We start from the raw sequence: 57671 nt of genomic DNA, 5'->3' as shown, positions 1-57671 counted from the left end.
AACGCTTTGCTGTTTCAGCCAGCGTGTTAACTCTTGTTGACGGGTTTTTTCCATTGCGTACTTTGCAGGTGACGTTATTAGAAGTTGGGCAGCGCAATGTTACAACGGGGAGACAATAAAGGCGACTTATCGCCGCCTTTATTTACGTTTGTTACTGACTTGTAAAGATTATTTACCTTGTTCAGCCAGTCCATCAAGGTAGCGTTCAGCGTCCAGCGCGGCCATACAACCGGTACCCGCAGAAGTAATCGCCTGACGATAAATATGGTCCATCACGTCGCCAGCCGCGAACACGCCCGGGATGCTGGTCTGGGTCGCATTACCGTGAATGCCGGACTGCACTTTGATGTAGCCGTTTTCCAGCTCCAGCTGACCGTCGAAGATCGCGGTGTTCGGGCTGTGGCCGATCGCCACAAACAGACCCGCCACTTCAAGCGTTTCGACGTTATCGGTGTTCTGGGTATCACGGATACGCAGGCCGGCAACGCCCATCTGGTCGCCCGTCACTTCTTCCAGGGTACGGTTGGTGTGCAGCACGATGTTGCCGCTTGCCACTTTATCCATCAGACGCTTGATCAGGATCTTCTCCGCGCGGAAGGTTTCGCGACGGTGGATCAGGTGCACCTCAGAGGCAATGTTCGCCAGGTACAGCGCTTCTTCCACCGCGGTGTTGCCGCCGCCGATAACCGCGACTTTCTGGTTGCGATAAAAGAAACCATCACAGGTTGCGCAGGCAGAGACGCCGCGGCCTTTGAACGCTTCTTCGGATGGCAGACCAAGGTAACGGGCAGAAGCGCCGGTGGCAACGATCAGCGCGTCACAGGTGTATTCGCCGCTGTCGCCCGTCAGGCGGAAAGGACGGTTCTGCAGATCGACCTTATTGATGTGGTCGAACAGAATTTCGGTTTCGAATTTGGCGGCATGCTCGTGCATACGTTCCATCAGCAGCGGCCCGGTCAGGTCGTTCGGGTCCCCTGGCCAGTTTTCTACTTCGGTGGTGGTGGTCAGCTGACCGCCTTTTTCCATGCCGGTGATGAGTACCGGGTGCAGGTTAGCGCGTGCAGCATAGACCGCTGCGGTATATCCCGCAGGTCCAGAACCAAGGATTAGCAGCTTACTGTGTTTGGCCGTGCCCATGAGATCCCCATTATTGTTGGCAGACATTTGGCTGGATTGTAGGGAATTTGTTGTCGTAAAAAAAGAGCGCAGCAATTTTGATATCAATCTGTGTAATAGTCACGGACGATGAATGGCACACTATAACATCACGCTTTCGCCTGAAAACCGGTCGTTTGTAAGGCAATAAAATGAGGATTAATACCCTGCCGTAATGAATATCCGGCATGTTGTACTAAAAAACGATGTTTTGCTTTGACAATCCCCTGCGCTTTTGCGAAAACATTCAAGGAAGAAAAAAAAACCGCGTTAACCGTATGCCGCATAGGCATGCACGTAAATGCCATTTTTACCGGGTCAGTGAAATCTACGCATGGCGTGGACAGACGCCATACGTGATGTCGGTGACTGCCTTCGGGCAACGGTCTTCTTACCAACAGAACCCGAATCCGCATCGCGTCTAATACATAATCAGGCGATGTGATGACTAACGGGTACAGGCTCTGAACAGTGATGTGCACAGGGTCCAGGCAGGAGTAGGGAAGGAATACAGAGAGACAATAATAATGGTAGATAGCAAGAAGCGCCCTGGCAAAGATCTCGACCGTATCGATCGTAACATTCTTAATGAATTGCAAAAGGATGGGCGTATTTCCAACGTCGAGCTTTCAAAACGTGTGGGACTTTCCCCGACGCCGTGCCTTGAGCGTGTGCGCCGACTGGAAAGACAGGGTTTCATTCAGGGCTATACAGCTCTGCTGAACCCGCATTATCTGGATGCCTCACTTCTGGTATTTGTTGAGATTACTCTGAATCGTGGTGCGCCGGATGTGTTTGAGCAATTTAACGCCGCTGTACAAAAACTTGAAGAAATTCAAGAGTGTCACCTGGTGTCCGGTGATTTCGACTACCTGTTGAAAACCCGTGTGCCTGATATGTCCGCCTACCGTAAGCTGCTGGGTGAAACCCTGCTGCGTCTGCCAGGCGTGAACGACACCCGTACTTATGTGGTGATGGAAGAGGTCAAACAGAGCAATCGTCTGGTTATTAAGACGCGCTAACACGGAACAGGTGCAAAATCAGCGTAGTTTGATTACACTCCTGTTAATCCATACAGCAACAGTGCCGGGGAGTCCCGGCGCTGTTGTCCGTTTTAGCAAAAAGGCAGGATATGCCTGATACCTGGAGAGCCTTTTTTGAGCCAGGAATACACTGAAGACAAAGAAGTCACACTATCGAAGCTAAGCAGCGGACGTCGTCTCCTCGAGGCTTTGCTGATTGTTATTGCCCTTTTCGCCGTCTGGCTGATGGCAGCCTTACTCAGTTTCAACCCCTCAGATCCCAGCTGGTCACAAACTGCATGGCATGAGCCTATCCATAATTTAGGCGGTGTCCCCGGTGCCTGGCTTGCGGACACGCTGTTCTTCATTTTCGGTGTGATGGCCTACACCCTTCCCGTCATTATTATTGGCGGATGCTGGTTTGCGTGGCGTCATCGTCAGAACGATGATTACATCGACTATTTTGCCGTGTCGCTGCGCCTGATTGGCGCGCTGGCGCTGATCCTCACCTCGTGCGGGCTGGCGGCGATAAATGCGGATGATATCTGGTATTTCGCATCTGGCGGGGTGATCGGCAGCTTACTCAGTTCTGCGCTGCAGCCGATGCTGCACAGCAGCGGCGGCACGCTGGCGCTGCTCTGCATCTGGGCGGCCGGGCTGACGCTGTTTACCGGCTGGTCCTGGGTGAGCATTGCCGAGAAAATTGGCAGTTTTATCCTCACCATTTTGACCTTCGCCAGCAACCGTACCCGCCGTGACGATACGTGGGTTGATGAAGACGAGTACGAAGATGAAGAGGAAGACGACGCGCCTGTGCAGCGTCGTGAGTCTCGTCGTGCGCGTATTCTGCGCGGCGCGCTGGCACGTCGCCAGCGTGTTGCTGAGAAATTTGCCAACCCGCTGGGTCGTAAAACCGATGCGGCGCTCTTCTCCGGTAAACGCATGGATGAAGACGAGCAGGTGGCGTATCGCGCTGCAGGTGTCGCCGTCGATCCTGACGATGTGCTCTTCTCCGGCAGCCGTGCCACGCCGGGTGACTTCGACGAATACGATCCGCTGTTAAACGGCCATTCGGTTACCGAGCCGGTTGCAGCCGCCGCAGCCGCGACGACTGCTGCGCAGGCGTATGCCGCGCCTGTCGACGCCGTGACGCCATCCGCGCCGGTTTCGCCGCCGGAATCCGTTATTCAGCAGCCTCAGGTTGACTGGCAGACTGCGCCAGGCGTTCACACGCCGGAGCCGGTTATCGCGCCTGAACCTGAAAGCTACATCCCTGTGCAGCAGGAACAATGGCAGCAGCCATATCAGCCGCCGCAGCCTGCGTATGAACCGCAAGATTATCCGCACTATGAACAGCCTGTGGCCCAACCTTATCAGGAGTATGTGCCTGAACCGGTTGAACCTGTGCAGCCTTATGTAGAGCCGCAGCCTGAACCTGAAATCGTGGAGGAGGTAAAACCCCCTCGTCCACCAATGTACTATTTTGAAGAAGTCGAAGAGCGTCGTGCGCGTGAACGTGAACAGCTGGCGGCCTGGTACCAGCCTGTGCCTGAACCCGTGCAGGAGCCAGTGACGAAAGCGCCTTCTGTTTCTGTTCCACCGGTCGACCCGACGCCTGCTGTTGCACCCGTAGCAGAAAGCGTGAAGCAGGCTACCGCGGCTGCTGCCGTGGCTGCACCTGTTTTTAGCCTGGCAACAGGAGGCGCGCCACGTCCTCAGGTGAAAGAGGGGATTGGTCCGCAACTGCCTCGCCCTAACCGCGTTCGCGTTCCAACCCGCCGTGAGCTTGCCTCTTATGGTATCAAGCTGCCTTCCCAGCGTATGGCGGAAGAGAAAGCGCGCGAGCCTGAGTACGAAGATGATGCCGATGAAATGCAGCAGGACGAGCTGGCCCGTCAGTTCGCCGCGCAGCAGAATCAACGCTACGGTGAAGAATATCAGCACGATGAACCGGTGCTGGAAGACGAAGAGGACGCGGCTGAAGCCGAATTAGCGCGCCAGTTTGCCGCCACCCAGCAGCAGCGCTATTCCGGTGAACAACCGGCTGGTGCAAATCCGTTCTCGCTGTCTGATTTTGAATTCTCACCGATGAAAGATCTGGTGGATGATGGCCCGAGCGAGCCTTTATTTACCCCAAGCGTGATGCCGGAAGCAGAGCCTGTGCGCCAGCAGCCAGCACCACAGCCCTACTCGCAGCCGCAACAACCTGTTCAGCAGCCGTATGCGCAGCCGCATCAATCTGTTCAGCAGACACCACAGCCGCCGCAGTTCCAGCAGCCTGCGCCTCAGCCGCAGGAAAGTCTGATTCACCCGCTGCTGATGCGTAACGGTGACAGCCGTCCGCTGCAGCGTCCAAGCACGCCGCTGCCGTCTCTGGATCTGTTAACGCCGCCGCCGTCAGAAGTGGAACCGGTCGATACCTTCGCGCTGGAGCAGATGGCGCGTCTGGTGGAAGCCCGTCTGGCTGACTTCCGCATCAAGGCGGACGTGGTGAACTACTCGCCAGGTCCTGTGATCACACGTTTTGAACTGAACCTGGCGCCTGGCGTTAAAGCGGCGCGTATTTCCAACCTGTCCCGCGATCTGGCGCGTTCTCTGTCGACCGTTGCGGTACGTGTGGTGGAAGTAATACCGGGCAAACCGTACGTTGGCCTTGAGCTGCCGAACAAGAAACGTCAGACCGTCTACCTGCGCGAAGTGCTGGATAACACTAAATTCCGCGATAACCCCTCTCCGCTGACCGTGGTGCTGGGGAAAGATATCGCTGGCGATCCGGTCGTTGCGGATCTTGCCAAAATGCCTCACCTGCTGGTCGCGGGTACTACCGGTTCCGGTAAGTCTGTCGGTGTGAACGCCATGATCCTCAGCATGCTCTATAAAGCGCAGCCGGAAGATGTGCGTTTCATCATGATCGACCCGAAAATGCTCGAACTTTCGGTCTACGAAGGCATCCCGCATCTGCTGACCGAAGTGGTCACCGATATGAAGGACGCCGCCAACGCTCTGCGCTGGAGCGTCAATGAGATGGAACGCCGCTACAAGCTGATGTCTGCGTTAGGCGTGCGTAACCTGGCCGGTTATAACGAGAAAATCGCCCAGGCGATGCGCATGGGGCGTCCGATCCCGGATCCGTACTGGAAGCCGGGTGACAGCATGGATGCCCAGCATCCGGTGCTGGAAAAACTGCCTTATATCGTCGTGCTGGTCGATGAATTCGCTGACCTGATGATGACCGTTGGTAAGAAAGTAGAAGAGCTGATTGCCCGTCTGGCGCAGAAAGCGCGTGCGGCCGGTATTCACCTTGTGCTGGCGACCCAGCGTCCTTCCGTGGACGTTATCACTGGTCTTATCAAAGCGAACATCCCGACGCGTATCGCCTTTACCGTATCAAGTAAAATTGACTCCCGTACCATTCTTGATCAGGGCGGCGCAGAGTCGCTGCTGGGTATGGGTGATATGCTCTATTCAGGCCCGAACTCCACCTCTCCGGTGCGTGTCCACGGTGCGTTCGTCCGCGATGAGGAAGTACACGCCGTCGTGCAGGACTGGAAAGCGCGCGGTCGTCCGCAATATGTTGACGGCATCACCAGCGATACGGAAAGCGAAGGCGGCGGCGGTGGCTTCGACGGCGGCGAAGAGCTGGATCCGTTATTCGATCAGGCGGTTAACTTCGTTACCGAAAAACGCAAAGCGTCCATCTCAGGCGTGCAGCGTCAGTTCCGAATTGGCTATAACCGCGCAGCGCGCATCATCGAGCAGATGGAAGCGCAGGGCATTGTGAGCGAGCAGGGCCATAACGGTAACCGCGAGGTGCTGGCGCCGCCGCCGTTTGATTAACCTTCAGCGATTGCAAAGAAGGGTAAATCAGCCAAAATTAAGCATTTTCTTCTGTCGCCTGCCTTCGGGCAGGTCCAGAATAGAAGACGGAAACCCCATATCGGGAAGACGTATTTTAAGGAATAACAATGAAAAAAATCGCCATCGCTTGTGCATTACTCACCAGTTTTGTCGCCAGCAGCGTCTGGGCTGATGCGGCCAGCGACCTTAAAAGCCGACTGGATAAAGTAAGCAGCTTCCACGCCAGCTTCACGCAAAAAGTGACGGACGGCAGCGGCAACGCGGTACAGGAAGGCCAGGGAGATTTGTGGGTAAAACGCCCAAATCTGTTCAACTGGCATATGACCCAGCCGGATGAGAGTATCCTGGTGTCTGACGGCAAAACCTTATGGTTCTTCAACCCGTTCGTTGAGCAGGCAACGGCCACCTGGCTGAAAGATGCCACCAGCAATACGCCGTTTATGCTGATTGCCCGTAACCAGTCCAGCGACTGGCAGCAGTACAATATTAAACAGACGGGTGACGAGTTTGTCCTGACGCCGAAAGGCAGCAACGGCAACCTGAAGCAGTTCACCATTAACGTAAGCACCAACGGTACCATTAATCAGTTCGGCGCGGTTGAGCAGGACGATCAGCGCAGCAGCTACCAGCTCAAGTCTCAGCAGAACGGCGCCGTTGATGCATCGAAATTCACCTTTACCCCGCCGAAGGGCGTAACGGTGGACGACCAACGCAATAAGTAAGAGGCGTGAGTGGGCAATCTGTCGCTCGATTTTTCAGATAACGCGTTTCAACCTCTGGCCGCCCGTATGCGGCCAGAAAATTTAGCGCAGTACATCGGCCAGCAACATCTGCTGGCTGCCGGTAAGCCATTGCGGCGCGCCATTGAGGCCGGGCATCTTCACTCCATGATCCTCTGGGGCCCCCCTGGCACCGGAAAGACCACGCTTGCAGAAGTTATCGCCCGCTATGCCAATGCGGACGTTGAACGTATCTCGGCGGTCACCTCCGGCGTGAAAGAGATCCGTGAGGCGATCGAGCGTGCGCGGCAGAACCGCAATGCCGGACGGCGCACCATCCTCTTCGTGGACGAAGTCCACCGCTTCAACAAAAGCCAGCAGGATGCCTTCCTGCCGCACATTGAAGACGGCACGATCTTCTTCATCGGTGCGACCACCGAAAACCCGTCGTTTGAACTCAACTCAGCATTGCTTTCCCGCGCCCGCGTCTACCTGCTTAAATCCCTGACCACTGAGGATATCGAAAAGGTTCTCACTCAGGCGATGGAGGACAAAGCGCGCGGCTACGGCGGGCAGGATATCGTTCTGCCTGACGACACGCGTCGTGCGATTGCCGAACTGGTTAACGGCGATGCGCGTCGGGCGCTGAACACGCTGGAAATGATGGCCGATATGGCCGAAGTCGACGATGCCGGGAAGCGTGTGCTGAAGCCGGAACTGCTCACCGAAATTGCCGGGGAGCGTAGCGCGCGGTTCGATAATAAAGGCGACCGTTTTTACGACCTGATCTCGGCGCTGCATAAGTCCGTGCGCGGCAGCGCGCCGGATGCGGCGCTTTACTGGTACGCGCGCATTATCACTGCGGGCGGCGATCCTTTATATGTCGCGCGTCGCTGTCTGGCGATTGCGTCAGAAGATGTCGGTAATGCCGATCCTCGCGCTATGCAGGTTGCGCTCTCGGCCTGGGACTGCTTCACCCGCGTTGGACCTGCGGAAGGCGAGCGCGCCATTGCGCAGGCGATTGTCTATCTGGCCTGTGCGCCGAAAAGCAATGCGGTTTATACCGCGTTCAAAGCGGCGATGTCCGACGCGCGCGAACGTCCGGACTACGACGTGCCGGTTCACCTGCGAAACGCGCCGACCAAACTGATGAAAGAGATGGGCTATGGGCAGGAGTATCGTTACGCTCACGACGAACCCAATGCCTACGCCGCCGGGGAGGAATATTTCCCGCAGGAGATGGCACAAACGCGCTATTATCACCCCACAAACAGAGGTCTTGAAGGCAAGATTGGTGAAAAGCTCACCTGGCTCGCCGGACAGGATCAAAATAGCCCTATAAAACGCTACCGTTAGTTCAATCGTTGCGGTAATGTTGGCAATGTATCCTTGTGGCCGCAGGCTGTGGCCACATTTTCCTATTTTAATTCGATAAGCACAGGATAAGCATGCTCGATCCCAATCTGCTGCGTAATGAGCCAGACGCAGTCGCTGAAAAACTGGCACGCCGGGGCTTTAAGCTGGATGTAGATAAGCTGCGCGCTCTTGAAGAGCGTCGTAAAGTTCTGCAGGTACAAACTGAGAATCTGCAGGCAGAGCGTAACTCTCGATCGAAATCCATCGGCCAGGCGAAAGCGCGCGGGGAAGATATTGAGCCATTACGCCTGGAAGTGAACAAGCTGGGTGAAGAACTGGATCAGGCGAAAGCGGAGCTTGATGTTCTTCAGGCCGAGATTCGTGATATTGCCCTGGCTATCCCGAATATTCCTGACGACAGCGTGCCTGTTGGCAAAGATGAAAACGACAACGTTGAAGTGAAACGCTGGGGTACGCCTCGTGAGTTTGACTTCGAAGTGCGCGATCACGTGACGCTGGGCGAAATGCACGCGGGCCTGGACTTTGCGGCTGCGGTTAAGCTGACCGGCTCCCGTTTTGTGGTGATGAAAGGCCAGATTGCCCATCTGCACCGTGCGCTGGCGCAGTTCATGCTGGATCTGCACACCGAGCAGCATGGCTACAGCGAAACCTACGTGCCGTATCTGGTCAACCACGATACGCTGTACGGTACGGGCCAGCTGCCGAAATTTGCCGGCGACCTGTTCCATACCCGTCCGCTGGACGAGGAAGCAGACAGCAGCAACTACGCGCTGATCCCAACCGCGGAAGTGCCGCTGACTAACCTCGTGCGTGATGAGATCATCGATGAAGACGACCTGCCAATTAAGCTGACGGCACACTCTCCGTGCTTCCGTTCTGAAGCCGGTTCTTACGGTCGCGACACGCGCGGTCTGATCCGTATGCACCAGTTCGACAAGGTTGAGATGGTGCAGATCGTTCGTCCTGAAGAGTCCATGGACGCGCTGGAAGAGATGACCGGCCACGCGGAGAAAGTGCTGGAGCTGCTGGGTCTGCCGTACCGTCGTATGGCCCTGTGCACCGGTGATATGGGCTTTGGCGCCTGCAAAACCTTCGACCTGGAAGTGTGGGTGCCTGCGCAGAACACTTACCGCGAGATCTCCTCTTGCTCTAACGTCTGGGATTTCCAGGCGCGCCGCATGCAGGCTCGCTGCCGCAGCAAGTCCGACAAGAAAACCCGTCTGGTGCATACCCTGAACGGGTCTGGTCTGGCTGTGGGTCGTACGCTGGTTGCCGTGCTGGAAAACTACCAGCAGGCAGACGGACGTATTGAGATCCCTGAAGTGCTGCGTCCCTACATGAAGGGCCAGCAGTTCATCGGCTAATTCTTTGCCTCACAACAAAAAAGCGCCTCAGGGCGCTTTTTTTATGCCTTTGATTTGATACGACGCAATAACCCTTCCCTCTAAAGTAGTAATACTCCTCCGAATGAAAGTCAGAATAAAAATCTGATAACGAAAAAAATCGTTATATATAAAACTACATAGCGGTTTGCGCCGCCTCTCTTTTCTTTGTGAGCAACCAAAGTGAGTCTCTATGAAAATCAACGCGCCTGAAGCATTAATGGCTGCCGAGGTCACTCGCCGTGGGTTGATGAAAACCACGGCAATAGGCGGCCTGGCCGTAGCCAGCAGCGCTTTCACGCTCCCTTTTACCCGACTGGCCTCAGCGGCGGATGCATTATCCCCAGCCTCAGCTCCGGAAAAAGTGGTGTGGAGTGCCTGTACCGTTAACTGCGGTAGCCGTTGTCCGCTGCGTATGCATGTGGTGGATGGCGAAATTAAATATGTTGAAACCGACAATACCGGGGACGATAACTACGAAGGGTTACATCAGGTCCGTGCCTGCCTGCGTGGTCGCTCCATGCGTCGTCGCGTGTATAATCCGGACCGCCTGAAATATCCGATGAAGCGCGTCGGTAAGCGTGGGGAAGGGAAGTTCGAGCGAATTAGCTGGGATGAAGCCTACGACATCATTGCCACCAACATGCAGCGTTTGATTAAAGAGTACGGCAACGAATCCATCTACCTGAACTACGGTACCGGGACGCTTGGCGGCACGCTGACCCGCTCCTGGCCACCGGGTAAAACGCTGGTGGCACGCCTGATGAACTGCTGCGGCGGTTATCTCAATCACTATGGCGACTATTCCTCTGCGCAGATCGCAGCAGGACTGAACTACACCTACGGCGGCTGGGCTGACGGCAACAGCCCGTCCGATATTGAAAACAGTAAGCTGGTCGTGCTGTTCGGTAACAACCCGGGTGAAACCCGCATGAGCGGCGGTGGGGTAACTTATTACCTCGAACAGGCCCGCGCCAAATCTAACGCCCGCATGATCATCATCGATCCGCGCTATACCGACACCGGTGCCGGACGTGAAGACGAGTGGATCCCCATCCGTCCAGGTACCGATGCAGCGCTGGTCTCCGCGCTTGCGTGGGTAATGATCACAGAAAACCTCGTCGATCAGCCTTTCCTGGATAAATACTGCGTCGGCTATGACGAGAAAACCCTGCCGGCCAGCGCGCCTGCTAATGGTCACTACAAGGCGTATATTCTCGGGCAGGGCAATGACGGCGTGGCGAAAACGCCGCAGTGGGCATCCACCATCACCGGTATTCCGGCCGAGCGTATCGTTCAGCTGGCGCGTGAGATTGGCTCGGCCAAACCGGCCTACATCAGCCAGGGTTGGGGTCCGCAGCGTCATGCGAACGGCGAAATCGCGACCCGCGCCATCTCCATGCTCTCCATTCTGACCGGCAACGTCGGCATCCACGGCGGTAACACCGGCGCGCGTGAAGGCTCGTATGAAGTGCCGTTCGAACGTATGCCGACGCTGGATAACCCGGTTCAGACCAGCATCTCCATGTTTATGTGGACCGATGCGATTGAACGCGGCCCGGAAATGACCGCCCTGCGCGACGGCGTGCGCGGCAAGGACAAGCTGGACGTGCCGATCAAGATGATCTGGAACTATGCCGGTAACTGCCTCATCAACCAGCATTCAGAAATCAACCGCACCCACGAGATCCTGCAGGATGACAAGAAGTGCGAGATGATTGTGGTGATCGACTGCCACATGACCTCCTCGGCAAAATATGCCGATATCCTGCTGCCGGACTGCACCGCCTCTGAGCAGATGGATTTCGCGCTGGACGCCTCCTGCGGCAACATGTCCTACGTGATTTTTACCGACCAGGCGATTAAACCGCGCTTCGAGTGCAAAACCATCTATGAGATGACCTCCGAGCTGGCGAAACGTCTTGGCGTTGAGCAGCAGTTTACCGAGGGGCGCACTCAGGAAGGGTGGATGCGCCATCTGCATGAACTCTCCCGTAAGGCCATTCCTGACCTGCCGGATTTTGATACCTTCCGCAAGCAGGGGATGTACAAACAGCGCGATCCGGAAGGGCACCACGTGGCGTACAAAGCGTTCCGTGAAGATCCGCAGGCAAACCCGCTGACCACGCCGTCGGGCAAAATCGAAATCTACTCCGAAGAGCTGGCAAAAATCGCGTCGACGTGGGAGCTGCCGGAAGGGGACGTTATCGATCCGCTGCCGATCTACACGCCAGGTTTTGAGAACTACAACGATCCGCTGACGGCGAAATTCCCGCTGCAGCTGACCGGTTTCCACTACAAAGCGCGCGTGCACTCCACCTACGGTAACGTCGACGTACTGAAAGCCGCCTGCCGTCAGGAGATGTGGATCAACCCGATGGATGCCAAAGCGCGCGGCATCAGCAATGGCGATCGCGTGCGTATCTTCAACGGTCGCGGCGAGGTGCACATCGAAGCCAAAGTGACGCCGCGCATGATGCCAGGCGTAGTGGCGCTGGGGGAAGGGGCCTGGTACAGCCCTGATGCCAACCGCATTGACCAGGCGGGCAGTATTAACGTACTGACCACGCAGCGTCCGTCGCCACTGGCGAAGGGCAACCCATCCCACACAAACCTTGTCCAGGTTGAAAAGGTTTAAGGAGTAGCCGATGACAACCCAGTATGGATTTTTTATCGATTCCAGCCGTTGCACCGGGTGCAAAACCTGCGAGCTGGCCTGTAAAGATTACAAAGACCTGACTCCTGACGTCAGCTTCCGCCGCATCTACGAATACGCGGGGGGCGACTGGCAGGAAGATAACGGCGTCTGGCATCAGAACGTCTTTGCCTATTACCTGTCGATTGCCTGCAACCACTGTGAAGATCCGGCCTGCACCAAGGTCTGCCCGAGCGGGGCGATGCACAAGCGTGAAGACGGCTTTGTGGTAGTGGACGAAGATGTTTGCATAGGCTGTCGCTACTGCCATATGGCCTGTCCGTACGGCGCACCGCAGTACAATCCCGCTAAAGGCCACATGACCAAATGCGACGGTTGCCACACCCGCGTAGCGGATGGCAAAAAGCCGATCTGCGTCGAGTCCTGCCCGCTGCGCGCGCTGGACTTCGGCCCTGTTGAAGAGTTGCGTCAAAAACACGGTCAGCTTGCCGCCGTGGCACCGCTGCCGTCTGCGCACTTCACGAAGCCGAGCATTGTGATTAAACCTAACGCCAACAGCCGTCCTACTGGTGACACCACCGGCTACCTGGCAAACCCGAAGGAGGTGTGAGATGGGAAGTGGATGGCATGAATGGCCGCTGATGATCTTCACGGTCTTTGGTCAGTGCGTGGCGGGCGGCTTCATTGTGCTCGCGCTGGCGTTGTTGAAAGGGAACCTCAATGCCGAACAGCAGCAGCGTTTAGTGTTGAGCATGTTTGGCCTGTGGGTGCTTATGGGGATTGGCTTTATCGCCTCTACGCTACACCTGGGTTCGCCGATGCGCGCGTTTAACTCTCTGAACCGCGTGGGGGCCTCATCCCTCAGTAACGAGATTGCCAGCGGGGCAATTTTCTTTGCCGTCGGTGGTCTGGGCTGGCTGCTGGCCGCTTTGAAGAAATTGCCAGCGGGTCTGCGCAGCCTGTGGTTAATCGTGACCATGGTGCTGGGCGTGGTGTTCGTGTGGATGATGGTGCGCGTCTATAACACCATCGATACCGTGCCCACCTGGTACAGCGTCTGGACGCCAATGAGCTTCTTCCTGACTATGTTTATCGGCGGGCCGCTGCTGGGCTACCTGCTGCTGCGCGTGGCGTGCGTAGACGGGTGGGCAATGCGTTTACTGCCCGCTGTTTCGCTTCTGGCGCTGGTAGTGAGTGCGATGGTCGCCCTGATGCAGGGTTCTGAACTGGCAACCATTCACAGCTCTATCCAGCAGGCTTCTGCCCTGGTGCCGGACTACGGTGCGCTGATGGCCTGGCGTATCGTTCTGCTGGTCGCTGCGCTGGTATTCTGGATTGCTCCTCAGCTCAAAGGTTATCAGCCCGCGCTGCCGCTGCTGTCACTGGCCTTTGTGCTGGTCCTGGCGGGTGAACTGATTGGCCGCGGCGTGTTCTACGGGTTGCATATGACCGTTGGTATGGCTGTCGCCAGCTAACGTTGCATTTGGTTATATCAAGCCGGGCCATAGTGCCCGGCTTTTTTCTTTTTCGATCATGAAATTTTTCAACTGTCGTTTTGTTTTAATTTCGCCCATTAATAAATAAAAACAGACACATAATTAATATCTATAGCAGGCGTGGCATTAGCAGGATAAGTTTTTTAAATCGACAGGGAACATATTGTGCGAGGCGGCTAAATCAGTGGATTGACTTTGTTTTTGCCAGTGGCATGATGCGCACGAAATCTGAACTTCCTCACGGTTTTTAATCCATGACCACCTATACCCGCCCAGTGCTCCTGTTGCTCTGTGGCCTGCTTCTGTTGACCCTGGCGATCGCAGTGTTAAATACGCTCGTCCCGCTATGGCTCGCCCATGAAAACTTACCGACCTGGCAGGTGGGTATGGTCAGCTCGTCCTTTTTTACCGGGAACCTGCTGGGTACGCTAATGACCGGGAGCCTGATTAAGCGCTTTGGCTTTAATCGCAGCTATTATCTGGCTTCGCTGATTTTCGCCGCCGGGTGTGCCGGGCTGGGCCTGATGGTCGGCTTCTGGAGCTGGATGGCATGGCGCTTTATCGCAGGCGTAGGCTGCGCGATGATTTGGGTGGTGGTAGAAAGTGCGCTGATGTGCAGCGGCACTTCGCGCAACCGTGGACGCCTGCTGGCAGCCTATATGATGGTTTATTACGTCGGCACCGTGCTGGGTCAACTGATGGTCAGCAAGCTGCCAACCGATCTGATGAGCGTTCTGCCGTGGGTAACGGGCATGGTGCTGGCCGCAATCCTGCCGCTGCTCTTCACGCGCATTGTGAACCAGAACAGCGAGCATCAGGAAGCGACCCACGTCTGGCCGATGCTCAGACTCCGTCAGGCGCGCCTGGGCGTTAACGGCTGCATTATCTCGGGCATTGTACTGGGCTCGCTCTACGGCCTGATGCCGCTCTATCTGAATCATCAGGGCGTCAGCGATTCCGGAATTGGCTTCTGGATGGCGGTGATGGTGAGTGCGGGGATCGTCGGGCAGTGGCCGATTGGCCGCCTGGCGGATCGCTTCGGTCGTCTGCTGGTGCTTCGCGTTCAGGTCTTCGTGGTGATTATGGGATGCCTTGCCATGCTCAGCAACGCCGCGATGGCACCTGCACTGTCTATTCTCGGGGCCGCCGGCTTTACGCTCTATCCGGTCGCGATGGCCTGGGCCTGTGAGAAAGTTGAACATCACCAGCTGGTGGCAATGAACCAGGCGCTGTTACTGAGCTATACCATCGGCAGTTTATTAGGGCCGACGTTTACCGCGATGCTGATGCAGAATTATTCCGATAATTTATTGTTTATCATGATCGCCAGCGTGTCGTTTATTTATCTCTTGATGCTGCTGCGCAAAGCGGGCGAGCATCCAACGCCTGTGGCACATGCCTGATTAAATAAAAGCCTGTCGATGACAGGCTTTTTTGTCCCTGTCACAACTAAGAGTTTTACTTATTGTTTGTTTATTGCGCCAGGCGATAATTCATGTGAGTCCTACCACTATAAGGCAGCAATCATGTCTATTCGTCGTTTTTCCACTACCGCACTTGCCGTAGTGTTGTCTTTAACGTTTGCAACGGCTCCGGTCATGGCTAACCCTGGAAACGGGAACGGCGGTGGTCACGGAAACGGTGGCGGGCAAGGTAATGGTAGTAATCATGGTAACGGGAATTCTGGTAACCATGGCAATAAGCAAAATAACGGTCAGGATAACCCTGGAAAATCGGATAAAAGCTTTAAAAGCAGTAAAGATGTCGGTAACGATGTCGACGCTCGCGTGAGCTTCGATCATGCCCGCCACCTGGCGCTTAATTATGGCTTAACGGGCTATGACTCTCTGCCTCCGGGTATCGCGAAAAACCTGGCGCGCGGTAAGCCGTTGCCTCCGGGCATTGCGAAGAAAACCGTGCCGGCCTCAATGCTTGGCCAGCTTCCTTCCTACCCTGGCTATGAATGGCGCGTGGTCGGAGACGACCTGGTCTTAATTGCGCTGAGTACAGCCATTGTGACGTCCGTTATTAACGGCGTCTTTAAATAGAATATAAAAAGGCCCGGTTCTCACCGGGCCTTTTCTTTAATACATCACCTTGTGGCCGTACTGTTCTAGAATACCTTTGACGCGTTCCATCGTCTCTTTTTTCGGCGGCTTCACGCCATCGAGTTTGTACTCTTCGCCCATTGCCACCCATTTATGTTTACCCAGCTCGTGATAGGGCAGAAGCTCGATTTTCTCGACGTTGCCCATGTCGCGGGTAAATTCCCCCAGGCGGTGCGCAGAGTCGTCATCATCTGACCAGCCGGGAACCACCACGTAGCGGATCCAGGTTTTAATGCCTTTATCGGCAATGTATTTGGCAAATTCCAGCGTGCGGTGGTTTGAAACACCAACGAGGTTCTGGTGGATCTCATCGTTCATCTGTTTGAGATCGAGCATCACCAGATCGGTCACTTCAAGCAGCTCGTCGATAACCGGATCGTAACGGCGTACGAAGCCGTTGGTGTCGAGGCAGGTATGAATGCCTTCTTTGTGGCAGGCACGGAACCAGTCGCGGACAAATTCAGCCTGCAGAATGGCTTCACCGCCGGATGCGGTGACGCCGCCGCCGGACGCGTTCATAAAGTGGCGGTAGGTCACCACCTCTTTCATCAAGTCTTCAACGGTCACTTCTTTACCGCCGTGGGTATCCCAGGTGTCACGGTTATGGCAGTACAGGCAGCGCATCAGGCAGCCCTGGAAAAAGGTAATAAAGCGGATACCCGGGCCATCGACGGTGCCACAGGATTCAAAGGAGTGAATGCGACCAATAATTGACATTGCGGTGATATCTCCAGCATCGGCCCGTCCGGGGCCTGAGTATGCACAGCTCAAAGCCGGCTGTGTTGAAGTCTGTTTTGGCTGATATCCATAGAGTATAGATAGCGGACAAAAGAGACTGAGGTGGAGAGGGTGCTAAAAAGGCCCCACTGACGTGGAGCCTTTATTGTACGCTTTTTAACGCGTGATTTCAGTCAATTCCAGTTACATGGACTGAGTGAAAGTACGGGTGATAACGTCCTGCTGCTGTTCTTTAGTCAGGGAGTTAAAACGTACTGCGTAGCCAGATACGCGGATGGTCAGCTGAGGATATTTCTCAGGGTGTTCCATCGCGTCGAGCAGCATTTCACGGTTCATTACATTCACGTTCAGGTGCTGACCACCTTCGATGGACGCTTCGTGGTGGAAGTAACCATCCATCAGACCCGCGAGGTTAGTTTTACGCACTTCGTCGTCTTTACCCAGCGCGTTTGGCACGATAGAGAAGGTATAAGAGATACCATCTTTCGCGTAAGCAAACGGCAGTTTAGCAACGGAAGTCAGAGAGGCAACCGCACCTTTCTGGTCACGACCGTGCATTGGGTTAGCACCTGGGCCGAATGGCGCGCCAGCACGACGACCGTCTGGGGTGTTACCGGTTTTCTTACCATACACAACGTTAGAGGTGATGGTCAGAACAGACTGAGTCGGGATAGCGTTACGGTAAGTAGTCAGTTTCTGAATTTTCTTCATGAAACGTTCTACCAGGTCAACCGCCATGTCATCAACGCGAGAGTCGTTGTTACCAAACTGCGGATATTCACCTTCGATTTCGAAGTCTACAGCCAGGCCGTCTTCGTCACGAATTGGTTTAACTTTCGCATATTTGATTGCAGACAGGGAGTCAGCAGCAACGGACAGACCAGCGATACCACACGCCATGGTGCGGATAACGTCACGGTCGTGCAGCGCCATCAGAGAGGCTTCGTAGCTGTACTTGTCGTGCATGTAGTGAATAACGTTCAGCGCGGTCACGTACTGTTTAGCCAGCCAGTCCATGAAGTGATCCATGCGGTCCATCACTTCGTCGAAGTTCAGAACGTCGCCTTTAATCGGCTCAGACTTAGGACCAACCTGCATTTTCAGTTTTTCATCAACGCCGCCGTTGATTGCGTACAGCATGGTTTTCGCCAGGTTTGCACGCGCACCGAAGAACTGCATTTGTTTACCAACAACCATTGGGCTTACGCAGCAAGCGATAGCGTAATCGTCGTTGTTGAAGTCCGGACGCATCAGGTCATCGTTCTCGTACTGCAGAGAAGAGGTGTCGATGGACACTTTAGCCGCGAATTTCTTGAAGTTCAGAGGCAGTTTTTCAGACCACAGAACGGTGATGTTCGGCTCCGGAGAAGGACCCATGGTGTACAGGGTGTTCAGGAAGCGGAAGCTGTTTTTGGTTACCAGAGTACGGCCGTCAACGCCCATACCACCGATTGATTCTGTTGCCCAGATTGGGTCACCAGAGAACAGCTCATCGTATTCAGGGGTACGCAGGAAGCGAACCATACGCAGTTTCATGACCAGGTGGTCAATCATTTCCTGAGCGTCTTGCTCGGTGATTTTGCCTGCTTTGATGTCGCGTTCGATGTATGCATCCAGGAAGGTGGATACGCGACCGAAGGACATTGCTGCACCGTTCTGAGACTTAACAGCGGCCAGGTAGCCGAAGTAGGTCCACTGGATAGCTTCCTGAGCGTTGGTAGCAGGACCAGAGATATCGCAGCCATATTTCGCTGCCATCTCTTTGATCTGACCCAGCGCGCGGTGCTGTTCAGCGATTTCTTCACGCAGACGGATAGTCGCTTCCAGGTTTACGCCGTTTTCCAGATCGGACTGCAGGGAAACAAACTGCGCGTACTTGTCTTTCATCAGGAAGTCGATACCGTACAGCGCAACGCGACGGTAGTCGCCGATGATACGGCCACGGCCATACGCATCTGGCAGACCAGTCAGAACGCCAGATTTACGGCAGTTCAGAATGTCTTTGGTGTAAACATCGAACACGCCCTGGTTGTGGGTTTTGCGGTATTCGGTGAAGATTTTTTTCAGCATTGGGTCCAGCTCGCGGTTATACGCTTTGCAGGAACCTTCAACCATTTTGATACCACCGAACGGGATAATTGCGCGTTTCAGTGGTGCTTCAGTCTGCAGACCAACGATTTTCTCAAGGGCTTTGTTGATGTAGCCAGCATCGTGAGAAGTGATGGTGGAAGCAACGGAGGTGTCAAAATCAACTGGCGCGTGAGTGCGGTTTTCCAGTTTAACGCCTTCCATTACGCTGTCCCACAGCTTGGTGGTCGCGTCAGTTGCGCCAGCCAGGAAGGATTCGTCACCTTCATACGGGGTATAGTTTTTCTGAATGAAGTCACGTACGTTTACTTCATTCTGCCAGTCACCTTTCGCAAAACCTTCCCAGGCTGTGGCTAACTTTTCATTAAGCTCGGACATGTAACACCTACCTTCTTAAGTGGATTTTTTATTTACTGCCTGAGAAAACCATCAATGATGATCGTCGCCACGCAGGTAAATGACCCAGTATGTCAACCCAACTAACAGACCCCCACCGATAATGTTCCCGATAGTGACAGGGATCAGGTTATCAGTAATGAAATTCATAATAGTCAGGTGAGAGAAACTTTCCGGGGATGAACCAACTGCGGTCCAGAACTCCGGGCTTGCAAAGTCGCGGATGACAATGCCCATTGGGATCATGAACATATTCGCGATACTGTGCTCAAAGCCGCTGGCAACAAACATCGCAACCGGCAGAACCATAATTAAGGCTTTGTCCATCAGGCTACGACCCGAGTAGCTCATCCATACAGCCAGGCAGACCATCAGGTTAGCGAGGATGCCGAGAGCAACGGCTTCGATAAATGTGTGGTGCATTTTGTGGTCGGCGGTTTGCAGGACGTTAAGGCCCCAGCCACCGTTGGCGGTCATGTACTCGCCAGAAAGCCACATCAACAAAACAAAGAGCAGACAGCCAACCAGGTTACCCACGTAGACGTTGAGCCAGTTACGTGCCAGCTGGCCCCAGGTAATTCTTCCGCTGGCCTTTGCCACGACAATCAGCACCGTTGAGGTGAAGAGGTCGGCGCCGCAGATGACGCAAAGAATCAGACCCAGCGAGAAGCAAATGCCGCCAATCAGTTTGGCCATGCCGAAAGGCATTCCGGCAGTACCGGTAGTGGCGGTGATGTAGAAGACGAAAGCGATAGAGATGAACACACCAGCCGTGATCGCCAGATAGAACGTCTTCATCGGGTGTTTCGTTGCTTTATAGACACCCGCTTCTTCGGCAACTTTGGCCATCGCAGCAGGGAGTAAAAGATCAAAAGGGTTGTCAGCTTTCACACTAACTCTCTCTTTATTAAGTCGGCGACGAGATACTAACAAAGCATTATAGAAGAGAAATTGATATAGATCATATCTCGCCTGGCTTATAGGCCCGCAGTGTGTATGGTTTTACAGCAAATGCGGAGTAAGTATTTGATTATCCGTATAAAAATAAATTTTAAAAGTTATGAAAAGAGTTGAATTTTTTCGTTCAGCCACCTCTGACACAGTTAATTAATATGGAGTATTTACCATAAAAAGTAACAGTAAAGCCCAGGTAAATATTATTATATTTACCCATGTTTAACTTTATTATTACAATCAACAGTCATTGCCGAAGAAAATAAAAAACGGGGCAATGAAATTGCCCCGTAATATAGCCCAGACGATTGAATACGCCTACTGCTGGTAATGTTATCTGCGCTTATTTTGACCAGTAAGCGGCTTTAGCTTTCTGCAGCTTTTCGTAGGCCTTCAGCAGCGACTGATGCGCCGGGAAGGCTTTCAGATCGCTATCAACAGCCTGCAGGCCATAGAACGGCTCTTCGCCGCTCAGGGCTGCGCTGGCTGCTTCTACGGCCTCAGCTCCGTACATCCGCACGAAAGCATTCAGGTATTGCAGCGGCTCGCGATCGTCTTCCTGTGCCAGCAGCAGCAGGGTTTGCAGGCAGCGGTAATAATTGGTGCGCTCGGCAGAGAAGACCGACTGGTTGAATTCCATGGTCCACTCGGTCCAGGCCAGAGCCTGATCCAAATCGCCACCCGCCAGGGCCAGCATCGCTTTCAGCTCACCGATACGCAGGGTATACCAGCCGTTGTCTTTACCGGTCGCCAGGCCCAGCAGTTCGCGTACTCGGGTAAAGTCGTCGTGGCCTTCTTCGTCCAGCTGGGCGATCAGGTTCAGATAATCTTCTTTCTCCCACTCGCTGCCCGGCAGAGCCAGCAGCGTTTCGCGCAGGTGCGCGCCCATGCTGTTATTCGCCAGCCACAGATCTTCAGCCGGGTAGATGTCGGACATGCCCGGAACGATAATGCGGCACGCGTAGACGCCAAGATGTTCGTAGTCGGCAATGTAGACTTCCTGATCTTCGGCGTTGAAGATAGCCATCAGCGTGGCGAACTCTTCTTCCGTGGTACCGGCAAAGCTCCAGTCCACGAACGGATAGTCGGCGTCCTGCTTGAACATATCCCAGGAAATTAAACCGCTGGAGTCGATGAAGTGGGTTTCAAGGTTGGTATGCTCGGCCACTTCTTCATCGTCAAACGTTGGCGGAGTGAAGACGTCGAGATCTTTCAGGCTACGGCCCTGCAGCAGCTCGGTAACGGTACGCTCCAGCGCAACGCCGAAGTCAGGGTGTGCGCCGAAGGAGGCGAAGCAGGTGCCGTTAGCCGGGTTAAACAGCACGACGCAGATAACCGGGTACTTACCGCCCAGCGAGCCGTCGTAGGCAAAGATTGGGAAACCTTCTGCTTCCAGCTTAGCGATGGACTCCACAACGCCCGGGTAGCGCGCCAGTACGTCTGCCGGAATTTCAGGCAGGCTGATGGATTCAGCGATGATGCGGTTTTTAATGTGGCGTTCGAAAACTTCAGACAGACCCTGCACGCGCGCTTCATTGCGGGTGTTACCGGCGGACATACCGTTGGACACATACAGGTTGCCGACGATGTTCATCGGAATATACACGGTCTGCTCGTCAGACTGACGGGTGAACGGCAGGGCGCAGATCCCACGGTCTTCATTGCCAGACTGCAGATCGATCAGCATGCTGGCCGTCAGTTCGTTTTCCGGATCGTAGAAAGCACGCAGGCGCGCGTCGAGAATACCTTCCGGCAGCTCGTCATCTTCGGTCAGCGGGAACCATTTTTCATTCGGATAGTGAACGAACGGGCCGTTAGCGATGGTTTCGCCCAGCCAGAAGTCAGCGAAGAAATAGTTGGTGGACAGACGCTCAAAATACTCACCCAGCGCAGAGGCCAGTGCCGCTTTTTTCGTCGCGCCTTTACCGTTGGTAAAGCACAGGGCACAGTCTTTATCGCGAATATGCACGGACCAGACATGAGGCACCGGATTGAGCCAGGAGGCTTCTTCGATGTTAAAACCCAGGTCGGTCAGTTTCTGCTGGAAGCGAGCGATGGAATCTTCCAGAGCGGCGTCTTTGCCGGGGATAAACGTTTGAGTCATGGCGTTCACTTTTATCGTACGTAAAGCGCGCAATGATACGGGTTTTGCGTGACGGGTGCTATCTTCGGCGAAAATAAAAGGCTGGGCTATGCTTAGTGGCAGTAACTGACTGTTAAGGCATAGAAAAATGAAAGCATTTGATCTCCAGCGGATGGCGTTTGATAAAGTTCCTCCTGAATTTCTGGGCGAAGTGGCGCTGCGCAGCCTGTATACCTTCGTACTCGTCTTCCTGTTTCTTAAAATCACCGGCCGCCGCGGCGTGCGGCAGATGTCGCTCTTTGAGGTGTTGATCATCCTGACGCTGGGTTCGGCGGCGGGGGACGTTGCCTTTTATGATGACGTGCCGATGGTGCCGGTGTTTATCGTTTTTGTCTCACTGGCGCTACTTTATCGCCTTGTCATGTGGCTGATGTCGAAAAGCGAAAAGCTGGAAGATCTGCTTGAAGGCAAGCCGGTCGTTATCGTCGAGGACGGACAGTTGGCCTGGGAAAATGTACAAAGCGCCAATATGACCGAGTTTGAGTTCTTTATGGAGCTACGCCTGAACAGCGTTGAACAGCTCGGGCAGGTGCGTCTGGCGATCATGGAAACCAACGGGCAGATCAGCGTTTATTACTATTCAGACGACGAGGTAAAACCGGGACTGTGTATCCTGCCGGATATGCTGATCGAGCGTTTCAGAACGGTACCTGAATCAGGCGAGTATGCTTGCGTAAGATGTAGCCATGTCGTCGCGATGCAGCCGGGGGATCGCCAATTATGCCCCCGCTGTGCAAATCCGGAATGGACGAAGGTTAGCCGGGCCAAACGTATCACCTGACAGCCATTTTGTCGGTTTTGACTTAGCGAGGCGGCAGATTGTTTTGTGTGACGCGGTGCACATTTCACGGGTCATAAGTTTTAGACATTGCGGCGCGTGTCACTGAATGATAAAACCGATATCCACAGTTATAACTTATGGCTTTTAGCATGGTGAGGGGAAATGGCTCAAGTCTTTAATTTCAGTTCAGGTCCGGCAATGTTACCGGCAGACGTGCTTAAACAGGCTCAACAGGAACTTTGTGACTGGAACGGTCTCGGTACGTCGGTGATGGAAATCAGCCACCGTGGTAAAGAGTTTATTCAGGTGGCGGAAGAGGCAGAAAAGGATTTTCGCGATCTGCTGAATATTCCCTCGAACTACAAAGTATTGTTCTGTCACGGCGGTGGACGCGGCCAGTTTGCAGGCGTTCCGCTGAATATTCTCGGTGACAAAACGACGGCTGACTACGTTGATGCGGGTTACTGGGCGTCAAGCGCCGTTAAGGAAGCGCATAAATACTGCACGCCGAATGTTATCGACGCCAAAGTGACCGTTGACGGTCTGCGCGCCGTGAAGCCAATGAGCGAGTGGCAGCTTTCCGATAACGCAGCGTATCTGCACTACTGCCCGAATGAAACCATTGACGGGATTGCCATCGACGAGACGCCAAACTTCGGTAGCGATGTCGTGGTTGCCGCCGACTTCTCCTCCACCATTCTGTCTGCGCCAATTGATGTCAGCCGCTACGGCGTTATCTATGCGGGCGCGCAGAAAAATATCGGCCCGGCCGGTTTGACTATCGTCGTCGTGCGTGAAGACCTGCTGGGTAAAGCGCATAAATCCTGCCCGTCGATTCTTGATTACACCGTGCTGAACGATAACGATTCGATGTTCAACACTCCCCCAACGTTTGCCTGGTATCTCTCCGGCCTGGTCTTCAAATGGCTGAAGCAAAACGGCGGCGTGGCGCAGATGGACAAGGTGAATCAGCAGAAAGCTGAACTGCTGTATGGCGTGATCGACAAGAGCGATTTCTACCGCAACGATGTGGCGAAAGCGAACCGTTCCCGCATGAACGTGCCGTTCCAGCTGGCGGACAGCAGCCTGGATAAAGTGTTCCTGGAGGAGTCCTTCGCGGCAGGCCTGCATGCGCTCAAAGGTCACCGTGTCGTTGGCGGCATGCGTGCCTCCATCTATAACGCGATGCCGCTGGAAGGCGTTAAAGCCCTGACGGATTTCATGATCGACTTCGAACGTCGTCACGGTTAATTTGCTGTTTTTCACCCCCGCAGCGTCCCTGCGGGGTTTTTATTATGTTGAGTTGAGAGTTTAGTTTTCATGGAATCCCTGACGTTACAACCTATCGCGCGGGTAGATGGCACCATCAATCTGCCTGGTTCAAAAAGTGTCTCGAACCGCGCTCTGCTGCTGGCAGCTCTGGCAAACGGCACCACCGTCCTTACAAACCTGCTGGACAGCGATGACGTGCGCCATATGCTCAATGCGCTGAAAGCGTTGGGCGTTCAGTACACTCTCTCCGACGATCGTACCCGCTGCGAAGTGACCGGCAACGGCGGCGCGCTGAGCTCGGGCGAAGAGCTTGAGCTGTTTCTGGGCAACGCGGGTACCGCGATGCGCCCGCTGGCGGCGGCCCTGTGTCTGGGCAGCAACAACATCGTGCTGACCGGCGAGCCGCGCATGAAAGAGCGTCCGATTGGTCACCTGGTGGATGCTCTGCGCCAGGGCGGCGCGCAGGTTGAGTATCTTGAGCAGGAAAACTATCCGCCACTGCGTCTGCGCGGCGGTTTTACCGGCGGTAACGTCGAGGTGGACGGCAGCGTTTCCAGCCAGTTCCTGACGGCACTGCTGATGACCGCGCCGCTGGCGCCGCAGGATACGGTTATTAGCATCAAGGGCGACCTGGTTTCTAAACCGTACATTGATATCACGCTACACCTGATGAAAACCTTCGGTGTTGAGGTGGAAAACCAGTCTTATCAGCGTTTTGTGGTGCGCGGGGCGCAGCAGTACCAGTCTCCGGGCAACTACCTTGTTGAGGGTGATGCGTCATCCGCATCCTACTTCCTGGCCGCGGGTGCGATTAAAGGCGGCACGGTAAAAGTGACCGGTATTGGCCGTAACAGCGTGCAGGGTGACATCCGTTTTGCGGATGTGCTGGAAAAGATGGGCGCCATTGTCACCTGGGGCGATGACTTCATCTCCTGTACCCACGGCGAGCTGAACGCCATCGACATGGACATGAACCATATCCCGGATGCGGCGATGACCATTGCCACGGCGGCGCTGTTCGCCAAAGGCACTACCACGCTGCGTAACATCTACAACTGGCGCGTAAAAGAGACGGACCGCCTGTTCGCGATGGCGACCGAGCTGCGAAAAGTCGGTGCCGAGGTGGAAGAGGGCGAAGACTACATTCGCGTGACTCCTCCGGCAAAACTGCAGTTTGCGGAAATCGGCACCTACAACGATCACCGTATGGCGATGTGCTTCTCGCTGGTGGCGCTTTCAGACACGCCTGTAACGATTCTTGACCCGAAATGTACCGCGAAAACCTTCCCGGACTACTTTGAACAGCTGGCACGCATTAGCACGCTGGCCTGATAACGTATTGCCGCATCACCCGATGCGGCATTTCCTTACGCTTCATTACGAACACCTCCGCTCATTTCTTCTACACTCTGCTTCAATCATTCCGTAATTTGCACGCAAAGGTAACAGTTGCGCACGTTGGCGCGTATAATGCGCGGCGTTCATGTAAACGGTATGCCTTATTTAAGGAGAAAAAGATGACGGCAGTTGCCCCGGTAATCACCATTGATGGGCCGAGTGGCGCAGGGAAAGGTACTCTGTGCAAAGCGATGGCGGAAGCATTGCAATGGCATCTTTTAGATTCGGGAGCAATCTATCGCGTGCTGGCGCTGGCCGCGCTGCATCACCATGTGGATGTCGCGTCTGAAGAAGCGCTGGTTCCGCTGGCTGCGCATCTGGATGTGCGTTTCGTATCGACTGATGGCAACCTGGAAGTCATCCTTGAAGGGGAAGACGTGAGCGGCGAAATCCGTACGCAGGAAGTGGCTAATGCGGCCTCTCAGGTTGCGGCGTTCCCGCGCGTTCGCGAGGCGCTTTTACGTCGTCAGCGCGCGTTCCGTGAAGCCCCGGGGCTGATCGCTGACGGACGCGATATGGGAACGGTGGTATTCCCTGATGCGCCAGTAAAAATTTTCCTCGACGCCTCTTCGGAAGAACGTGCTCAACGCCGCATGCTTCAGTTGCAGGAAAAGGGGTTTAGTGTTAACTTTGATCGCCTTTTATCCGAGATAAAAGAGCGCGATGACCGCGATCGTAACCGCGCCGTCGCCCCACTTGTTCCTGCAGAAGATGCATTAGTTCTGGATTCAACCAGTTTAACTATTGAGCAAGTGATTGAAAAAGCGCTACAATATGCGCGCCAAAAACTGGCACTCGCGTAATCGCGACCGATTTAGCAGTACCCCCGCTGCAATGGATTGACGGCGGGTATGTGAAACAACCCCATCCGGCACGGAGCCAGGTGGACGTTAATATTAACCTGAAGATTAAACATGACTGAATCTTTTGCTCAACTGTTTGAAGAATCCTTAAAAGAAATCGAAACCCGCCCGGGTTCCATCGTTCGCGGTGTTGTTGTTGCTATCGACAAAGACGTAGTACTGGTTGACGCCGGTCTGAAATCTGAGTCCGCCATTCCGGCAGAGCAGTTCAAAAACGCCCAGGGCGAGCTGGAAATCCAGGTTGGTGACGAAGTTGACGTTGCTCTGGACGCAGTAGAAGACGGCTTCGGTGAAACCCTGCTTTCTCGTGAGAAAGCTAAACGTCACGAAGCATGGATCACGCTGGAAAAAGCTTACGAAGAAGCTGAAACTGTGGTCGGTGTTATCAACGGCAAAGTTAAAGGTGGCTTCACTGTTGAGCTGAATGGTATTCGTGCGTTCCTGCCAGGTTCTCTGGTAGACGTTCGTCCAGTTCGTGACACTCTGCACCTGGAAGGCAAAGAGCTTGAGTTCAAAGTAATCAAGCTGGACCAGAAGCGTAACAACGTTGTTGTTTCCCGTCGTGCCGTTATCGAATCCGAAAACAGCGCAGAACGCGATCAGCTGCTGGAAAACCTGCAGGAAGGCATGGAAGTCAAAGGTATCGTTAAGAACCTCACTGACTACGGCGCATTCGTTGACCTGGGCGGCGTTGATGGCCTGCTGCACATCACCGACATGGCGTGGAAACGCGTTAAGCACCCAAGCGAAATCGTGAACGTGGGCGACGAAATCACTGTTAAAGTGCTGAAGTTCGACCGTGAGCGTACTCGTGTATCCCTCGGCCTGAAACAGCTGGGCGAAGATCCATGGGTAGCTATCGCTAAGCGTTACCCAGAAGGTACTAAACTGACTGGTCGCGTAACCAACCTGACTGACTACGGCTGCTTCGTTGAAATCGAAGAAGGCGTTGAAGGTCTGGTGCACGTTTCCGAAATGGACTGGACCAACAAAAACATCCACCCATCCAAAGTTGTTAACGTTGGTGATGTAGTGGAAGTGATGGTTCTGGATATCGACGAAGAACGTCGTCGTATCTCCCTGGGCCTGAAACAGTGCAAAAACAACCCATGGCAGCAGTTCGCGGAAACCCACAACAAGGGCGACCGTGTTGAAGGTAAAATCAAGTCTATCACTGACTTCGGTATCTTCATCGGCCTGGACGGCGGCATCGATGGCCTGGTTCACCTGTCTGACATCTCCTGGAACGTTGCAGGCGAAGAAGCAGTTCGTGAATACAAAAAAGGCGACGAAATCGCTGCAGTTGTTCTGCAGGTTGACGCAGAGCGTGAGCGTATCTCCCTGGGCGTTAAACAGCTCGCAGAAGATCCGTTCAACAACTGGGTTGCACTGAACAAGAAAGGCGCAATCGTAAACGGTAAAGTGACTGCAGTTGACGCTAAAGGCGCAACCGTAGAACTGGCTGACGGCGTTGAAGGTTACCTGCGCGCTTCTGAAGCTTCCCGTGACCGCGTTGAAGATGCCACTCTGGTTCTGAACGTAGGCGACGACGTTGAAGCTAAGTTCACCGGTGTTGACCGTAAGAACCGTGCAATCAGCCTGTCTGTTCGTGCTAAAGACGAAGCTGATGAGAAAGATGCAATCGCCACTGTTAACAAACAGGAAGATGCAAACTTCTCTAACAACGCAATGGCTGAAGCTTTCAAAGCAGCTAAAGGCGAGTAATATCAGGTTCTCAGCATCATTTGCGCTGTAACGCATTTACAGCCTGAAGGATGAGGAGCAAACTTGACAGATTGCAGGATTCGTCCTGTAATCAATAACAAAGGGCGGCTACGGCCGCCCTTGTTTAATGAGCTGTTCAGCTAATTGGTTTGAAAGGAACCGGAGGAATCATGACCAAGTCAGAATTGATTGAAAGACTTGCCAGTCAGCAACCGCATATCCCTGCCAAGGCAGTGGAAGATGCCGTAAAAGAGATGCTGGAGCATATGGCCTCCACTCTTGCCCAGGGCGAGCGCATTGAAATCCGCGGTTTCGGTAGTTTTTCTCTGCACTATCGTGCTCCACGTACCGGGCGTAACCCGAAAACTGGCGATAAAGTCGAGCTGGAAGGTAAGTACGTTCCACACTTTAAGCCGGGTAAAGAACTGCGCGATCGCGCCAATATTTACGGCAACTGAGTTTAGCCAGCCGGTTAAACTGGGTTCGAAAGAAAGCACCTGCGGGTGCTTTTTTTGTGTCTGTCGCTTTCATTCTGAAGATGCCCCGCATTTTCCATTTCGTTTTCTGCAAACCGATAAAAACAGCACAGCGCGCGCTGTAAAACGCACTCTTCCCATCTGACATTCCTTCTGCCTGATTACATACTGCCCCTCTGAAACAGGGAGGTAGCAATGGGAATTCCCGCGCTTAGCATCTGCGCCATTCTGGCGATAGCCCCGTTACTCTGGTTACCTGTACTGCCATCACGTCATACCGTGTGGATAATGATTGTTGGCGGGATCGTGCTGGCCGCACGGCGAAACGTACGACTGAAGTATGCGGGTATCACGCTGTTATTTTGCGTGTGGGGTATTCTGGCTGCGAAGGAGAGCGTCTGGCCGATGCAGCATTTAACCACGGGGGCCGTGCAGGCTGAGGTAGCAATTACCGCCACAGATGGCGCAACGCAGCATCAGGGAAACATTCTCCGCGTCGATGGCCAGCGCTGGTGGGCCTCTACCGGCGTAACGCTGTATGGCAATTATCTGCCACAGAATGCGTGTGCCGGTCAGCGCTGGAGCATGACGCTCAGGCTCAGGCCTGCTCATGGCGAACTGAACGACGGCGGTTATGATTCTCAGCGCAGCGCTTTTGCCCGCCATCAAACGCTGAGCGGGCGCTTCACCCGTGCGGAACTCGTCGATGGGCGCTGCAGCCTGCGAGCGCAATATCTCATGTCACTGCAAAACCGACTTTCGGCTTACCGCTGGGGGGCTGTTATCCTCGGACTGGGAATGGGTGAACGTCTGGATGTGCCCCGGGAAATACAAGACCTGATGCGTGAAACCGGGACGCTGCATCTGATGGCGATTTCGGGTCTGCATATCGCGCTAGCGGCATCCCTCGCCTGGTTACTCGCACGTGGGCTACAGTTTTTATTACCCAGCCACCGTATCCACTGGCAAATGCCTCTCCTGGCCGGGTTATGCTTTGCCGCTTTCTACGCCTGGCTTACCGGTCTGCAACCTCCTGCGCTACGCACGGTCATCGCGCTTGCTGTGCTTGCAATGTTGCGGATCGCTGCCAGGCAATGGTCTCCATGGCAGGTATGGGGGGGCTGTATCGCGGCGATCCTGATAAGCGATCCCTTAGCCATACTCTCCCAGAGTCTGCTCTTGTCTGCATTTGCCGTCGCCGCACTGATTTTCTGGTTTCAGTGGCTGCCTCTTCCTCGCTGGCGCCGGGCACGACGTATACGGCCGCTGCTGAACCTGATCTATCTGCAGGTGGGCATGCTGATGCTGCTGATGCCACTACAGGTTCTGATTTTCCATGGCTTCAGCATCACCTCCTTGGTCGCAAATCTCTTTGCCGTTCCCCTGGTGACGTTTGTCTCCGTGCCGCTGATCCTGCTCGGCATGCTGCTTCATCTCCTGCCGCTGGCGGCACCTGAAAGCGTCGTCTGGTTCGCAGTCGATAAGTCACTTGCGGGATTGTTCTGGTTCCTCATGCGCTTGCCTTATGGCTGGCAAAATGTCGACCAACGCTGGCAGTACATGACATTACTGCCCTGGCTTATCATCATTGGCTGGCGCTTTCGTGCCTGGAAAACCCTTCCTGCCGTTTGTCTTGCAGGGAGTGTTTTACTCACATTTCCTCTCTGGAGAACGGAAAAAAACGAGAGCTGGACGCTCCATATGCTGGATGTAGGGCAGGGGCTGGCGATGGTTGTTGAACGACAGGGAAAAGCCATTCTCTATGATACCGGGCTTGCCTGGCCGGGCGGGGATAGTGCGCAGCGGTTAATTATCCCGTGGCTTCGCTGGCATCACCTGCGGCCTGAAGGCGTTATTCTCAGTCATGAACACCTCGACCATGCGGGAGGACTCGCATCGTTGCAAAAAGCGTGGCCGGACGTGTGGGTAAGAAGCCCATTGCGCCTGGCGGGGCATCACCCCTGTTTTCGCGGGCAGAGATGGAAATGGCAGGGACTCTCCTTCACCGTACACTGGCCCCCTGAAAATTACCCGGCTCAGGGAAACAACCATTCCTGCGTGGTAAAGGTGGACGACGGTGAGCAGAGTGTTCTGCTAACTGGGGACATTGAAGCGCAGGCGGAACAGGCTATGCTTAGCCATTACTGGCGTTATCTGACGTCCACGCTCATACAGGTGCCCCATCATGGCAGCAATACTTCGTCGTCATTGCCGCTGGTACAGCGGGTGGAAGGTCAGATCGCCCTGGATTCCGCGGCCCGCTATAACGCATGGCGATTCCCGTCGGCAAAAGTTGTCCAACGCTATCGAAAAGAGGGGTACATCTGGCACGATACCCCTCATTCTGGACAAATATCGGTGACATTCTCGCAACATTACTGGCAAATCCGGCGCTTGCGAGAGCAATTTTTAGCCGTTTGGTATCATCAGTGGTTTGGCGAGCCCGTCGATAACGGGTAGAATATGCGGCTATTTCAACGAATGCTGGTTTTTTGAATGCATAACGACAAAGATCTCTCCACGTGGCAAACCTTCCGCCGACTCTGGCCGATGATTGCGCCCTTTAAAACAGGCCTGATCGTGGCGGGAGTAGCGTTAATCCTCAACGCAGCCAGCGATACTTTTATGCTATCGCTTCTCAAACCGTTACTGGACGACGGTTTTGGTAAAACGGATCGCTCAGTGTTGCTATGGATGCCTCTGGTGGTTATCGGACTGATGATCTTACGCGGCATTACCAGCTATATCTCCAGCTACTGTATTTCCTGGGTATCAGGGAAAGTGGTTATGACCATGCGCCGTCGCCTGTTCAGCCACATGATGGGCATGCCGGTCTCGTTCTTTGACAAGCAGTCTACCGGGACGCTGCTGTCCCGTATTACCTACGATTCCGAGCAGGTTGCCTCTTCGTCCTCAAGCGCACTGATCACCGTTGTGCGTGAGGGCGCGTCAATCATCGGCCTGTTCGCGATGATGTTCTATTACAGCTGGCAGCTGTCGATCATCCTTATCGTTCTGGCTCCGATTGTTTCTATTGCTATCCGCGTCGTCTCAAAGCGCTTCCGCAATATCAGTAAGAATATGCAGAACACGATGGGGCAAGTGACGACCAGCGCGGAACAGATGCTGAAAGGGCATAAAGAAGTTCTGATTTTCGGCGGTCAGGAAGTCGAAACCAAACGCTTTGATAAAGTCAGCAATAAAATGCGTCTTCAGGGGATGAAAATGGTCTCGGCCTCTTCCATCTCTGATCCGATTATTCAGCTGATTGCCTCCCTGGCGCTGGCATTCGTCCTGTATGCGGCAAGCTTCCCTAGCGTGATGGAGACGCTGACGGCGGGTACTATCACCGTGGTCTTCTCCTCGATGATCGCCCTGATGCGTCCGCTGAAATCCCTGACGAACGTGAACGCCCAGTTCCAGCGCGGGATGGCCGCCTGCCAGACCCTGTTCAGCATTCTGGATTCCGAGCAGGAAAAGGATGAAGGTAAGCGCGTGATCGAGCGTGCAAACGGAGACGTTGAATTCCGTAACGTGACCTTTACCTATCCAGGCCGCGAAGTGCCTGCCCTGCGTAATATCAATCTGTCTATTCCGGCGGGTAAAACCGTTGCGCTGGTGGGCCGTTCCGGTTCGGGTAAATCGACTATTGCCAGCCTGATGACCCGTTTCTACGACATTAATGAAGGTGAAATCCTGTTAGATGGTCACGACCTGCGGGAATATACCCTGCAGTCGCTGCGTAACCAGGTGGCGCTGGTTTCCCAGAACGTGCACCTGTTTAACGATACCGTCGCCAATAACATCGCTTATGCGCGCACGGATGAATACAGCCGCGAGCAGATTGAGAACGCCGCGCGTATGGCCTATGCAATGGACTTTATCAACAAGATGGATAACGGCCTGGATACGATAATCGGTGAGAACGGCGTGCTTCTCTCCGGTGGCCAGCGCCAGCGTATTGCGATTGCGCGCGCGCTGCTGCGCGATAGCCCAATTCTGATCCTGGACGAAGCGACCTCGGCGCTGGATACGGAATCTGAACGCGCTATCCAGTCCGCGCTGGATGAACTGCAAAAGAACCGTACCTCGCTGGTGATTGCGCACCGTCTGTCGACTATCGAGCAGGCTGATGAAATCGTCGTGGTTGAGGATGGCGTCATTGTTGAACGCGGAAGCCATGCCGATCTACTGGAACACCGTGGCGTTTATGCCCAGTTGCATAAGATGCAGTTCGGTCAACAATGATTGCACGCATCTGGTCCGGTGAATCCCCGCTGTGGCTGCTGCTTTTGCCGCTCTCCTGGCTGTATGGTCTGGTGAGCGGCATTATCCGTCTGCTTTACCGTTTAGGATTTAAGCGGGCCTGGCGTGCGCCGGTTCCGGTTGTAGTGGTCGGTAATCTCACGGCGGGCGGCAACGGTAAAACCCCGGTGGTGATCTGGCTGGTGGAGCAATTGCAAAAACGCGGTATTCGTCCGGGGGTTGTCTCTCGCGGTTATGGCGGTAAAGCGGCGCAGTATCCTCTTCTGCTCACGGCGGAAACTACAACCGCCGAAGCGGGCGATGAACCGGTCCTGATATATCAGCGTACCGGCGCGCCGGTTGCGGTCTCCCCGGTGCGCAGCGACGCCGTGCAGGCTCTGGTTGACGAACACGCGGTGCAAATCATCATTACGGATGATGGTCTGCAACATTACGCCCTGGCGCGTGATAAAGAGATTGTGGTCATCGACGGGGTTCGCCGCTTCGGTAACGGCTGGTGGCTACCGGCCGGACCCATGCGCGAACGCGCTTCGCGCCTTAAGTCCGTTGATGCGGTGATTGTTAACGGCGGTGAGGCAAAAGCGGGTGAAATCCCCATGCACCTGCAGCCGGGTCCTGCGATTAACCTGGTGACGGGGGAACGCCGGTCGGTTGCTGAGCTGCCTTCACCGGTGGCGATGGCGGGTATTGGTCATCCGCCACGCTTCTTCGCGACGCTGGAACAGTGTGGTGCCCGGCTGGAAAAACGCGTTCCGCTGGCCGACCATCAGGCACTGGTTGAAGGGCAGGTAGACGCCCTGACCGTACCCGGGCAGTCGCTGATCATGACCGAAAAAGATGCGGTGAAATGCCGTGCCTTCGCGAAAGAAAACTGGTGGTATCTGCCGGTTGACGCTGAACTCAGCGGCGAGCAGCCGGAACGTTTGCTCAAGGAACTGATTGCGTTGGTGAAATAAACGCTTACGCGGTTCTGGTGGCGCTTTGACTGACAGGAAAACGCATGTCTCTACCGCAACTCTCGCTCTCAGCCGCACGTAATCTCCACCTTGCCGCGCAGGGGTTGCTTAAAAAGCCCCGCCGCCGCGCGCAGCCTGCCGATATTCTCTCTACCGTCCAGCGCATGTCGCTGCTTCAAATCGACACCATTAACATAGTGGCCCGTAGCCCTTACCTGGTGCTGTTTAGCCGCCTGGGGAATTATCCTTCGCAGTGGCTGGATGAGGCGCTCAGCAAGGGGGAGTTAATGGAGTACTGGGCGCACGAAGCCTGCTTCCTGCCCCGCAGCGATTTTGCCCTGGTTCGTCACCGTATGCTTGCTCCGGAAAAGATGGGCTGGAAATACCGTCAGGCGTGGATGCTGGAACATGCGGCTGAAATTGAGCAGCTTATCGCGCATATTCAGGATAACGGTCCCGTACGCTCCGCTGATTTTGAACACCCGCGCAAAGGCACCAGCGGCTGGTGGGAGTGGAAACCGCACAAGCGTCATCTTGAAGGGTTATTCACGTCAGGTAAAGTCATGGTCATTGAACGGCGTAATTTTCAGCGCGTTTATGACCTGACGCATCGCGTGATGCCCCACTGGGACGACGAGCGTGACCTGCTTACTCAGGAGGCCGCCGAGGCCATCATGCTGGAGAACAGCGCCCGCAGTCTGGGCATTTTCCGTCCGCAATGGCTGGCAGATTATTATCGCCTTCGTCAGCCCGCGCTGAAACCGCTGATGGACATATGGCAACGCGAACAGCGCGTCATCCCCGTCACGGTGGAAACGCTGGGCGAAATGTGGCTGCATGCGGATCTCCTCCCGCTACTGCCTCTGGCCCAGGAGGGGAAACTTCAGGCAACCCACAGTGCGGTGTTGTCGCCTTTCGACCCGGTCGTCTGGGATAGAAAACGCGCCGAGCAGCTGTTCGATTTTAGCTACCGGCTGGAATGTTATACCCCGGCTCCAAAGCGCCAGTATGGTTACTTTGTTCTCCCGCTGCTGCATAAGGGGCAACTGGTCGGGCGCATGGACGCCAAAATGCACCGCAAGACCGGCACGCTTGAAATCATTGCGCTTTACCTGCAAGAGGGGGTCAGGGTGACGGCGAGCCTGGAAAAAGGGTTAACGTTCGCCATTGGCGAATTCGCGCGCTGGCAGGGTGCCCGCGAAGTGACGCTGGGCCGGGTGCCCGACGGACTGTTTACTTCCTGTCGAAGTGGCTGGGAAACAGGCACTCCCTGAAAAGGGAATGTGTTAAGCTTTAGCGATTACCCATACGGAGGAACTATGGATCACCGTTTACTTGAAATTATTGCCTGCCCGGTATGCAACGGCAAACTCTACTACAGCCAGGACAAACAGGAGCTGATTTGCAAGCTGGACAGCCTGGCTTTCCCGCTGCGTGACGGCATTCCGGTACTGCTGGAAAATGAAGCTCGTTCCCTGGTGGCAGAAGAGAGCAAACCATGAGTTTTGTTGTCATTATTCCTGCGCGCTATGCCTCAACGCGTCTGCCGGGTAAACCGCTGGTGGATATCAACGGCAAGCCGATGATTGTGCATGTCCTCGAGCGTGCGCGTGAATCCGGTGCCGATCGCGTGATTGTTGCTACCGATCATCCTGACGTCGCCCGTGCGGTTGAGGCGGCAGGCGGTGAGGTGTGCATGACCCGCGCCGATCACCAGTCCGGCACCGAGCGTCTGGCGGAAGTGGTTGAGAAATGTGGTTTCAGTGATGATACGGTTATCGTGAACGTGCAGGGTGACGAGCCGATGATCCCGGCGGTGATTATCCGTCAGGTGGCAGAAAACCTGGCTCAGCGTCAGGTCGGAATGGCGACGCTGGCGGTACCCATTCATCATGCAGAAGAAGCTTTCAACCCGAATGCGGTGAAGGTCGTCATGGATGCGGAAGGCTATGCGCTCTATTTCTCCCGCGCCACGATCCCGTGGGATCGCGATCGCTTTGCGCTCTCTAAAGAGACAATCGGTGATACTTTCCTGCGTCATATTGGGATTTACGGCTATCGCGCCGGCTTTATTCGTCGATATGTTACCTGGGCGCCGAGTCCGCTGGAGCATATCGAAATGCTGGAGCAGCTTCGCGTGCTCTGGTACGGCGAAAAAATTCACGTTGCCGTTGCCAGCGAAGTGCCTGGAACGGGCGTTGATACGCCGGAAGATCTTGAGCGCGTTCGCGCCGAGCTGCGCTAATACCGCCTGCATCCCTCCTGTCGGAGGGATGTTCTCTCCCTCGCTAATTCCCCTTTCTTTTTCCTAATTGTTCTCTTCCGGGTGACATCTCCCTTCAGGACGCTCATTATAAAAGCAGTAGTCTTAATGGGGGTAATCTCATATGGAACAGCTGCGCGCCGAACTTAGCCATCTGCTGGGTGAGAAATTAAGCCGGGTCGAATGCGTGAGTGAAAAGGCCGATACCGCGCTTTGGTCGTTGTATGACAGTCAGGGCAACCCAATGCCGCTGATGGCCAGAAGTTTCACCTCGCCGGGCGTTGCCAGACAGCTGGCATGGAAAATGTCGATGCTGGCGCGGGAGGGAACCGTCCGTATGCCGACGGTGTACGGCGTGATGACCCACGAGGAACACCCTGGCCCGGACGTGCTGCTGATTGAGCGCTTGCGCGGCGTGCCCGTTGAAGCGCCCGCGCGCACGCCGGAACGCTGGGAGCAGTTAAAAGACCAGATTGTCGAGGCGCTGCTGGCCTGGCACCGCCAGGATAGCCGCGGACTTGTCGGTCCGGTCGACAGTACCCAGGAAAACCTGTGGCCGCTGTGGTATCGCCAGCGGGTGGAAGTGCTGTGGGGAACGCTTAACCAGTTCAGCAATACCGGTTTGACCATGCAGGATAAGCGTATTCTGTTTCGCACCCGAGAGTGCTTGCCGGCGCTGTTCGACGGTTTTAATGACAACTGCGTGCTGATTCATGGCAACTTCACCCTGCGCAGCATGCTCAAGGACTCCCGCAGCGATCAGCTTCTGGCGATGTTGGGGCCGGGGATCATGCTCTGGGCTCCGCGCGAATATGAGCTGTTCAGGCTCAGCGACAGCGGGGCGGCGGAAGGTTTACTGTGGCACTACCTTCAACGCGCGCCCGTTGCAGAAGCGTTTCTCTGGCGGCGCTGGCTTTATCTGCTCTGGGACGAAGTCGCGCAGTTGGTCAACACCGGACGTTTTAATCGCGCAAATTTCGATCTGGCAACAAAATCACTCTTACCCTGGCTCGCCTGACGATCCTTTCAGCCACTGCCAGAGGCGTCCGAGCGTCTCATAACCGACGCGATCGCTGTGCATCAGCCAGGCCGGGGAGGGGATCGCCCGTTCCCACGGGTTGAGCGGCGCGTCGATGGCCATCTGGTTTGCCGGGGCGGGAAGCGGGTGCAGGCCTTGCTTCTCAAAGAAAATCATCGCGCGCGGCAGGTGTGAGGCGGAGGTCACCAGTAAGAACGGGACATCGCCAATCGCCTGCTTCACTGCGGCAGCCTCTTCTTCGGTATCTTTTGGGCTGTCCAGGGTGATAATCGAGGAACGCGGCACGCCGAGTGATTCTGCGACCCTGGCGCCCGCTTCTGCCGTACTCACCGGGTTTGTTTTGGCCGCCGCGCCGGTGAAGATCATTTTTGATCCCGGATTTGCCAGCCAGAGGCGGATACCTTCGTTTAGCCGTGGCAGGCTGTTGTTGATCAGGTTTGAACTGGGAGCCCAGTCAGGATCCCAGGTATATCCGCCGCCCAGCACTACGATGTACGCCACTTTCTGATTTCCCTGCCATGTTGGGTATTTGTTTTCGATGGGGCGTAGAAGACCATCCGCGACCGGCTGCAGGCTCAACAACAGCAGGACAAACCAGCCGAGCGTGATAAGCGTTTTGCCACCTTTCTGAAAGCGACTAAACCACACCAGCGCCAGCCCCAGCGCGATGATGATGAGCAGCAGCGGAAGGGGAAGCATCATCCCTCCAATGTATTTCTTAAGGGTAAAAAGCATCCTTTTTGGTTCCTTTTTTGACCATATAGCAGGTGTTTACCCGTGATATTACACCAGAGAGGTTCATTCTCCGCGCGGGTGTGACAAAATAGCGGTTTTGCAGTTAGCGAGTGGAACTCTCCCAATGCGGGATCGCAATTTTGATGACATCGCGGAAAAGTTTTCGCGCAACATTTATGGCACCACGAAGGGGAAGCTTCGTCAGACGATCCTCTGGCAGGATCTGGATACCATTCTGGCTACCTTTGGTGGTCAGACGTTGCGCGTGCTGGACGCCGGTGGCGGTGAAGGGCAGACGGCGATAAAAATGGCCGAGCGCGGTCATCACGTCACGCTTTGCGATCTTTCTGCTGAAATGGTCGCCCGCGCGACGCGTGCTGCAGAAGAGAAAGGTGTGAGCGACAACATGCATTTTATACAATGCGCCGCTCAGGACATCGCACAGCATTTGGAAACCCAGGTTGATCTGATATTGTTTCATGCGGTGCTGGAGTGGGTTGCCGATCCGCAAAGCGTGTTACAAACCCTGTGGTCGATGTTGCGCCCGGGCGGCACGCTGTCGCTGATGTTCTACAATGCTAACGGCTTCTTGATGCACAACATGGTTGCAGGAAACTTCGACTATGTGCAGGTCGGGATGCCCAAAAAGAAAAAGCGCACGCTTTCCCCGGACTATCCGCGCGATCCACAGCAGGTTTATGGCTGGCTGGAAGCGATTGGCTGGCAGATCGTCGGGAAGACGGGCGTCAGGGTGTTTCATGATTATCTGCGTGAAAAACACAAACAGCGTGACTGTTTTGACACCTTAACAGAATTAGAAACGCGGTATTGCCGTCAGGAGCCTTTTATCAGCCTTGGCCGCTATATTCACGTCACCGCGCACAAGCCGCAGATGCAAGGATAACCTATGAGTGAATTTTCCCAGACAGTCCCCGAACTGGTTGCCTGGGCCAGGAAAAACGATTTCTCCATCTCGCTGCCGGTAGACAGACTCTCTTTCCTGCTGGCGGTTGCCACGCTGAACGGCGAACGGCTGGACGGTGAAATGAGCGAGGGTGAACTGGTGGATGCGTTCCGCCATGTCAGTGATGCGTTTGAGCAAACCAGCGAAACCATTAGCGTGCGTGCCAACAACGCGATCAACGATATGGTGCGTCAACGTCTGCTGAACCGCTTTACCAGCGAGCAGGCGGAAGGAAACGCCATCTATCGTCTGACGCCGCTGGGCATCGGCATCACCGATTACTATATTCGCCAGCGTGAATTTTCTACGCTGCGTCTTTCCATGCAGCTCTCGATCGTGGCGGGTGAGCTTAAGCGCGCCGCGGACGCGGCGGATGAAAACGGTGACGAATTCCACTGGCACCGTAACGTCTACGCGCCGCTGAAATATTCGGTGGCCGAGATTTTTGACAGTATCGATCTCACCCAGCGCCTGATGGACGAACAGCAGCAGCAGGTGAAAGACGATATTGCCCAGTTGCTGAATAAAGACTGGCGAGCGGCTATCTCCAGCTGTGAACTTCTGCTGTCAGAAACCTCCGGCACGCTGCGTGAGCTCCAGGATACGCTGGAAGCCGCAGGAGACAAGCTGCAGGCGAACCTGCTGCGCATCCAGGATGCGACGCTGGCGCACGACGATCTGCATTTTATCGACCGTCTGGTGTTCGATCTGCAGAGCAAACTTGACCGCATTATTAGCTGGGGCCAGCAGTCGATCGACTTGTGGATCGGCTACGACCGACACGTGCATAAATTTATCCGTACCGCGATTGATATGGATAAAAACCGCGTCTTTGCTCAGCGTCTGCGTCAGTCGGTGCAGACCTATTTCGATGCGCCGTGGGCGCTGACCTACGCCAATGCCGATCGTCTGCTGGATATGCGCGACGAAGAGATGGCGCTGCGCGATGAAGAGGTGACCGGTGAACTGCCGCCGGATCTGGAATACGAAGAATTTAACGAAATTCGCGAGCAGCTTGCGGCGATGATCGAAGAACAGCTCGCTGTCTACAAAACCAGACAAGTGCCGCTGGATCTTGGGCTCGTGGTGCGCGACTATCTGGCGCAATACCCTCGCGCGCGCCACTTCGACATTGCCCGCATTGTGGTAGACCAGGCAGTGCGTCTGGGCGTCGCGCAAGCAGATTTCACCGGACTGCCGCCGAAGTGGCAGCCAATCAACGATTACGGAGCCAAGGTACAGGCGCATGTCATTGACAAATATTGAACAAGTGATGCCGGTTAAGCTGGCACAGGCGCTGGCGAATCCGTTATTTCCGGCGCTGGACAGCCAGCTGCGTGCCGGTCGTCACATTGGCTTAGACGAGCTGGATAATCACGCCTTTTTGATGGACTTCCAGGAGTACCTGGAAGAATTTTACGCACGCTACAACGTGGAGCTTATCCGCGCGCCGGAAGGGTTTTTCTACCTGCGCCCGCGCTCCACGACGCTGATCCCGCGTTCCGTGCTCTCCGAGCTGGATATGATGGTCGGCAAAATTCTCTGCTACCTCTACCTCAGCCCGGAACGTCTGGCGAATGAAGGGATCTTCACCCAGCAGGAACTCTACGACGAGCTGTTGACGCTGGCAGATGAGAGCAAGCTGCTGAAGCTGGTGAACAACCGCTCCACGGGGTCGGATCTTGACCGTCAGAAGTTACAGGAAAAGGTTCGCTCTTCCCTGAACCGTCTGCGCCGTCTGGGGATGGTCTGGTTTATGGGCCACGACAGCAGCAAATTCCGCATTACGGAATCCGTCTTCCGCTTCGGCGCCGACGTGCGCGCGGGCGATGACGCGCGTGAAGCGCAGCTTCGCATGATCCGCGACGGTGAAGCGATGCCGGTGGAAAACCATTTGCAGCTCAATGACGAGCATGAAGAGAATCTGCCGGATAGCGGGGAGGAAGAGTAATGATTGAACGCGGTAAATTTCGCTCACTGACGCTGATTAACTGGAACGGCTTCTTTGCCCGAACGTTCGATCTGGATGAGCTGGTCACGACGCTCTCCGGCGGTAACGGTGCGGGTAAATCCACCACCATGGCGGCCTTTGTCACGGCGCTGATCCCTGACCTGACGCTGCTTCACTTCCGTAATACCACTGAAGCGGGGGCAACAAGCGGCTCCCGCGATAAGGGTCTGCACGGTAAGCTGAAGGCCGGCGTCTGTTATTCGGTTCTGGACGTCATTAACTCCCGTCATCAGCGCGTGGTAGTGGGCGTGCGCCTGCAGCAGGTCGCCGGTCGCGACCGTAAAGTGGATATCAAACCGTTTGCGATTCAGGGCTTGCCAACCTCCGTGCAGCCGACGGCGCTGCTAACGGAAACCCTGAACGAACGTCAGGCGCGCGTGCTGACGCTGCAGGAACTGAAGGACAAGCTCGAAGCTATCGAAGGCGTGCAGTTCAAGCAGTTCAACTCGATTACCGACTACCACTCGCTGATGTTCGATCTGGGCGTGGTGGCGCGTCGTCTGCGCACCGCATCAGACCGTAGCAAATACTACCGCCTGATCGAAGCGTCTCTGTACGGCGGTATCTCCAGCGCGATTACCCGCTCCCTGCGCGACTACCTGCTGCCGGAAAACAGCGGCGTGCGTAAGGCCTTCCAGGATATGGAAGCGGCGCTGCGCGAAAACCGCATGACGCTGGAAGCGATTCGCGTGACCCAGTCTGACCGCGACCTGTTTAAACACCTGATCAGCGAAGCCACCAATTACGTGGCGGCGGACTACATGCGCCACGCCAACGAGCGCCGGGTGCATCTCGATCAGGCATTAGAATACCGTCGCGAGTTGTTTACCTCCCGTAAACAGCTGGTGGCCGAGCAGTACAAGCACGTCGAAATGGCGCGCGAGTTGGGTGAGCACAACGGTGCTGAAGGCGATCTGGAAGCCGATTACCAGGCCGCCAGCGATCACCTGAACCTGGTGCAGACCGCGCTGCGTCAGCAGGAAAAAATTGAGCGCTATGAAGCGGACCTCGATGAGCTGCAGATCCGTCTCGAAGAGCAGAATGAAGTGGTGGCTGAAGCCGCCGACATGCAGGAAGAGAACGAAGCCCGTGCCGAAGCGGCCGAGCTGGAAGTGGATGAGCTGAAAAGCCAGCTTGCCGATTACCAGCAGGCACTTGACGTGCAGCAGACGCGAGCGATTCAGTATAACCAGGCACTGCAGGCATTACAGCGTGCAAAAGAGCTGTGCCATCTGCCTGACCTGACGCCGGATTGCGCCGACGAGTGGCTGGATACCTTCCAGGCCAAAGAGCAGGAAGCCACCGAGAAATTGCTCTCCCTCGAACAGAAAATGAGCGTCGCGCAAACGGCGCACAGCCAGTTTGAGCAGGCTTATCAGCTGGTGGTCGCGATTAACGGCCCGTTGGCGCGTAGCGAAGCCTGGGACGTTGCTCGTGAACTGCTGCGCGACGGTGTAAACCAGCGCCATCTGGCCGAGCAGGTTCAGCCGCTGCGTATGCGTCTGAACGAGCTGGAGCAGCGCCTGCGCGAGCAGCAGGAAGCCGAGCGTCTGCTGGCCGATTTCTGTAAACGTCAGGGTAAAAATTACGATTTCGACGAGCTTGAGGCCCTGCATCAGGAGCTGGAAGCGCGTATTGCAGCTCTGTCCGATACCGTATCAAACGCCAGCGAACAGCGTATGAACCTGCGTCAGGAGTTGGAGCAGATTCAGTCCCGTTCGAAGACCCTCCTGGAGCGTGCGCCGGTCTGGCTGGCGGCGCAAAGCAGCCTGAATCAGCTCAGCGAGCAGTGCGGCGAGCAGTTCGAATCCAGCCAGGAAGTGACCGAATACCTGCAGCAGCTGCTGGAGCGCGAGCGCGAAGCCATCGTTGAGCGTGATGAAGTGGGTGCCCGCAAGCGCGACGTCGATGAAGAAATTGAGCGCTTAAGCCAGCCGGGCGGGTCAGAAGATCCGCGCCTGAATGCACTCGCCGAGCGTTTTGGCGGCGTTCTGCTGTCCGAGATTTACGACGACGTTGGCCTTGACGATGCGCCATACTTCTCCGCGCTGTACGGTCCATCCCGCAACGCGATTGTGGTCCCGGATCTGTCGCTGATTTCTGAGCAGCTTGCCGGCCTGGAAGATTGCCCGGAAGATCTCTACCTGATCGAAGGGGATCCGCAGTCGTTCGATGACAGCGTATTCAGCGTCGACGAGCTGGAAAAAGCGGTGGTGGTGAAAATCGCTGACCGTCAGTGGCGCTATTCCCGCTTCCCGGAGCTGCCGCTGTTTGGCCGCGCCGCCCGCGAAAGCCGCATCGAGAGCCTGCACGCCGAGCGTGAAACGCTGTCTGAACGTTTTGCGACCCTGTCGTTTGACGTGCAGAAAACCCAGCGTCTGCATCAGTCGTTCAGCCGCTTTATCGGCAGCCATCTCGCCGTAGCGTTTGACGCGGATCCGGAAGCCGAAATCCGCAAGCTCAATACCCGCCGTGGCGAGCTGGAACGCGCGATTGCCGCTCATGAAAATGATAACCAGCAGAGTCGCGTCCAGTTTGAACAGGCAAAAGAGGGCGTTGCGGCCCTTAACCGCATCCTGCCGCGCCTGAATCTGCTGGCGGATGACACGCTGGCTGACCGCGTGGATGAGATCCAGGAGCGTCTGGATGAAGCGCAGGAAGCCGCGCGTTTCGTTCAGCAGCATGGCAATCAGCTGGCGAAGCTGGAGCTCGTCGTGTCTGTCCTGCAGAGCGACCCGGAACAGTTCGAGCAGTTAAAAGAAGATTATGCCTGGTCGCAGCAGGTGCAGCGCGAAGCGCGTCAGCAGGCGTTTGCCCTGACGGAAGTGGTGCAGCGTCGGGCCCACTTCGGCTACTCCGATTCGGCTGAAATGCTGAGCGGTAACAGCGACCTGAACGAAAAACTGCGTCAGCGCCTTGAGCAGGCGGAAGCGGAACGTACTCGCGCCCGCGAAGCAATGCGCAGCCACTCCGCTCAGCTGAACCAGTACAACCAGGTGCTGGCCTCGCTGAAAAGCTCCTTCGACACCAAGAAAGAGCTGTTAAACGATCTGCAGAAAGAGCTTCAGGACATCGGCGTTCGTGCCGACAGCGGGGCAGAAGAGCGCGCGCGTATTCGTCGTGACGAGCTGCATTCACAGCTCAGCAATAACCGCGCGCGTCGTAATCAGCTGGAAAAAGCGCTGACCTTCTGTGAAGCGGAAATGGATAACCTGACCCGTCGCCTGCGCAAGCTGGAACGCGACTATTTTGAGATGCGCGAGCAGGTCGTGACCGCCAAGGCGGGCTGGTGCGCGGTGATGCGCATGGTGAAAGACAATAACGTTGAGCGTCGTCTGCACCGCCGCGAGCTGGCGTACCTCTCTGCCGATGAGCTGCGCTCCATGTCGGATAAGGCGTTGGGGGCGCTGCGTCTGGCGGTGGCGGATAACGAACACCTGCGCGACGTGCTGCGTATGTCGGAAGATCCGAAACGTCCGGAACGTAAAATCCAGTTCTTCGTGGCTGTTTACCAGCACCTGCGCGAGCGTATTCGTCAGGACATCATCCGTACCGACGATCCGGTTGAAGCCATCGAGCAGATGGAAATCGAGCTGGGTCGCCTGACGGAGGAGTTGACCTCCCGCGAGCAGAAGCTGGCGATCAGCTCCCGCAGCGTGGCGAACATCATTCGTAAAACCATTCAGCGCGAGCAGAACCGTATCCGCCAGCTGAACCAGGGTCTGCAGAGCGTGTCGTTTGGTCAGGTGAACAGCGTGCGCCTCAACGTCAACGTGCGTGAAGCCCACGCGACGCTGCTGGAAGTGCTCTCAGAGCAGCACGAGCAGCACCAGGATCTGTTCAACAGCAACCGTCTGACCTTCTCCGAAGCGCTGGCGAAGCTGTATCAGCGCCTGAACCCGCAGATTGATATGGGGCAGCGTACGCCGCAAACCATCGGTGAAGAGCTGCTGGACTACCGTAACTACCTGGAAATGGAAGTTGAGGTAAACCGTGGCTCAGACGGCTGGCTGCGTGCGGAATCCGGAGCGCTCTCTACCGGTGAAGCGATCGGTACCGGTATGTCAATTCTGGTGATGGTGGTACAGAGCTGGGAAGATGAAGCGCGCCGCCTGCGCGGCAAAGACATCTCGCCATGCCGACTGCTGTTCCTGGATGAGGCGGCGCGTCTTGATGCCCGTTCAATTGCCACGCTGTTCGAGCTTTGCGAACGTCTCGATATGCAGCTCATTATCGCAGCACCTGAGAACATCAGCCCCGAGAAGGGCACCACCTACAAACTGGTGCGTAAAGTGTTTCAGAACAGCGAACACGTTCACGTTGTGGGGCTGCGTGGCTTTGCGCCGCATCCCCCGGAGTCATTGCCGGAAACCACGGCGGACGCTTCCTGAAGCGTCTTCTGACCCGAAGCGGCGCACTGGCGCCGCTTTTTTTTTAAACTTAACTTGTGCTTGGGGCTGCGTTATCTTTAAACTTCTTTACATAAGGTAAGGCAACAGCTTAGCCGTCTACCTATAATGAAAGAAAGCCCCAGCGTGATGGGCATGTCGTGAAAACAGGGGGCAAGGGATGTTGCTAAAGAAAGAATGTGGTCGTCAGCTGTCTGCGCTGAGTTTATGCCTGGCAGTGATGTTTGCTCCGCTGTTAACCGCCCAGGCCGACGAGCCTGAAATTGTGCCGACTGACAGCTCGGCAACGACAGGCGCGCAGCCAACGTCGTTGTCCCAGCCGCTGGACCAGTCTCCGGCAACGGCTATCATGGCCGGTATAAAGCCGCTGCCGGAAGGCATCGACGCCGAATCGCTCAGTCAGCAGCTGCAGTCGGGGCTGCCGTCAGGCTACACGCCTGTCTATCTCAATCAGCTCACGCTTCTCTATGCCGCCCGCGATATGAAACCGATGTGGGAAAATCGCGATGCCGTGCGCGCCTTCCAGCAGCAGCTGGCGGAGGTCGCGATTGCCGGTTTTCAGCCGCAGTTTACAAAGTGGGTTGAACTGTTAACCGATCCTGCCGTCACCGGGCAGGCGCGGGACGTGGTGCTTTCCGATGCCATGATGGGTTACCTGCAGTTCGTGGCGGGTATTCCGGTCAACGGCAACCGCTGGCTGTACAGCGATAAGCCGTACAAGCTGGCGACGCCGGCGCTGTCGGTCATTAACCAGTGGCAGCTAGCGCTTGATAATGGCGAACTGCCGCGCTTTATCGCCAGCCTCGCACCGGCGCATCCACACTATGCCACTCTGCATCAGTCGCTTCTCGCGCTGGTGGGCGACTCGCGCCCATGGCCGCAGATGCGCGGCACCGCGACGCTGCGTCCGGGGCAGTGGAGCAGCGATGTGCCTGCTCTGCGCGAGATCCTGACGCGCTCCGGTCTTCTTGGTGGCGGGCCAAAGATTGCTCTCCCGGGTGATGATCCACAAAGCGTCGCCGTCAGCCCGTCAGCGCCAGTAAAAGAGAAGAAAGGCATTGCCCTGAGCAACAAACCTGCGGCTTACGATCGCGAGCTGGTTGCGGCCGTTAAACAGTTCCAGACCGCTCAGGGGCTGGGGGCCGATGGCGTCATTGGCCAGACGACGCGTGACTGGCTGAACGTATCGCCTGCGCAGCGGGCAGGCGTACTGGCGCTCAATATCCAGCGTTTGCGTCTGCTGCCGGGAACGCTCTCTACCGGAATTATGGTTAACATTCCGGCGTATTCCCTGGTCTATTATCAGGAAGGTAGCGAAAAACTGGCGTCGCGCGTGATTGTCGGGCGTCCGGATCGTAAAACGCCGATGATGAGCAGTGCGCTGAATAACGTGGTGGTTAACCCGCCGTGGAACGTTCCGCCGACCCTGGCGCGAAAAGACATTTTGCCGAAGGTCTGGAACGATCCGGGTTATCTGGAACGTCATGGCTACACGGTGATGCGTGGATGGAACAGTAAAGAGGCCATCGATCCTTATATGGTCGACTGGTCGACGATCACGGCGTCGAATTTACCGTTTCGTTTCCAGCAGGCTCCCGGGGCGCATAACTCTTTAGGGCGTTATAAGTTCAATATGCCGAGTTCAGACGCTATCTATCTGCACGATACGCCGAACCACAACCTGTTCCAGAAAGATACGCGCGCGCTCAGTTCTGGCTGCGTGCGCGTGAACAAAGCCTCGGAACTGGCCAATATGCTGTTGCAGGATGCGGGCTGGAACGATACGCGTATCTCGGATGCCCTGAAGCAGGGGGATACGCGTTACGTGAATATTCGCCACAATATTCCTGTCAATCTTTACTATCTGACGGCATTTGTGGGTGAGGACGGGCGTACCCAGTATCGTACAGATATTTACAATTATGATCTCACCGCGCGATCCGGCGCACAAATTTTGCCAAAAGCGGAACAATTAATCAGGTAAATGAAGCAGTTCGGGAAAAATGATTGTCGTAAGTTAGGGTGAATAGGGGGCAATATCGCTGTAAGCCGCGTATTCACTGGGGTTGGGCGCCTTGACGTACCTGGTTTTGCCAGTTAAGGTGCCCTTCGTGCGCTAAGCATATTACGATTACTTTTACCTGTAGACCTGATTATCATGGACAAATTTGACGCTAATCGCCGCAAACTGCTGGCGTTAGGTGGTGTTGCGCTTGGCGCAGCGGCCATCCTGCCGACGCCAGCATTTGCCACCCTCTCGACACCTCGTCCGCGAGTTTTAACGCTCAACAACCTGCATACCGGTGAGTCGCTAAAAGCGGAGTTTTTCGATGGCAGAGGCTATATTCAGGATGAATTAGCAAGACTTAACCATTTTTTCCGTGATTTCCGCGCGAATAAAATAAAAGCCATCGATCCTGGACTGTTTGATCAGATTTTCCGCCTTCAGGGCCTGCTGGGCACCAGCAAGCCGGTGCAGCTCATATCTGGCTATCGCTCGATTGATACCAATAATGAACTGCGTGCCCACAGCCGCGGGGTAGCGAAAAAAAGCTATCACACGAAGGGACAGGCAATGGATTTCCATATTGAAGGCGTTTCGTTAGCCAATATTCGCAAAGCCGCGTTATCTATGCGCGCAGGTGGTGTAGGATATTACCCCAGCAGCAACTTTGTGCATATTGATACCGGTCCGGTTCGGCACTGGTAATAACGAAACACAGGAGCAGTATGAACTATCGTATTATTCCGGTTACCGCGTTCTCCCAGAATTGTTCATTGATCTGGTGCGAACAGACTAAACTGGCCGCGCTTGTCGATCCCGGCGGTGACGCTGAGAAAATCAAGCAGGAAGTCGCAGCAAGCGGCGTCACGCTGATGCAGATTTTGCTTACTCATGGTCATCTTGATCATGTAGGTGCTGCGGCTGAACTGGCTGAACACTACGGTGTGCCGATTATCGGTCCGGAAAAAGAAGATGAGTTCTGGCTGCAGGGGTTACCCGCCCAAAGCCGCATGTTTGGCCTTGATGAGTGTCAGCCCCTGACGCCCGATCGCTGGCTGAACGAAGGAGAGCGCGTTAACGTAGGGAATGTGACTTTACAGGTGTTGCATTGTCCTGGGCATACGCCAGGCCATATCGTCTTCTTTGATGACCAGTCCCGTCTGCTAATTTCCGGCGATGTGATTTTCAAAGGTGGCGTAGGACGCAGCGATTTTCCGCGCGGCGATCACGGGCAGTTGATTCAGTCAATTAAACAAAAGTTATTGCCGCTGGGTGATGACGTCACGTTTATCCCTGGACACGGTCCGATGTCGACGCTGGGCTACGAACGGCTCCATAACCCGTTCCTTCAGGATGAAATGCCTGTCTGGTAACCAGAATAAAAAAAGCCTGCATAACGCAGGCTTTTTTATGGGCGCAAATTACAGTACGGCGACAATCGCTTCGCACAGTGGCGCCATGTTGTCAGGCGTCATGCCAGCAACGTTCACGCGACCAGAGGCCACGGCGTAAACGCCGAACTCTTCACGCAGACGCAGAACCTGCTCTTTGGTCAGGCCGCTGAACGAGAACATGCCGTTCTGTTTGATGATAAAGCTGAAGTCGCGGTCCGCGCCTTTCTCAGCCAGGGTGTTCACAAACAGCAGGCGCATGCGCTGAATACGCTGACGCATATCGTTCAGCTCTTGTTCCCAGATAGCGCGCAGCGCATCGTTGCTCAGGATAGTGGCCACAACAGACGCACCGTGTGCCGGTGGGTTAGAGTAGTTAGCGCGGATAACCGATTTCATCTGGCTGAACGCACGATCGACGGTCTCTTCGTTAGCCGCAACCAGCGTACAGGCGCCTACGCGCTCGTTGTACAAACCGAAGTTCTTGGAATAAGAGCTTGCGACAATCAGCTCCTGATGCACGGCTGCGAACGCGCGCAGGCCTTCGGCATCTTCTTCCAGACCACGGGCGAAGCCCTGGTAGGCAAAGTCAAACAGCGGCAGCCAGCCCTTTTCAACGGACAGCTTCGCCAGGTGTTGCCACTGCTCAAGCGTCGGATCGATACCGGTTGGGTTGTGGCAGCAGCCGTGGAACAGCACCACGTCACCTGCCTGCGCTTCGCTCAGGCTTGCCAGCAGGCCGTCAAAGTCGAGAGAGTGGTTTGCCGCGTCGTAGTATGCATATTCACGCACCTCCAGACCCGCAGAGTTAAACACGCTCTTGTGGTTCGGCCAGCTTGGGTTGCTCACCCATACGCGCTTAACAGAGGTGTTTTTCGCAAGGAAATCCGCCGCCACGCGCAGCGCGCCGGTACCGCCAGGGGTCTGCGCCGTGCGCGCACGTTTGTCACTTACAATTGCGCTGCCTTTACCGAACAGCAGCTCCTGGGTGCAGCGACCAAACTCAGGGATACCATCAATACCGAGGTAGTTTTTGGTGGTTTCGTTTTCCAGCAGATACTGCTCAGCTTTCTTAACGCTGGTCAGTACCGGAGTTTTGCCGGTTTCATCTTTATATACACCAATACCCAGGTTGATTTTGCCAGGGCGGTCGTCGGCACGAAACAGATCGGCCAGGCCCAGAATAGGGTCGGCAGGAGCGGCGGTAATGTTCTCAAACATGACGAAGTTCCATTGTGATTACAGAAGTGAAATCCGCTATCAGGTTAACGGTAGATTTACAAAATGCCAACCGTTTGCGACGAAAAGCGTGCGGCTTTTCAAAAGTCGCCATTATTTTCTGTCACGCATAAAAAAACAGGGCCGAAGCCCTGTTCATTAAGCATATAACAACGTGGTGTACTGATTAGAACTGGTAGGTTACGCCAACGGTAGCCTGGTTGTCAGAGCCAACCCAGCTGGTGGACGCATCTTTGTCGTCCAGCAGGTTGAAGCGGTAGTCACCGTACACGTTGAAGTTCTTGTTGAAGTAGTAAGTCGCACCAGTGGTGATGTATTTCGCCAGGTCACGGTCGCCGATGCCGTTCAGGTCTTTACCTTTGGACTGAACGTAAGAAACGGAAGGACGCAGGCCGAAGTCGAACTGGTACTGAGCGATAACTTCAAAGTTCTGGGTCTTGTTAGCAATGTTATAAACATTACCATCATCATTCGGAACATAGTTTTCACCGCTGTTACCCAAGCGGCTCATGTTGCGAGTCTCTGCATAAACGGTCGCCAGGTAGATGTTGTTCGCGTCGTATTTCGCGCCAACAGCCCAGGATTCAGCTTTATCGCCTTTACCATCTTTTTTCTGCTCAAGCGTACGGTTAGCGGTGCTGTAGGCACCGATCAGACCGAAGCCTTCACCGAACTCGTAACCCAGTGACAGGCCAACGCCGTCGCCGTTTGCTTCATTCAGGTTTTTACGATCGTTTTTACCCTGGTATTGAACGCCAAAGTTCAGACCATCAACCAGACCGAAGAAGTTGTTGTTACGGTAGGTCAGCAGGCCAGTAGAACGGCTGGTCATGTAGTTATCAACATAGCCGCCACCCCAGGTTTCGCCAGAGAAGGACGGAGCCATATCGGTGTAGGATTCTACGTCATACACGATACCGTAGTTACGACCGTAGTCCAGAGAACCCGCGTCAGCGATTTTCAAGCCAGCGAAAGCCAGACGAGTTACGTTAGTCTGGTCACCTTCAGCTGCACCGGCGCGTGCACGGTATTCCCACTGACCGTAACCGGTCAGCTGGTCGTTGATCTGAGTTTCGCCTTTGAAGCCGATCTGGCCGTAAGAGGAGTCAGCGTTTTTGTGTACGCCAGAAGTGGTGAAGCCGTGTTCGCCCACAACTTTACCGTAGAAGTCCAGTTTGTTGCCGTTCTTGTTATAGATTTCTGCAGCGTTAGCTGCACCGGCTACCAGCAGGGCAGGGATTACCACTGCCAGAATATTGCGCTTCATCATTATTTATTACCCTCATTGGTTTTTTTATGACACTCGCCACTGCCGTCAATAAATTCTGTCAATAAATATTTCCGGAACTATTGATGAGAGTTTGGTGTCTTTATGTATCTGACAGGCATCTTTCCATTCGGCGAAGCGTTTCGCTAGCCTGAAAGTGCTACAATTCTCAAGATTAAGTAACCGAAAGAAAATATGTGTAACCAAATGTGTATTTTTCGGAACTTTGTGAACCATCTCAAACTTCAGACCAACCTGGCGAATTAAACAGCAAACTCTATCCTATATATATGAATTCCTTATGATTAATTGAGATAAAGGCGATTCGTATAAACAGACCTTAAACGGCTCGTTTTTTCTTATGACAGTGAAAGGCCTTCCGGATGGCTGTAAAATAGGTTGAAATTTGTGCTATCGGCTGAGGGTGTAATAATCGCAATAAGAATGGGGTTTATTTTTTGTGGCTGGATGTTTCGCGGAAACAAAACGTAACAGGTAGTGGTTGTGACGGGGTGAAGGTTTAAAGATGCTGACTTTGCGCTGACGAAAACTGACAATGCAGAATAAAATAATGGCCAGCAGATGCTGGCCATTTTAATTTTGTACCGATTAGAAGCTGGCGTTACGTGGAGTACGTGGGAACGGAATCACGTCGCGTACGTTCTGAACACCGGTAACGTAGGCAATCAGACGCTCGAAGCCCAGACCAAAACCGGCGTGCGGTACGGTACCGTAACGGCGCAGATCGCGGTACCAGCTGTAGTCAGCGGGGTTGAGGCCCATCTCTTCCATACGCGCGTCCAGCACGTCAAGACGTTCTTCACGCTGAGAGCCACCGATGATTTCACCAATGCCCGGCGCCAGAACGTCCATCGCTGCCACGGTTTTACCGTCTTCGTTAAGGCGCATATAGAAGGCCTTAATGTCTTTCGGGTAGTTTTTAACGACAACCGGCGCTTTGAAATGTTTCTCGGCCAGATAGCGTTCGTGTTCAGACGCCAGGTCAACGCCCCAGTAAACCGGGTTCTCGAACGTCTCACCACATTTCTCGAGGATCGCCACCGCGTCGGTATAGTCTACCTGCGCAAAGTCGGCAGACACGAAACGCTCCAGACGCGCCACAGCATCGCTGTCTACGCGTTCTGCGAAGAATTTCATGTCGTCAGGACGTTCTTCCAGCACCGCTTTGAACACATACTTCAGCATGGCTTCCGCCAGACCCGCTACATCGTCCAGGTCAGCGAACGCCACTTCAGGCTCCAGCATCCAGAATTCCGCCAGGTGACGGCTGGTGTTGGAGTTTTCGGCGCGGAAGGTTGGGCCAAAGGTGTAGATCTTAGACAGCGCGCAGGCGTACGTTTCGCCGTTGAGCTGACCAGATACCGTCAGGAAGGCTTCTTTACCAAAGAAGTCTTTGTCATAGTCCACTTTACCTTCAGGCGTGCGCGGCAGGTTTTCCATATCCAGCGTCGAGACGCGGAACATCTCACCGGCACCTTCCGTATCGGACGCGGTGATCAGCGGGGTAGACACCCAGAAGTAACCCTGCTCATCGAAGAAACGATGCAGCGCCTGCGCCAGCGTATGACGCACGCGCGCCACCGCACCAATCAGGTTGGTACGCGGACGCAGGTGGGCAACTTCACGCAGATATTCGATGCTGTGACGTTTTGCCGCCATCGGATAGGTGTCAGGATCTTCAACCCAGCCGGTGACTTCAATGGCAGTAGCCTGAATTTCGAAGCTCTGGCCCTGACCCGGTGAAGCCACCACCACGCCGGTAACAATCACGGAGCAACCGGTTGTCAGGCGCAGAACGTCATCATTGTAATTGGGCAGAGAATTATTAATGACGGCCTGTACAGGATCAAAGCAGGAACCGTCATAGACGGCGAGGAAGGAGATGCCAGCTTTAGAATCTCGGCGGGTACGCACCCATCCGCGCACGGTGACTTCCTGGTCAACGGCGACACGGCCCTGGAGTACGTCGGCTACAGGCACAACGCTCATAATATTCTCTCTGTTAATAGTCGGAAAAAATAAACACTTGTCCACCCTAATGGGGGGATATCTATGTTACCTGCCATCCGCTATCAGACAAGTAAATTTCGCAGTCAAAAGAGAAGAATTGAGAAATAAATAAGAAGAGGGGAGCCATGAAGGCTCCCTTAAGCGCTTAACTGGCTTTTTTTATCTGGGGAAGATCGAAGGCTTTGCGCAACGCGCGGACAAACGCCTTGTCATGGCAGATGGTTTTACCCGGGCTATCGGAGAGTTTCGCCACCGGCTTGCCGTTACATTCCACCAGTTTGATGACGATATTCAGAGGTTTTACCTGAGGAATATCGCAAGTCAAACGGGTACCAATCCCGAAGCTCAGGTTCACACGGGTATTGAAATGGCGATAGAGGTCGACCGCTTTCGCCAGGTCGAGATTATCCGAGAAGACCAGCACTTTGCTCATCGGGTCAATGCCAAGTTTTTCGTAATGGGCAATGGCTTTCTCGCCCCATTCAACAGGATCCCCGGAGTCGTGGCGTAACCCCTGGTAACGTTCAGCGAACTCGGGACCAAAGTCGCGCAGGAAAGCATCCATCGTAATACAGTCGGTGAGGGCAATCCCGAGCTGATTCGGGTACTCCTCAAGCCATGCGGCAAGTGCCGCGCGCTGGCTGTTAGCCAGATCGGGGCTGATCTGCTGATGCGCCTGGAACCACTCGTGTGCCTGGGTGCCCATTGGCGTCAGGCTGAGGCGACGCGCCAGATCGTAGTTGCTGGTGCCCACGAACCACGGCTCCTGCTGCAGACGTTTAACGATGGCCTCCTGAACGTCACGCGAGAAACGGCGACGCGTGCCAAAGTCCATCAGGCGGAAGCGGGACATGTCCAGCCCTTCGGTCAGCGTAGAGAAGGCTGCGAGTTTATTTTCCAGCGCGGCGACCGCCTGCTCGACGCCTTTTTCCGGCGAACGGTAGCGGTGAGCCAGTTCACTGATCACCGCCAGAAGCGGCACTTCCCACATAATCACTTCCCGCCACGGACCTTCAAGACGAATATCCAGCTTGCCGTTCTCGTTGGTCACGGTGACCTGTTCAGGCTTATAGCGGAAGTCGCGCAGCCAGTTCAGATAGTCCGCTTTGAAGAAAGGTAGGCCAGAAAGCCACTGGTATTCGTCGTCCTGCAGCGTCAGATGCTGCATCGCATCGACCTGTTCACGAATGGCGTCTGCGTAGATACCGAGCAAGTCGTCGCCACGGCAGCGGAATTCCGCCGCGACGTGAACGTCATAGTAATGGTGGAAAACGGCTTGCTGCATATGCAGTTTATACGCGTCGGTATCCAGCAACGTATGCAGAACCGGAGAAGCGAATTGAGTCATAGGTGCGCTGTAGCATCCTCTCACGGGAGCGTTTAGTACAATAAACAACTCCGGAGTATACCTTGTTTAGTGATTTATTGAACCCCGATCACAACATAAGCGCGTTTTATGGTCGAGGGCATTTTGTGCCCCGTGTTATACAAATGTAGCAAAAAAAGGTTTTGCCCCTGAAAAGATGAACATTCTGCATAGCGCGATTTGCGCAACAGGAATATATTGAAACGTTACTCGACAAACGATGCATAAGGTTTTCTATGACACAACAGCCACAAGCCAAATACCGCCACGACTACCGTGCGCCGGATTACCTGATTAGCGAAATCGATCTGACTTTTGACCTGGATGCCACTAAAACCGTTGTCACGGCGGTAAGCCAGGTGACGCGCCACAGCGCAACTGCGGTGCCGCTGCGTCTGGATGGTGAAGACCTGACGCTGGTCTCCCTGCATATTAATGATGAAGCCTGGTCGGACTATAAAGAAGAAAACAACCAGCTGGTCATCGACAACCTGCCGGACCAGTTTACGCTGCGCATCGTGAATGAAATCAGCCCGGCCGCCAACACCGCGCTGGAAGGGCTTTACCAGTCGGGCGTGGCGCTGTGTACCCAGTGTGAAGCGGAAGGGTTCCGCCACATAACCTGGTATCTCGACCGCCCGGACGTCCTGGCGCGCTTCACCACCAAAATCATCGCCGATAAAACCCTGTATCCCTTCCTGCTCTCCAACGGCAACCGCGTAGGCGAAGGCGAGTTGGAGAATGGCCGCCATTGGGTGCAGTGGCAGGATCCCTTCCCGAAACCGTGCTACCTGTTTGCGCTGGTGGCGGGGGATTTCGACGTGCTGCGCGACACCTTCAAAACGCGCTCAGGCCGCGAGGTGGCGCTGGAGCTGTTTGTTGACCGCGGCAACCTTGACCGCGCGCCGTGGGCGATGACCTCGCTCATTAACTCCATGAAGTGGGACGAGGAGCGCTTCGGCCTCGAATATGACCTCGACATCTATATGATCGTCGCCGTCGATTTCTTCAACATGGGCGCAATGGAGAACAAAGGCCTTAACGTCTTTAACTCCAAATACGTGCTGGCGCGTACCGATACCGCAACGGACAAAGACTACCTTGATATCGAACGCGTTATCGGCCACGAATATTTCCACAACTGGACCGGTAACCGCGTCACCTGCCGCGACTGGTTCCAGCTGAGCCTGAAAGAGGGCCTGACCGTCTTCCGCGATCAGGAGTTCAGCTCCGACCTGGGTTCACGCGCGGTGAACCGCATCAACAACGTGCGTACCATGCGTGGCCTGCAGTTTGCGGAAGATGCCAGCCCAATGGCGCATCCGATCCGCCCGGATAAAGTCATCGAGATGAACAACTTCTACACCCTGACGGTGTATGAGAAAGGCGCTGAAATTATCCGCATGATCCACACCCTGCTGGGCGAGGAGAATTTCCAGAAAGGCATGCAGCTGTACTTCGAGCGTCATGACGGCAGCGCGGCCACCTGCGACGATTTTGTGCAGGCAATGGAAGATGCCTCTAATGTCGATCTTTCCCACTTCCGCCGCTGGTACAGCCAGGCCGGGACCCCGATTGTCACCGTCAAAGACGATTACAACCCGGAAACCGAGCAGTATACCCTGACCATCAGCCAGCGCACGCCGCCGACGGCGGAGCAGGAAGAGAAATATCCGCTGCATATTCCGTTCAGCATTGAGCTGTACGATAACGAAGGCAAAGTCATCCCGCTCCAGAAGGGCGGCCACCCGGTACACCACGTGCTGAACGTGACCCAGGCCGAGCAGACCTTTATCTTCGATAACGTCTACTTCCAGCCGGTGCCTGCGCTGCTGTGTGAATTCTCCGCGCCGGTGAAGCTGGAATACAAGTGGAGCGATCAGCAGCTGACGTTCCTGATGCGTCACGCGCGTAACGACTTCTCCCGCTGGGATGCGGCGCAAAGCCTGCTGGCGACCTATATCAAGCTCAACGTAAACCGCCATCAGCAGGGCCAGCCGCTGTCGCTGCCTGTCCATGTGGCTGACGCGTTCCGAGCGATCCTGCTGGATGAGAAGATTGACCCGGCGCTCGCCGCTGAAATTCTGACCCTGCCGTCAGCGACTGAAATCGCGGAGTTGTTCGAGATTATCGATCCGATCGCGATCGTGGCGGTGCGTGAAGCGCTGACCCGTACGCTGGCTGCTGAACTGGCGGACGAGTTCCTGGCTATTTATAACGCCAACAAGCTTGACGCTTATCGCGTTGAACATGCGGACATTGGTAAACGTTCTCTGCGCAACACCTGCCTGCGCTATCTGGCGTTTGGTGAAACCGAGCTGGCGAACACCCTGGTGAGCAAGCAGTATCACGAAGCGGATAACATGACCGACGCGCTGGCCGCGCTGGGCGCAAGCGTTGCCGCCGAACTGCCGTGCCGTGATGCGTTAATGCAGGAGTACGACGACAAGTGGCATCAGGATGGCCTGGTGATGGACAAGTGGTTCATCCTGCAGGCGACCAGCCCGGCGGCCGATGCGCTCAGCAACGTGCGCAGTCTGCTGAAGCATCGCTCCTTTACCCTTAGCAACCCAAACCGCGTGCGTTCTCTCATTGGCGCGTTTGCCAGCAGCAACCCGGCCGCGTTCCACGCCGAAGACGGCAGTGGGTATCAGTTCATGGTGGAAATGCTGACCGAGCTGAACAGCCGTAACCCGCAGGTGGCGTCGCGCCTGATTGAGCCGCTGATCCGCCTGAAACGCTACGATGCGAAGCGTCAGGCGAAGATGCGTGCCGCGCTTGAGCAGCTGAAAGGGCTGGAAAACCTGTCTGGCGATCTGTACGAGAAGATTGCTAAGGCCTTAGCGTAATAAAAGTTAACCCTCCCTCTCCCTGTGGGTGTACAGTCCGGGGACATGGTAGACAGGTGTTCGGGGACATGGTGAACACTTTTTAACATCCTTTACCCATGGTGATCGACTTTTTCTTCAGGTCGATCACCCCCACTTTCGTGCTGTACCACCACACCTCATAGCTGCCGTCTTCCTGCATTTCCTTCAGCCCGACCCGTTCTCCCCTGAACGCCTTGCCTGCGCTCAGGCTTACCCCTTTCACGCTCAGCTTTCCGCTGATATCCACTTTCC

At 55.1% G+C, this 57671-nt stretch carries 42 protein-coding genes and 1 pseudogene (1 of these 43 running past the window's edge); 31 read left to right on the top strand and 12 right to left on the bottom strand.

Annotated elements, in window-relative coordinates:
• Together cydD and trxB are read right to left on the bottom strand one after the other, a co-directional pair.
• Positions 1-54: the 5' end (the start) of a heme ABC transporter permease/ATP-binding protein CydD gene (cydD, locus tag LA04_RS09300; protein WP_047651316.1), read on the bottom strand. Its footprint begins 1713 nt before the window's first position; 54 of the gene's 1767 nt are visible here — the first part of the coding sequence; the start codon lies at positions 52-54; its stop codon lies off the left edge, out of view.
• Positions 55-168: 114 nt separating this feature from the next.
• Positions 169-1137, bottom strand: coding sequence for a thioredoxin-disulfide reductase (gene trxB, locus LA04_RS09295; protein WP_023616696.1), 969 nt, complete (start codon positions 1135-1137; stop codon positions 169-171).
• Between the two features lie 545 nt (positions 1138-1682).
• Between trxB and lrp the strand changes: the two genes are divergently transcribed.
• The 10 genes from lrp to LA04_RS09245 all read left to right on the top strand — a co-directional run bounded on the left by lrp (position 1683) and on the right by LA04_RS09245 (position 15713).
• Positions 1683-2177, top strand: coding sequence for a leucine-responsive transcriptional regulator Lrp (lrp, locus tag LA04_RS09290; protein ID WP_000228469.1), 495 nt, complete (start codon positions 1683-1685; stop codon positions 2175-2177).
• Positions 2178-2312: 135 nt separating this feature from the next.
• A complete protein-coding gene (locus tag LA04_RS09285) occupies positions 2313-6014 on the top strand; it encodes a DNA translocase FtsK 4TM domain-containing protein (RefSeq protein WP_047651315.1) in 3702 nt (1233 codons plus the stop codon).
• Positions 6015-6142: 128 nt separating this feature from the next.
• A complete protein-coding gene (gene lolA, locus LA04_RS09280; protein WP_028019257.1) occupies positions 6143-6757 on the top strand; it encodes an outer membrane lipoprotein chaperone LolA in 615 nt (204 codons plus the stop codon).
• A 9-nt stretch (positions 6758-6766) separates the two neighbouring features.
• On the top strand, positions 6767-8110 hold the full coding sequence (gene rarA / locus LA04_RS09275; RefSeq protein WP_047651314.1) for a replication-associated recombination protein RarA: 1344 nt from the start codon (positions 6767-6769) through the stop codon (positions 8108-8110).
• Between the two features lie 92 nt (positions 8111-8202).
• Entirely contained in the window at positions 8203-9495 is a 1293-nt protein-coding gene (serS, locus tag LA04_RS09270) for a serine--tRNA ligase (protein ID WP_003858266.1), read from the top strand.
• Positions 9496-9706: 211 nt separating this feature from the next.
• A complete protein-coding gene (gene dmsA / locus LA04_RS09265) occupies positions 9707-12151 on the top strand; it encodes a dimethylsulfoxide reductase subunit A (RefSeq protein ID WP_047651313.1) in 2445 nt (814 codons plus the stop codon).
• A 10-nt stretch (positions 12152-12161) separates the two neighbouring features.
• Entirely contained in the window at positions 12162-12779 is a 618-nt protein-coding gene (locus LA04_RS09260) for a DMSO/selenate family reductase complex B subunit (protein WP_047651312.1), read from the top strand.
• Position 12780: 1 nt separating this feature from the next.
• Positions 12781-13644, top strand: a complete 864-nt coding sequence (locus tag LA04_RS09255; RefSeq protein WP_047651311.1) for a dimethyl sulfoxide reductase anchor subunit family protein — start codon at positions 12781-12783, stop codon at positions 13642-13644.
• Between the two features lie 275 nt (positions 13645-13919).
• Positions 13920-15068: an MFS transporter gene (locus LA04_RS09250; RefSeq protein WP_047651310.1), complete on the top strand. Its 1149-nt coding sequence runs from the start codon at positions 13920-13922 to the stop codon at positions 15066-15068.
• A 123-nt stretch (positions 15069-15191) separates the two neighbouring features.
• Positions 15192-15713: an anti-virulence regulator CigR family protein gene (locus tag LA04_RS09245; RefSeq protein ID WP_047651309.1), complete on the top strand. Its 522-nt coding sequence runs from the start codon at positions 15192-15194 to the stop codon at positions 15711-15713.
• Positions 15714-15749: 36 nt separating this feature from the next.
• Here the strand turns inward: LA04_RS09245 and pflA are convergent, their stop codons facing one another.
• The 4 genes from pflA to ycaO all read right to left on the bottom strand — a co-directional run bounded on the left by pflA (position 15750) and on the right by ycaO (position 22053).
• Entirely contained in the window at positions 15750-16490 is a 741-nt protein-coding gene (pflA, locus tag LA04_RS09240; RefSeq protein WP_023310991.1) for a pyruvate formate lyase 1-activating protein, read from the bottom strand.
• Positions 16491-16694: 204 nt separating this feature from the next.
• On the bottom strand, positions 16695-18977 hold the full coding sequence (gene pflB, locus LA04_RS09235; protein ID WP_024907798.1) for a formate C-acetyltransferase: 2283 nt from the start codon (positions 18975-18977) through the stop codon (positions 16695-16697).
• A 51-nt stretch (positions 18978-19028) separates the two neighbouring features.
• On the bottom strand, positions 19029-19886 hold the full coding sequence (gene focA, locus LA04_RS09230; RefSeq protein ID WP_008499974.1) for a formate transporter FocA: 858 nt from the start codon (positions 19884-19886) through the stop codon (positions 19029-19031).
• A 406-nt stretch (positions 19887-20292) separates the two neighbouring features.
• Complete coding sequence (gene ycaO, locus LA04_RS09225) at positions 20293-22053, bottom strand: 30S ribosomal protein S12 methylthiotransferase accessory factor YcaO (protein WP_047651308.1); 1761 nt, start codon at positions 22051-22053, stop codon at positions 20293-20295.
• Between the two features lie 127 nt (positions 22054-22180).
• Here ycaO and LA04_RS09220 point away from each other — a divergent pair, with 127 nt between their 5' ends.
• From LA04_RS09220 to LA04_RS09160, 13 genes are all read left to right on the top strand, one after another.
• Positions 22181-22873 (top strand): DUF421 domain-containing protein, encoded by a 693-nt coding sequence (locus LA04_RS09220; RefSeq protein ID WP_023310994.1) that lies wholly within the window; start codon positions 22181-22183, stop codon positions 22871-22873.
• A 162-nt stretch (positions 22874-23035) separates the two neighbouring features.
• Positions 23036-24124 (top strand): 3-phosphoserine/phosphohydroxythreonine transaminase, encoded by a 1089-nt coding sequence (gene serC / locus LA04_RS09215; RefSeq protein ID WP_047651307.1) that lies wholly within the window; start codon positions 23036-23038, stop codon positions 24122-24124.
• Between the two features lie 69 nt (positions 24125-24193).
• Complete coding sequence (aroA, locus tag LA04_RS09210) at positions 24194-25477, top strand: 3-phosphoshikimate 1-carboxyvinyltransferase (RefSeq protein WP_047651306.1); 1284 nt, start codon at positions 24194-24196, stop codon at positions 25475-25477.
• Positions 25478-25662: 185 nt separating this feature from the next.
• On the top strand, positions 25663-26346 hold the full coding sequence (cmk, locus tag LA04_RS09205) for a (d)CMP kinase (protein WP_013097305.1): 684 nt from the start codon (positions 25663-25665) through the stop codon (positions 26344-26346).
• A gap of 111 nt (positions 26347-26457) precedes the next feature.
• Complete coding sequence (gene rpsA, locus LA04_RS09200) at positions 26458-28131, top strand: 30S ribosomal protein S1 (RefSeq protein ID WP_008499966.1); 1674 nt, start codon at positions 26458-26460, stop codon at positions 28129-28131.
• Between the two features lie 170 nt (positions 28132-28301).
• Positions 28302-28589: an integration host factor subunit beta gene (gene ihfB, locus LA04_RS09195; RefSeq protein ID WP_008499965.1), complete on the top strand. Its 288-nt coding sequence runs from the start codon at positions 28302-28304 to the stop codon at positions 28587-28589.
• Between the two features lie 213 nt (positions 28590-28802).
• Positions 28803-31067, top strand: a complete 2265-nt coding sequence (locus LA04_RS09190; RefSeq protein WP_047651305.1) for a ComEC family protein — start codon at positions 28803-28805, stop codon at positions 31065-31067.
• Between the two features lie 36 nt (positions 31068-31103).
• Positions 31104-32855, top strand: coding sequence for a lipid A ABC transporter ATP-binding protein/permease MsbA (gene msbA / locus LA04_RS09185; RefSeq protein WP_047651304.1), 1752 nt, complete (start codon positions 31104-31106; stop codon positions 32853-32855).
• Positions 32852-33829 (top strand): tetraacyldisaccharide 4'-kinase, encoded by a 978-nt coding sequence (gene lpxK / locus LA04_RS09180; RefSeq protein WP_047651303.1) that lies wholly within the window; start codon positions 32852-32854, stop codon positions 33827-33829. The genes msbA and lpxK overlap by 4 nt, the downstream gene beginning before the upstream one ends.
• Positions 33830-33873: 44 nt before the next feature.
• Positions 33874-35103, top strand: a complete 1230-nt coding sequence (locus tag LA04_RS09175; protein ID WP_047651302.1) for a winged helix-turn-helix domain-containing protein — start codon at positions 33874-33876, stop codon at positions 35101-35103.
• 45 nt (positions 35104-35148) lie between these two features.
• Positions 35149-35331: a protein YcaR gene (ycaR, locus tag LA04_RS09170; RefSeq protein WP_006174474.1), complete on the top strand. Its 183-nt coding sequence runs from the start codon at positions 35149-35151 to the stop codon at positions 35329-35331.
• Positions 35328-36074, top strand: a complete 747-nt coding sequence (kdsB, locus tag LA04_RS09165) for a 3-deoxy-manno-octulosonate cytidylyltransferase (RefSeq protein ID WP_023311001.1) — start codon at positions 35328-35330, stop codon at positions 36072-36074. The genes ycaR and kdsB overlap by 4 nt, the downstream gene beginning before the upstream one ends.
• A gap of 142 nt (positions 36075-36216) precedes the next feature.
• On the top strand, positions 36217-37110 hold the full coding sequence (locus tag LA04_RS09160; protein WP_047651301.1) for a YcbJ family phosphotransferase: 894 nt from the start codon (positions 36217-36219) through the stop codon (positions 37108-37110).
• Here the strand turns inward: LA04_RS09160 and elyC are convergent.
• A complete protein-coding gene (gene elyC, locus LA04_RS09155; protein ID WP_047651300.1) occupies positions 37093-37866 on the bottom strand; it encodes an envelope biogenesis factor ElyC in 774 nt (257 codons plus the stop codon). The two genes, LA04_RS09160 and elyC, sit on opposite strands and share 18 nt — an antisense overlap.
• Before the next feature lie 124 nt (positions 37867-37990).
• Here elyC and cmoM point away from each other — a divergent pair, with 124 nt between their 5' ends.
• From cmoM to LA04_RS09120, 7 genes are all read left to right on the top strand, one after another.
• Entirely contained in the window at positions 37991-38770 is a 780-nt protein-coding gene (gene cmoM, locus LA04_RS09150) for a tRNA uridine 5-oxyacetic acid(34) methyltransferase CmoM (RefSeq protein ID WP_047651299.1), read from the top strand.
• 3 nt (positions 38771-38773) lie between these two features.
• A complete protein-coding gene (gene mukF / locus LA04_RS09145; protein ID WP_023311005.1) occupies positions 38774-40096 on the top strand; it encodes a chromosome partition protein MukF in 1323 nt (440 codons plus the stop codon).
• Positions 40077-40781 (top strand): chromosome partition protein MukE, encoded by a 705-nt coding sequence (gene mukE / locus LA04_RS09140; RefSeq protein ID WP_008499954.1) that lies wholly within the window; start codon positions 40077-40079, stop codon positions 40779-40781. Before mukF ends, mukE begins: the two co-directional genes overlap by 20 nt.
• On the top strand, positions 40781-45232 hold the full coding sequence (gene mukB, locus LA04_RS09135; RefSeq protein WP_047651298.1) for a chromosome partition protein MukB: 4452 nt from the start codon (positions 40781-40783) through the stop codon (positions 45230-45232). The genes mukE and mukB overlap by 1 nt, the downstream gene beginning before the upstream one ends.
• 178 nt (positions 45233-45410) lie before the next feature.
• A complete protein-coding gene (ldtD, locus tag LA04_RS09130) occupies positions 45411-47234 on the top strand; it encodes a L,D-transpeptidase (protein ID WP_047651297.1) in 1824 nt (607 codons plus the stop codon).
• A gap of 174 nt (positions 47235-47408) precedes the next feature.
• The gene (locus LA04_RS09125) at positions 47409-47960 is read left to right on the top strand and encodes a YcbK family protein (RefSeq protein ID WP_023335137.1); all 552 of its coding nucleotides are present in this window, start codon (positions 47409-47411) and stop codon (positions 47958-47960) included.
• 20 nt (positions 47961-47980) lie between these two features.
• Positions 47981-48628 carry an MBL fold metallo-hydrolase gene (locus LA04_RS09120; protein ID WP_047651296.1) on the top strand — a complete coding sequence of 216 codons (648 nt, stop codon included), beginning with the start codon at positions 47981-47983 and terminating at the stop codon, positions 48626-48628.
• Positions 48629-48676: 48 nt separating this feature from the next.
• On the opposite strand, the gene aspC is transcribed toward LA04_RS09120, so the two are convergent.
• From aspC to pncB, 4 genes are all read right to left on the bottom strand, one after another.
• The gene (aspC, locus tag LA04_RS09115; protein WP_033145106.1) at positions 48677-49867 is read right to left on the bottom strand and encodes an aspartate transaminase; all 1191 of its coding nucleotides are present in this window, start codon (positions 49865-49867) and stop codon (positions 48677-48679) included.
• Positions 49868-50051: 184 nt separating this feature from the next.
• Complete coding sequence (locus LA04_RS09110) at positions 50052-51155, bottom strand: porin (protein WP_047651295.1); 1104 nt, start codon at positions 51153-51155, stop codon at positions 50052-50054.
• Between the two features lie 606 nt (positions 51156-51761).
• Entirely contained in the window at positions 51762-53162 is a 1401-nt protein-coding gene (gene asnS / locus LA04_RS09105; protein WP_032658183.1) for an asparagine--tRNA ligase, read from the bottom strand.
• A gap of 166 nt (positions 53163-53328) precedes the next feature.
• Complete coding sequence (gene pncB / locus LA04_RS09100) at positions 53329-54531, bottom strand: nicotinate phosphoribosyltransferase (RefSeq protein WP_047651294.1); 1203 nt, start codon at positions 54529-54531, stop codon at positions 53329-53331.
• Positions 54532-54785: 254 nt separating this feature from the next.
• Between pncB and pepN the strand changes: the two genes are divergently transcribed.
• Positions 54786-57398 (top strand): aminopeptidase N, encoded by a 2613-nt coding sequence (gene pepN, locus LA04_RS09095; protein WP_047651293.1) that lies wholly within the window; start codon positions 54786-54788, stop codon positions 57396-57398.
• A gap of 82 nt (positions 57399-57480) precedes the next feature.
• Here the strand turns inward: pepN and LA04_RS09090 are convergent.
• Positions 57481-57671: pseudogene (locus tag LA04_RS09090) on the bottom strand (IS481 family transposase); the annotation flags it as partial.

Origin of the sequence: Enterobacter sp. UCD-UG_FMILLET (assembly GCF_000762975.1) — a bacterium.
Lineage (GTDB): Bacteria > Pseudomonadota > Gammaproteobacteria > Enterobacterales > Enterobacteriaceae > Enterobacter > Enterobacter dykesii.
Note: the sequence above shows the minus strand (reverse complement) of the source record. Positions and strands in the feature narration are given on the sequence as shown.

Bases quoted from the DNA above. Each gene is read 5' to 3' on its own strand.
- trxB (WP_023616696.1), bottom strand. From the start codon at position 1,137: ATGGGCACGGCCAAACACAGTAAGCTGCTAATCCTTGGTTCTGGACCT.
- lrp (WP_000228469.1), top strand. From the start codon at position 1,683: ATGGTAGATAGCAAGAAGCGCCCTGGCAAAGATCTCGACCGTATCGAT.
- lolA (WP_028019257.1), top strand. From the start codon at position 6,143: ATGAAAAAAATCGCCATCGCTTGTGCATTACTCACCAGTTTTGTCGCC.
- serS (WP_003858266.1), top strand. From the start codon at position 8,203: ATGCTCGATCCCAATCTGCTGCGTAATGAGCCAGACGCAGTCGCTGAA.
- dmsA (WP_047651313.1), top strand. From the start codon at position 9,707: ATGAAAATCAACGCGCCTGAAGCATTAATGGCTGCCGAGGTCACTCGC.
- LA04_RS09260 (WP_047651312.1), top strand. From the start codon at position 12,162: ATGACAACCCAGTATGGATTTTTTATCGATTCCAGCCGTTGCACCGGG.
- LA04_RS09255 (WP_047651311.1), top strand. From the start codon at position 12,781: ATGGGAAGTGGATGGCATGAATGGCCGCTGATGATCTTCACGGTCTTT.
- LA04_RS09250 (WP_047651310.1), top strand. From the start codon at position 13,920: ATGACCACCTATACCCGCCCAGTGCTCCTGTTGCTCTGTGGCCTGCTT.
- LA04_RS09245 (WP_047651309.1), top strand. From the start codon at position 15,192: ATGTCTATTCGTCGTTTTTCCACTACCGCACTTGCCGTAGTGTTGTCT.
- pflA (WP_023310991.1), bottom strand. From the start codon at position 16,490: ATGTCAATTATTGGTCGCATTCACTCCTTTGAATCCTGTGGCACCGTC.
- pflB (WP_024907798.1), bottom strand. From the start codon at position 18,977: ATGTCCGAGCTTAATGAAAAGTTAGCCACAGCCTGGGAAGGTTTTGCG.
- ycaO (WP_047651308.1), bottom strand. From the start codon at position 22,053: ATGACTCAAACGTTTATCCCCGGCAAAGACGCCGCTCTGGAAGATTCC.
- LA04_RS09220 (WP_023310994.1), top strand. From the start codon at position 22,181: ATGAAAGCATTTGATCTCCAGCGGATGGCGTTTGATAAAGTTCCTCCT.
- serC (WP_047651307.1), top strand. From the start codon at position 23,036: ATGGCTCAAGTCTTTAATTTCAGTTCAGGTCCGGCAATGTTACCGGCA.
- aroA (WP_047651306.1), top strand. From the start codon at position 24,194: ATGGAATCCCTGACGTTACAACCTATCGCGCGGGTAGATGGCACCATC.
- cmk (WP_013097305.1), top strand. From the start codon at position 25,663: ATGACGGCAGTTGCCCCGGTAATCACCATTGATGGGCCGAGTGGCGCA.
- rpsA (WP_008499966.1), top strand. From the start codon at position 26,458: ATGACTGAATCTTTTGCTCAACTGTTTGAAGAATCCTTAAAAGAAATC.
- ihfB (WP_008499965.1), top strand. From the start codon at position 28,302: ATGACCAAGTCAGAATTGATTGAAAGACTTGCCAGTCAGCAACCGCAT.
- LA04_RS09190 (WP_047651305.1), top strand. From the start codon at position 28,803: ATGGGAATTCCCGCGCTTAGCATCTGCGCCATTCTGGCGATAGCCCCG.
- msbA (WP_047651304.1), top strand. From the start codon at position 31,104: ATGCATAACGACAAAGATCTCTCCACGTGGCAAACCTTCCGCCGACTC.
- lpxK (WP_047651303.1), top strand. From the start codon at position 32,852: ATGATTGCACGCATCTGGTCCGGTGAATCCCCGCTGTGGCTGCTGCTT.
- LA04_RS09175 (WP_047651302.1), top strand. From the start codon at position 33,874: ATGTCTCTACCGCAACTCTCGCTCTCAGCCGCACGTAATCTCCACCTT.
- ycaR (WP_006174474.1), top strand. From the start codon at position 35,149: ATGGATCACCGTTTACTTGAAATTATTGCCTGCCCGGTATGCAACGGC.
- kdsB (WP_023311001.1), top strand. From the start codon at position 35,328: ATGAGTTTTGTTGTCATTATTCCTGCGCGCTATGCCTCAACGCGTCTG.
- LA04_RS09160 (WP_047651301.1), top strand. From the start codon at position 36,217: ATGGAACAGCTGCGCGCCGAACTTAGCCATCTGCTGGGTGAGAAATTA.
- elyC (WP_047651300.1), bottom strand. From the start codon at position 37,866: ATGCTTTTTACCCTTAAGAAATACATTGGAGGGATGATGCTTCCCCTT.
- cmoM (WP_047651299.1), top strand. From the start codon at position 37,991: ATGCGGGATCGCAATTTTGATGACATCGCGGAAAAGTTTTCGCGCAAC.
- mukF (WP_023311005.1), top strand. From the start codon at position 38,774: ATGAGTGAATTTTCCCAGACAGTCCCCGAACTGGTTGCCTGGGCCAGG.
- mukE (WP_008499954.1), top strand. From the start codon at position 40,077: ATGTCATTGACAAATATTGAACAAGTGATGCCGGTTAAGCTGGCACAG.
- mukB (WP_047651298.1), top strand. From the start codon at position 40,781: ATGATTGAACGCGGTAAATTTCGCTCACTGACGCTGATTAACTGGAAC.
- ldtD (WP_047651297.1), top strand. From the start codon at position 45,411: ATGTTGCTAAAGAAAGAATGTGGTCGTCAGCTGTCTGCGCTGAGTTTA.
- LA04_RS09125 (WP_023335137.1), top strand. From the start codon at position 47,409: ATGGACAAATTTGACGCTAATCGCCGCAAACTGCTGGCGTTAGGTGGT.
- LA04_RS09120 (WP_047651296.1), top strand. From the start codon at position 47,981: ATGAACTATCGTATTATTCCGGTTACCGCGTTCTCCCAGAATTGTTCA.
- aspC (WP_033145106.1), bottom strand. From the start codon at position 49,867: ATGTTTGAGAACATTACCGCCGCTCCTGCCGACCCTATTCTGGGCCTG.
- LA04_RS09110 (WP_047651295.1), bottom strand. From the start codon at position 51,155: ATGATGAAGCGCAATATTCTGGCAGTGGTAATCCCTGCCCTGCTGGTA.
- asnS (WP_032658183.1), bottom strand. From the start codon at position 53,162: ATGAGCGTTGTGCCTGTAGCCGACGTACTCCAGGGCCGTGTCGCCGTT.
- pncB (WP_047651294.1), bottom strand. From the start codon at position 54,531: ATGACTCAATTCGCTTCTCCGGTTCTGCATACGTTGCTGGATACCGAC.
- pepN (WP_047651293.1), top strand. From the start codon at position 54,786: ATGACACAACAGCCACAAGCCAAATACCGCCACGACTACCGTGCGCCG.